Origin of the sequence: Lancefieldella parvula (assembly GCF_963547875.1) — a bacterium.
GTDB lineage: Bacteria > Actinomycetota > Coriobacteriia > Coriobacteriales > Atopobiaceae > Lancefieldella > Lancefieldella parvula_D.
In genome coordinates this window covers 1-55,630 of sequence record NZ_CAUUSI010000009.1, presented here as the reverse complement: position 1 = coordinate 55,630, position 55,630 = coordinate 1, and the positions used below count along the sequence as shown (strand labels likewise).

At 49.0% G+C, this 55,630-nt stretch carries 52 protein-coding genes, 4 tRNA genes and 1 other RNA gene; 43 read left to right on the top strand and 14 right to left on the bottom strand.

The window, feature by feature from the left end:
• The 4 genes from RWJ96_RS04805 to RWJ96_RS04790 form a co-directional block, all read left to right on the top strand.
• Positions 1-357, top strand: a 357-nt coding sequence (locus RWJ96_RS04805; protein WP_314019225.1) for an ATP-binding protein, incomplete at its 5' end; no start/stop codon positions are given.
• A 75-nt stretch (positions 358-432) separates the two neighbouring features.
• A complete protein-coding gene (locus RWJ96_RS04800; protein WP_035427165.1) occupies positions 433-1,329 on the top strand; it encodes a phosphoribosylaminoimidazolesuccinocarboxamide synthase in 897 nt (298 codons plus the stop codon).
• Positions 1,316-1,942 (top strand): hypothetical protein, encoded by a 627-nt coding sequence (locus RWJ96_RS04795; protein ID WP_035427167.1) that lies wholly within the window; start codon positions 1,316-1,318, stop codon positions 1,940-1,942. Before RWJ96_RS04800 ends, RWJ96_RS04795 begins: the two co-directional genes overlap by 14 nt.
• A gap of 79 nt (positions 1,943-2,021) precedes the next feature.
• A tRNA-Arg gene (locus tag RWJ96_RS04790) sits at positions 2,022-2,097 on the top strand.
• Positions 2,098-2,706: 609 nt separating this feature from the next.
• Here the strand turns inward: RWJ96_RS04790 and pknB are convergent.
• The 6 genes from pknB to RWJ96_RS04760 form a co-directional block, all read right to left on the bottom strand.
• Positions 2,707-4,632: a Stk1 family PASTA domain-containing Ser/Thr kinase gene (gene pknB / locus RWJ96_RS04785; protein ID WP_314019224.1), complete on the bottom strand. Its 1,926-nt coding sequence runs from the start codon at positions 4,630-4,632 to the stop codon at positions 2,707-2,709.
• Between the two features lie 100 nt (positions 4,633-4,732).
• A complete protein-coding gene (locus RWJ96_RS04780; protein ID WP_314019222.1) occupies positions 4,733-7,597 on the bottom strand; it encodes an FtsW/RodA/SpoVE family cell cycle protein in 2,865 nt (954 codons plus the stop codon).
• Positions 7,598-7,599: 2 nt separating this feature from the next.
• On the bottom strand, positions 7,600-8,859 hold the full coding sequence (locus RWJ96_RS04775; RefSeq protein WP_314019221.1) for a Stp1/IreP family PP2C-type Ser/Thr phosphatase: 1,260 nt from the start codon (positions 8,857-8,859) through the stop codon (positions 7,600-7,602).
• A gap of 7 nt (positions 8,860-8,866) precedes the next feature.
• Positions 8,867-9,280 carry an FHA domain-containing protein gene (locus RWJ96_RS04770; RefSeq protein WP_012809422.1) on the bottom strand — a complete coding sequence of 138 codons (414 nt, stop codon included), beginning with the start codon at positions 9,278-9,280 and terminating at the stop codon, positions 8,867-8,869.
• Positions 9,280-10,404 carry a DUF3662 and FHA domain-containing protein gene (locus tag RWJ96_RS04765; protein WP_035427174.1) on the bottom strand — a complete coding sequence of 375 codons (1,125 nt, stop codon included), beginning with the start codon at positions 10,402-10,404 and terminating at the stop codon, positions 9,280-9,282. Before RWJ96_RS04765 ends, RWJ96_RS04770 begins: the two co-directional genes overlap by 1 nt.
• Positions 10,391-12,187: a serine/threonine-protein kinase gene (locus RWJ96_RS04760; protein ID WP_314019220.1), complete on the bottom strand. Its 1,797-nt coding sequence runs from the start codon at positions 12,185-12,187 to the stop codon at positions 10,391-10,393. The genes RWJ96_RS04765 and RWJ96_RS04760 overlap by 14 nt, the downstream gene beginning before the upstream one ends.
• Before the next feature lie 133 nt (positions 12,188-12,320).
• Here RWJ96_RS04760 and RWJ96_RS04755 point away from each other — a divergent pair.
• Positions 12,321-12,407 (top strand) — tRNA-Leu (locus tag RWJ96_RS04755).
• Positions 12,408-12,447: 40 nt separating this feature from the next.
• Here RWJ96_RS04755 and RWJ96_RS04750 read toward each other — a convergent pair.
• Entirely contained in the window at positions 12,448-12,666 is a 219-nt protein-coding gene (locus RWJ96_RS04750; protein WP_035436565.1) for a DUF6724 family protein, read from the bottom strand.
• Between the two features lie 110 nt (positions 12,667-12,776).
• Here RWJ96_RS04750 and serS point away from each other — a divergent pair, with 110 nt between their 5' ends.
• Positions 12,777-14,060 carry a serine--tRNA ligase gene (gene serS, locus RWJ96_RS04745; protein WP_314019218.1) on the top strand — a complete coding sequence of 428 codons (1,284 nt, stop codon included), beginning with the start codon at positions 12,777-12,779 and terminating at the stop codon, positions 14,058-14,060.
• Between the two features lie 141 nt (positions 14,061-14,201).
• Positions 14,202-14,522 (top strand): hypothetical protein, encoded by a 321-nt coding sequence (locus RWJ96_RS04740; RefSeq protein WP_035436561.1) that lies wholly within the window; start codon positions 14,202-14,204, stop codon positions 14,520-14,522.
• 36 nt (positions 14,523-14,558) lie between these two features.
• Here the strand turns inward: RWJ96_RS04740 and RWJ96_RS04735 are convergent.
• The 4 genes from RWJ96_RS04735 to RWJ96_RS04720 all read right to left on the bottom strand — a co-directional run bounded on the left by RWJ96_RS04735 (position 14,559) and on the right by RWJ96_RS04720 (position 16,461).
• Positions 14,559-14,635: transfer RNA gene (locus tag RWJ96_RS04735), tRNA-Arg, on the bottom strand.
• Between the two features lie 112 nt (positions 14,636-14,747).
• Positions 14,748-14,838, bottom strand: a tRNA-Ser gene (locus tag RWJ96_RS04730).
• 55 nt (positions 14,839-14,893) lie between these two features.
• Positions 14,894-15,829 (bottom strand): tRNA glutamyl-Q(34) synthetase GluQRS, encoded by a 936-nt coding sequence (gene gluQRS, locus RWJ96_RS04725; protein ID WP_314019217.1) that lies wholly within the window; start codon positions 15,827-15,829, stop codon positions 14,894-14,896.
• 2 nt (positions 15,830-15,831) lie between these two features.
• Entirely contained in the window at positions 15,832-16,461 is a 630-nt protein-coding gene (locus tag RWJ96_RS04720; protein WP_314019216.1) for a GNAT family N-acetyltransferase, read from the bottom strand.
• Positions 16,462-16,601: 140 nt separating this feature from the next.
• Between RWJ96_RS04720 and purH the strand changes: the two genes are divergently transcribed.
• The 9 genes from purH (at position 16,602) to RWJ96_RS04675 (ending at position 28,523) form a co-directional block, all read left to right on the top strand.
• Positions 16,602-18,191 carry a bifunctional phosphoribosylaminoimidazolecarboxamide formyltransferase/IMP cyclohydrolase gene (gene purH, locus RWJ96_RS04715; protein WP_314019215.1) on the top strand — a complete coding sequence of 530 codons (1,590 nt, stop codon included), beginning with the start codon at positions 16,602-16,604 and terminating at the stop codon, positions 18,189-18,191.
• 52 nt (positions 18,192-18,243) lie between these two features.
• Entirely contained in the window at positions 18,244-18,906 is a 663-nt protein-coding gene (locus tag RWJ96_RS04710; RefSeq protein ID WP_314019213.1) for a hypothetical protein, read from the top strand.
• 394 nt (positions 18,907-19,300) lie between these two features.
• Positions 19,301-22,855 carry a pyruvate:ferredoxin (flavodoxin) oxidoreductase gene (nifJ, locus tag RWJ96_RS04705; protein WP_314019211.1) on the top strand — a complete coding sequence of 1,185 codons (3,555 nt, stop codon included), beginning with the start codon at positions 19,301-19,303 and terminating at the stop codon, positions 22,853-22,855.
• A 149-nt stretch (positions 22,856-23,004) separates the two neighbouring features.
• On the top strand, positions 23,005-24,417 hold the full coding sequence (locus tag RWJ96_RS04700; RefSeq protein WP_314019210.1) for a MurT ligase domain-containing protein: 1,413 nt from the start codon (positions 23,005-23,007) through the stop codon (positions 24,415-24,417).
• Complete coding sequence (locus tag RWJ96_RS04695; RefSeq protein WP_314019209.1) at positions 24,410-25,156, top strand: glutamine amidotransferase; 747 nt, start codon at positions 24,410-24,412, stop codon at positions 25,154-25,156. Before RWJ96_RS04700 ends, RWJ96_RS04695 begins: the two co-directional genes overlap by 8 nt.
• A gap of 84 nt (positions 25,157-25,240) precedes the next feature.
• Positions 25,241-25,864 (top strand): QueT transporter family protein, encoded by a 624-nt coding sequence (locus RWJ96_RS04690; protein WP_314019208.1) that lies wholly within the window; start codon positions 25,241-25,243, stop codon positions 25,862-25,864.
• A gap of 6 nt (positions 25,865-25,870) precedes the next feature.
• Complete coding sequence (locus RWJ96_RS04685; protein WP_396427211.1) at positions 25,871-27,208, top strand: histidine kinase; 1,338 nt, start codon at positions 25,871-25,873, stop codon at positions 27,206-27,208.
• A 51-nt stretch (positions 27,209-27,259) separates the two neighbouring features.
• The gene (locus RWJ96_RS04680) at positions 27,260-27,973 is read left to right on the top strand and encodes a LytTR family DNA-binding domain-containing protein (protein WP_035431453.1); all 714 of its coding nucleotides are present in this window, start codon (positions 27,260-27,262) and stop codon (positions 27,971-27,973) included.
• Positions 27,974-28,025: 52 nt separating this feature from the next.
• Positions 28,026-28,523, top strand: coding sequence for a metallophosphoesterase family protein (locus RWJ96_RS04675; protein ID WP_314019205.1), 498 nt, complete (start codon positions 28,026-28,028; stop codon positions 28,521-28,523).
• Here RWJ96_RS04675 and RWJ96_RS04670 read toward each other — a convergent pair.
• On the bottom strand, positions 28,483-29,199 hold the full coding sequence (locus RWJ96_RS04670) for a phosphatase PAP2 family protein (protein WP_314019204.1): 717 nt from the start codon (positions 29,197-29,199) through the stop codon (positions 28,483-28,485). The two genes, RWJ96_RS04675 and RWJ96_RS04670, sit on opposite strands and share 41 nt — an antisense overlap.
• A gap of 93 nt (positions 29,200-29,292) precedes the next feature.
• On the bottom strand, positions 29,293-29,610 hold the full coding sequence (trxA, locus tag RWJ96_RS04665) for a thioredoxin (protein WP_035431459.1): 318 nt from the start codon (positions 29,608-29,610) through the stop codon (positions 29,293-29,295).
• A 188-nt stretch (positions 29,611-29,798) separates the two neighbouring features.
• Here trxA and RWJ96_RS04660 point away from each other — a divergent pair, with 188 nt between their 5' ends.
• The 9 genes from RWJ96_RS04660 to RWJ96_RS04620 all read left to right on the top strand — a co-directional run bounded on the left by RWJ96_RS04660 (position 29,799) and on the right by RWJ96_RS04620 (position 36,574).
• Positions 29,799-30,290 (top strand): hypothetical protein, encoded by a 492-nt coding sequence (locus RWJ96_RS04660; RefSeq protein ID WP_314019201.1) that lies wholly within the window; start codon positions 29,799-29,801, stop codon positions 30,288-30,290.
• Between the two features lie 96 nt (positions 30,291-30,386).
• Complete coding sequence (pgi, locus tag RWJ96_RS04655) at positions 30,387-32,093, top strand: glucose-6-phosphate isomerase (RefSeq protein ID WP_314019200.1); 1,707 nt, start codon at positions 30,387-30,389, stop codon at positions 32,091-32,093.
• 461 nt (positions 32,094-32,554) lie between these two features.
• Positions 32,555-32,986, top strand: a complete 432-nt coding sequence (locus tag RWJ96_RS04650) for a PTS sugar transporter subunit IIA (RefSeq protein WP_035427200.1) — start codon at positions 32,555-32,557, stop codon at positions 32,984-32,986.
• 54 nt (positions 32,987-33,040) lie between these two features.
• A complete protein-coding gene (locus RWJ96_RS04645) occupies positions 33,041-33,535 on the top strand; it encodes a PTS sugar transporter subunit IIB (protein WP_035427201.1) in 495 nt (164 codons plus the stop codon).
• A gap of 19 nt (positions 33,536-33,554) precedes the next feature.
• A complete protein-coding gene (locus RWJ96_RS04640; RefSeq protein ID WP_314019199.1) occupies positions 33,555-34,421 on the top strand; it encodes a PTS sugar transporter subunit IIC in 867 nt (288 codons plus the stop codon).
• Positions 34,422-34,423: 2 nt separating this feature from the next.
• Positions 34,424-35,242, top strand: a complete 819-nt coding sequence (locus RWJ96_RS04635; RefSeq protein WP_035427204.1) for a PTS system mannose/fructose/sorbose family transporter subunit IID — start codon at positions 34,424-34,426, stop codon at positions 35,240-35,242.
• A gap of 92 nt (positions 35,243-35,334) precedes the next feature.
• Positions 35,335-35,673, top strand: a complete 339-nt coding sequence (locus RWJ96_RS04630) for a hypothetical protein (protein WP_035436527.1) — start codon at positions 35,335-35,337, stop codon at positions 35,671-35,673.
• A 56-nt stretch (positions 35,674-35,729) separates the two neighbouring features.
• Positions 35,730-35,825, top strand: an RNA gene (gene ffs / locus RWJ96_RS04625) — signal recognition particle sRNA small type.
• A 59-nt stretch (positions 35,826-35,884) separates the two neighbouring features.
• Complete coding sequence (locus tag RWJ96_RS04620) at positions 35,885-36,574, top strand: VTT domain-containing protein (RefSeq protein WP_313996295.1); 690 nt, start codon at positions 35,885-35,887, stop codon at positions 36,572-36,574.
• Positions 36,575-36,646: 72 nt separating this feature from the next.
• Here RWJ96_RS04620 and RWJ96_RS04615 read toward each other — a convergent pair whose 3' ends face one another.
• Positions 36,647-38,365, bottom strand: a complete 1,719-nt coding sequence (locus RWJ96_RS04615) for a hypothetical protein (protein ID WP_314019198.1) — start codon at positions 38,363-38,365, stop codon at positions 36,647-36,649.
• 214 nt (positions 38,366-38,579) lie between these two features.
• Here RWJ96_RS04615 and prfA point away from each other — a divergent pair, with 214 nt between their 5' ends.
• The 18 genes from prfA to RWJ96_RS04525 all read left to right on the top strand — a co-directional run bounded on the left by prfA (position 38,580) and on the right by RWJ96_RS04525 (position 55,409).
• Positions 38,580-39,647: a peptide chain release factor 1 gene (prfA, locus tag RWJ96_RS04610; RefSeq protein ID WP_035436522.1), complete on the top strand. Its 1,068-nt coding sequence runs from the start codon at positions 38,580-38,582 to the stop codon at positions 39,645-39,647.
• Positions 39,648-39,659: 12 nt separating this feature from the next.
• Positions 39,660-40,553 carry a peptide chain release factor N(5)-glutamine methyltransferase gene (gene prmC / locus RWJ96_RS04605; protein WP_314019196.1) on the top strand — a complete coding sequence of 298 codons (894 nt, stop codon included), beginning with the start codon at positions 39,660-39,662 and terminating at the stop codon, positions 40,551-40,553.
• Positions 40,554-40,661: 108 nt separating this feature from the next.
• A complete protein-coding gene (locus tag RWJ96_RS04600) occupies positions 40,662-41,309 on the top strand; it encodes an L-threonylcarbamoyladenylate synthase (protein WP_314019195.1) in 648 nt (215 codons plus the stop codon).
• 93 nt (positions 41,310-41,402) lie between these two features.
• Positions 41,403-41,867: a ribose 5-phosphate isomerase B gene (rpiB, locus tag RWJ96_RS04595; protein ID WP_035436513.1), complete on the top strand. Its 465-nt coding sequence runs from the start codon at positions 41,403-41,405 to the stop codon at positions 41,865-41,867.
• A gap of 121 nt (positions 41,868-41,988) precedes the next feature.
• Complete coding sequence (upp, locus tag RWJ96_RS04590; protein WP_035436510.1) at positions 41,989-42,633, top strand: uracil phosphoribosyltransferase; 645 nt, start codon at positions 41,989-41,991, stop codon at positions 42,631-42,633.
• Positions 42,634-43,145: 512 nt separating this feature from the next.
• Positions 43,146-43,946 (top strand): F0F1 ATP synthase subunit A, encoded by an 801-nt coding sequence (gene atpB, locus RWJ96_RS04585; protein ID WP_314019194.1) that lies wholly within the window; start codon positions 43,146-43,148, stop codon positions 43,944-43,946.
• Positions 43,947-44,084: 138 nt separating this feature from the next.
• On the top strand, positions 44,085-44,279 hold the full coding sequence (locus tag RWJ96_RS04580) for an ATPase (RefSeq protein WP_035427217.1): 195 nt from the start codon (positions 44,085-44,087) through the stop codon (positions 44,277-44,279).
• 42 nt (positions 44,280-44,321) lie between these two features.
• Entirely contained in the window at positions 44,322-44,933 is a 612-nt protein-coding gene (gene atpF / locus RWJ96_RS04575; RefSeq protein WP_035427219.1) for a F0F1 ATP synthase subunit B, read from the top strand.
• The gene (gene atpH / locus RWJ96_RS04570; protein WP_035427221.1) at positions 44,923-45,396 is read left to right on the top strand and encodes an ATP synthase F1 subunit delta; all 474 of its coding nucleotides are present in this window, start codon (positions 44,923-44,925) and stop codon (positions 45,394-45,396) included. The genes atpF and atpH overlap by 11 nt, the downstream gene beginning before the upstream one ends.
• Positions 45,396-47,069, top strand: a complete 1,674-nt coding sequence (atpA, locus tag RWJ96_RS04565) for a F0F1 ATP synthase subunit alpha (protein WP_313996278.1) — start codon at positions 45,396-45,398, stop codon at positions 47,067-47,069. Before atpH ends, atpA begins: the two co-directional genes overlap by 1 nt.
• 6 nt (positions 47,070-47,075) lie before the next feature.
• The gene (gene atpG, locus RWJ96_RS04560; protein WP_314019193.1) at positions 47,076-47,993 is read left to right on the top strand and encodes an ATP synthase F1 subunit gamma; all 918 of its coding nucleotides are present in this window, start codon (positions 47,076-47,078) and stop codon (positions 47,991-47,993) included.
• Positions 47,993-49,474, top strand: a complete 1,482-nt coding sequence (gene atpD / locus RWJ96_RS04555; protein WP_314019192.1) for a F0F1 ATP synthase subunit beta — start codon at positions 47,993-47,995, stop codon at positions 49,472-49,474. The genes atpG and atpD overlap by 1 nt, the downstream gene beginning before the upstream one ends.
• A gap of 8 nt (positions 49,475-49,482) precedes the next feature.
• The gene (gene atpC, locus RWJ96_RS04550; RefSeq protein WP_313996269.1) at positions 49,483-49,905 is read left to right on the top strand and encodes an ATP synthase F1 subunit epsilon; all 423 of its coding nucleotides are present in this window, start codon (positions 49,483-49,485) and stop codon (positions 49,903-49,905) included.
• A 29-nt stretch (positions 49,906-49,934) separates the two neighbouring features.
• The gene (murA, locus tag RWJ96_RS04545; protein ID WP_314019190.1) at positions 49,935-51,218 is read left to right on the top strand and encodes a UDP-N-acetylglucosamine 1-carboxyvinyltransferase; all 1,284 of its coding nucleotides are present in this window, start codon (positions 49,935-49,937) and stop codon (positions 51,216-51,218) included.
• Positions 51,219-51,221: 3 nt separating this feature from the next.
• Positions 51,222-52,445: an LCP family protein gene (locus tag RWJ96_RS04540; protein WP_314019188.1), complete on the top strand. Its 1,224-nt coding sequence runs from the start codon at positions 51,222-51,224 to the stop codon at positions 52,443-52,445.
• Between the two features lie 108 nt (positions 52,446-52,553).
• Positions 52,554-52,982, top strand: a complete 429-nt coding sequence (locus tag RWJ96_RS04535; RefSeq protein ID WP_035427232.1) for a metal-dependent transcriptional regulator — start codon at positions 52,554-52,556, stop codon at positions 52,980-52,982.
• A gap of 137 nt (positions 52,983-53,119) precedes the next feature.
• Positions 53,120-54,013 carry a UTP--glucose-1-phosphate uridylyltransferase gene (locus tag RWJ96_RS04530; RefSeq protein ID WP_314019187.1) on the top strand — a complete coding sequence of 298 codons (894 nt, stop codon included), beginning with the start codon at positions 53,120-53,122 and terminating at the stop codon, positions 54,011-54,013.
• Entirely contained in the window at positions 53,994-55,409 is a 1,416-nt protein-coding gene (locus RWJ96_RS04525; protein ID WP_314019186.1) for a phosphoglucomutase, read from the top strand. The genes RWJ96_RS04530 and RWJ96_RS04525 overlap by 20 nt, the downstream gene beginning before the upstream one ends.
• The last annotated feature ends 221 nt before the right edge of the window (positions 55,410-55,630 follow it).

Sequence of the window (55,630 nt, the reverse complement as noted above, 5' to 3'; positions counted from 1 at the left end):
CGAGAAGCCCTGACCAATTTGCTGAGCAATGCCATTCGCTATACCGACGACGGGGGTCATGTTGTTATAACCGTATCAATTGATGATACCGATGCGGTTATCTCCGTGACTGATGATGGTATGGGAATTGCTCCTGAGGACATTCCACAGACCTTATCGCGATTCTGGCGTGCAGAAGAAAGCCGCGAGCGCGCTTCGGGCGGTCTTGGCGTTGGATTGGCAATTACAAAAGAGATTATGGACCGTCATAACGGCACTATCTCGGTAGAATCCGAGCTTGGAAAGGGCACGACCTTCTCGCTGCATCTTCCTCTGCTTGCCCAAAATAATATCTCTGTAACAGATACTTTGTTGTAGGCCGATTTTTGGGCATTTTGCCGTACAATCAAAAGTCCTGCAATACAACGCGCTTTGCGCAGAAGTGAGGTCATTGTGGCTGGAGCTGAGCTTCGTCCCGATTCGCACGGTAAGGTTCGCGATATCTACGATTGTGGCGACAAACTTTTGATGGTTGCGAGCGATCGCATTAGTGCTTTTGATTTTATTCTCCCCGACGAGATTCCTTTTAAGGGAGAAATTCTGACACGTATCAGCGCTTTCTGGTTTAATCGCTTCAAGGACCTTCTGCCTAACCACATGATTTCTGTTCTGCCAGATCAGACTCCTGAGCAGTTTGCAGATTACACTGAGTATCTTGCTGGCCGCGCAATGCTAGTAAAGAAAGCACAGACCGTGCCAATCGAGTGCATTGTCCGTGGTTATCTTACTGGTTCTGGCAAAAAGACCTATGACCAGGACGGTACCGTCTGCGGCATTAAGCTGCCTGATGGTCTGACTGAGGCATCTAAACTTCCTGAGCCAATCTTTACACCTTCAACTAAGGCTGAGCTTGGCGATCATGACGAGAATATCTCGTTTGAGCGCTGCTGCGAGATTGTTGGTGAGGATGTTGCTACTCAGCTGAAGGAAGCCTCGCTTGCAATTTATAAGGCTGCTGCAGAATATGCTGCAACTCGTGGAATTATTATTGCGGATACCAAATTTGAGTTTGGTTTTATCGACGGAAAACTTACACTTATTGATGAGTGCCTTACACCCGATTCGAGTCGTTTCTGGCCTGCTGAGGGTTATTCTGAGGGACACGTTCAGCCAAGCTACGACAAACAGTATGTGCGCGATTGGCTGAAAGCCCACTGGGACATGCAAGGAGAGCCACCTCATCTTCCAGAAGAGGTTATTGAGGGTACGTCCGAGCGTTATCGTACGGCATTCCAGATTATTACGGGAACTGAGTTTGTACCACTGAAGGAGACCAATGTCACTGCGTGACACCATTACAGGCGCAACCAAAGAAGCGCGTGAGGCTACCGCAAGCCTTTCAAAGAAAGAAACCTCTGAGGAGACTGAGCGTCCTTCGTATTCCGCTTTTGGTCGCAAATCTGCTGCTACTGCTAAACCAGTACGAGAGGCAGCTGCGTCTGTGCGCGTGAGTGGCTCTGGTTCTGGCTCCAGCGCCCCAAAGAGCAAAGAGGAGAAGCGTGCTGCACGTGCTCGTCAGCGCGAGCGCGAGGATATCCGCAGCCGTGGATTTGAGGCAATGCTGCGCGCAGATCCAGACTATCATCGTGCTGAGCGCGTTTGGTGGGTCTTCCTGGGTCTTGGCTTTGTTGCAACCATCATTACTCTGGTGCTTTCGTATATGGTTCCTGAGTCCAGGGACCTGAACACCGGCGTTGGTATGATTTCTGCCATCATGCTGGTCTTTGCTTACTTCTGCATCTTTGGCTCGGTTGTCTACAGCTTCTTTAAGATGCGTCCTCTTCGCAAGAAGATCGAGGCTAAGGTTGCTGGCATGACCGATAAGAAGCTCAACGATTTCTACCTCGAGCGTCAGGCTGAGTACGACAGAAAGAGAGCCGAGCGCAAGGCTCGTCGCAAGTAGCAGTTTCGTGCTGCTGCCGGCGCCGCAAGCGTTGGCGAGATTTGCGTACGCGAGCCTACGTGAGTAGAATATCCCACATGCCTTCGTAGCTCAGGGGATAGAGCACCGCTCTCCTAAAGCGGGTGTCGGCCGTTCGAATCGGCCCGGGGGCACCATTGATTTTAAACCGGCAGCTTCGTGCTGCCGGTTTTTCTCTGTTGCGGCGTGTCAGCGTCGTCTTTTAGGCTTGGCGTACAAAATGGCGCAGCTTAGCCGCGCCTCGCTGAGAAATTGTCTAGTTCTTAATCAAGATAACCGGACAACTGGGGCTCAATGTCTGACGACCGAGTGGTCTCCCTGACTGATATACATCTTTATGCATAAACTTCATCTAATATGCTGGAAAATGAATAGAGAAATATAAAAAATCTAACTATAGGTAAATTTCACTTCTAAGCAACACACCTATGTCGGATAATCTGCTTAATTGCGGGCATATTACACACCTAATGACGATAATCTGCACGCCTTAGCTATTTTCGGCGTCATGTATACGTCTTTTTGACAGATTATCCGACTTAGGTGTGTTCGGCTATCAGCAAAAACAGGTCGTGTCAGTTACATCAGTTGTCTATGACCCGAAAAGCGCTGAAGCGCTTGCTTCGCCGGTTCCGGCGACGCCACGTGCCGCTGTCGAACTATTTCCGTGGTAGCAAAAAGCCCTGCAACCAAACACGGTTGCAGGGCTTGAACGTACTGGTTGAGCACATTGCACGCCGCAGTGATTACGCTGATGGACGAGGTCCGCTAGAGACGCGGATGGTGATAGTAGCGCCAGCTGCAGCACTTGAAGGTGTTTGGCCAACTACGTTTCCGGTTGCAACGTTGTCATCGTAGACCCAAACCGTGTTGACCTGGAAGCCCGCGTTCTCCAGCGTGGACTGGGCAGTTTCAAAGTCCTTGCCGACAACGTTTGGAACAGAGCCGCTCTGAGCACCGGAAGAAACAACGATGGTTACCGTGGAACCCTTATCTGCCTTGCCGTTAGCTGGAGACTGGGAGATGACACGGCCCTCAGGAACGCTCGACGAAGGCTGTTTCTGAGTATCTACCTTGAAGCCTGCATCTTTCAGGACATCGGACGCACGCTCGGCAGTCATCTCGGTGACGTCTGGAACATCTGCCTTACCCTTGCCAGTAGACAGGTGATAGGTGATGGTGTCGCCAGCTTTAGCATCGCTACCTGCGGCTGGTTCCTGTGTTGCAACATAACCAACGGTTACGTCATCCGACTCAACCGAGTCACCATTTCTTGCTTTGAGGCCAACAGCAGCAAGAGCAGACTCAGCCTCTGATGGACTCTTGTTGGTAAGATCAGGCACCTTAACTGCAGCAGCAGGTTTAGCGCCCTTAGAAATGACAAGGTTAACCGCGGTTCCTTCAGGAGCCTGTTTGTTAGCGCTTGGTGTCTGATCAATGACCTGGCCTTCAGGAGCAGAATCACTGTAGCTTTCTGTAACAGTTCCCAGCTTAAGGTGGCTATCAGAAGCATTTAGTGCCTGAGTAGCCTGGTCTTTTGTCTGACCAACAAACTGTGGAACCAGATACTGCTGGGCGGAGTTGCCGAGCATCTGTGCAATAGCAAAGCCGGCAAGAGCCAGGACAACCAAAGCGCCCAGAACGCCGAGAATAACGTTGCGCTTGTGACGTTTATTCTCGCGCCTGTCAAGCTCATCAGCCTCTTCGCGAGAATGGACGCGGTTCAAGCGACCAGTGTCGCCACCGCGCGTGATGTAGGTGTTGGAGCCGTCAATGCCGCGACGATCCAACCTGGAAGTTGGCTGAGGTGGTGTCACAATGCGGGGGCTCACGGTGGTGTTGCTTGGAATGGTGGCGCGGCCAGCAATAAAATCGCGCAGCGCACGAGCAAGCTCGTCAGCACTCTGATAGCGGTCAGCCGGGTTTTTCTCCATACAGCGAAGAATGATTGCCTCGAGTGCGGGGTCAACGTTGGGGTTGATCAGCGATGGTGGCTGAGGAGCCTCGTTGACCTGCTTCATAGCAACGCTGATAGCGTCGTCACCAACAAAGGGAACGCGGCCAGTTGCAGCCTCGTACATGACAATGCCTAGGGAATAGATATCGGTGGTTGGTCCCAAAGGCTTGCCCGTACTCTGCTCTGGAGAAACGTAATGGGCGGTGCCAAGAACAGAGTTATCGGTGGTTAGACTGCTGTTCTTTGCACGAGCAATGCCAAAGTCCATGACCTTGATGTTGCCATCTGGCTGGACCATGATGTTCTGTGGCTTGATGTCACGGTGAATGATGTCGTGACGATGTGCTACAGAGAGCGCCTGAGCAATCTGAGAGCCAATCTGAGCGACCTTACGGGAATCAAGGGCTCCATGTTTGCGGATGCCACTCTTAAGGTCTGTACCGCGCAGATACTCCATGACAATGTAGTAGGACTCGCCGTCCTTACCCCAGTCGTATATCGAGACAATATAAGGACTGGAGAGCGCCGCTGCGGCTTGTGCCTCCTGCTTGAAGCGGGCAGCAAAGGAAGGATCGTTTGCGTACTGCGGCAGCATCATCTTGATGGCAACAGTACGACCAAGAACCTGGTCCTGTCCGCGGTAAACGGTGGCCATTCCACCGGTACCAATTTTGTCTTGAACCTGGTAACGCCCACTGAGCATTCTACCTGGCATAACTCAACTCCTATCAAGCGTGCGATTTTCTCGCCACGTCACTTACTATCTTAGAACACACCCAACTACTTGGGGAGAAGACCGTGCGGTGTTTTAGGCGCTACGAAGCAGCTCCCAAAGCCTGGATGTTCAGGCACTGCGCAAGAACACGTCCGCCAACTTGAGCACCGTAACCTAAAACGTTCTCGCCGTTGCCTTCGATGACAACAGAAACAACAAGAGTTGGGTGGTCGTAAGGCGCAAAACCGATGAAGAACGAGTTAAAGTTACCGTTCTCGACGTCTGCCGTACCTGTTTTACCTGCAATCTTGACACCCGGAACGCGAGCTCCCATACCAGTGCCGGATTCAACAACGCCCAACATTGCCTCTCGGACCTGCGCAGCGGTATCCGCAGACACTGCCTGTCCAAGCGATTTTGGTGACGTTGTAGAAACAACAGCTCCCTCTGGCGAGAGAACGCGATCAACAATGTAAGGGTTCATGACCACGCCGCCGTTAGCAATTGCAGCCGCGACAACAGCGTTTTGCATGACGGTGGTCTGAGGACCTGCAGGGCTTGCATGCTCTCCAACAGGAAGGCCGCAAGACGCCCAACCAAGCTCCCAGGTGGTCATCTCGGCAGGATTTGGCATCAGCGATGGTGTAGTGGAGAAGTCCTGACCAAGAGCTGTGCCATAACCAAAGGCACGTGCATAGCTGACCAGGTTGTCTGCGCCAAGTGCTACGCCAAGCTGCGCCAACGCCGTGTTAGAAGAGCGAGCAAATGCCTCACGCAGAGGAATAGTGCCCATGTCCTCGTTGGCGTAGTTGTGGATGGTTCCACCGCCAAGCTCCATAGTTCCTGGAGCTGAATAGGTGGTGTCCAGCGTGGTGGTATGTGTGTCAATTCCAGCAGAAAGCGTAATGGTCTTAAACGACGAACCAGGGGAGTAGAGCGCCTGGGTAGTTCTGTCAACCAGTTGACTGCCGGTACCGGACTCGATAACAGTGCCCAGATCAGCGTGGGTGTATGAAGGGCTTGAAGCCTTTGCAAGCACGGCTCCGGTTGCTGGATCCATAACAACAATGGAGCCGGAATATCCCTGGAGTGCAGCTTCTGCTACAGCCTGCATCTGGGAATTGATGGTTAAAACAACGCTTGAACCAGCGGTATTAACACCTGCCATCGAGTACAGAGCGCTTCTCCAGTCGGAATGATCTGCGTGTCCGGTGAGCGTCTCGTTCATGGAGGACTCGATACCTGCAGTTCCATACTGGGTAGAGATGTAGCCAACGGTGTGAGAAGCCATACCGTCGTGTGGATAGTTACGCACGTAGGTGCCGTCGTCTTGCTTGACACTCTCTGCCAGAGTGACGCCGTCAGAAGTCATGATGGCGCCGCGCTGAACATATGCGCTCTTAGCAATAGTGTGGTTGTTGGTAGGGAGCGCCTGAAGTCTAGGTGCGTCAATGACCATCAAGAAGGTCAAGTTGCCGAGAAGAACGGTGAAGAAGAGGGTAAATACGGTAACCAAATTGGTCAGACGTTTTCCGAGAGCAACACGTCCCAGAACACCAGATTCCTCAGACTGCAGACCAAAGCCTCCACGGATGTGGCTGCCATGCAAAACGGAAGAGGCGTGAGCTCCACCAGAAGAAATTTCGAGCCTCTGGGAGTCAAGCGTTTTCTTGCTTGGCTCAAGCTCTGTTTCGCGACCAGTTCCCTCGTCACCTGCCCTGAGCAGCAGGGCAACAATGATAAAGCTGGAAAGAAGAGAGCTACCGCCCTGACTCATAAAGGGCAGGGTAACGCCGGTTAGAGGCATGAGCTTAGTAACGCCTGCAACAATGAGGAAGGTTTGGAACGCCAAAACACTGGTAAGACCAGCAGCTGCAAAAGCAGATGAATCGGACTTTGCACGAGCAGCTGTTGCAAGACCGCGCACAGTAAGGAGCAGGAACAGGGTAATAATTGCCGCTCCGCCAAAGAGTCCCAGCTCCTCAGCAATGGCCGAGAAAATAAAGTCAGACTCAACAATAGGGATAAGCGTAGGCATTCCCTTATCAATTCCGGTGCCAGCAAGGCCTCCATCTGCGATGGAATAGAGGGACTGGACAATTTGGTAGCCGTCTCCAGCGGGATCTTTGAAGGGGTTAAGCCAAATGTTGACACGAGTCTGAACGTGACCAAAGAAGTGATAAAGCACCACGCCGCCAATGGCCAAGAGCGCAATACTGACAAAAACGTAGCTTGCGCGACCTGTTGCTACATAGAGCATGATGACAAAGAACACGAAGAAGAGCAGAGCGCTACCAAGGTCGCGTTCAAAAATAACAACAATCAGGCTGATGCCCCACATGACAAACAGAGGAAGCAGCATTTTAAAGCGAGGAATGCGGAAAGGTCCAAAAGAACGCATGGAGACCGATAGGGATTCTCGATTCAGTGCAAGATAAAATGCCAGGAAGAGCGTAATGGCAATCTTTGCAAGCTCGCCAGGCTGGAAGGTGAATGCGCCAAAAGAAATCCAGAGTTTTGCGCCGTAGCGATCCTGGCCAATAACAATTGGCAGAAGAAGCAGTATGACGCCGAGAATACCAATGGAGTATTTGTAGCGTGCTAACGCGTCAAGATTTCTAATGACCGCTAGTACCACAATCATCACAACAACAGAGATAAAGAGCCAAATCGTTTGGTTGACTGCGAGATTTGGTGCAAGTCTGGTGACCATGGTGATGCCAATTCCCGAGAGCACAAACACAATGGGGAGAATGGCGGGATCTGCTGCGGGAGCAAGGAACCTAATAGCAATGTGAGCTACGGTAAATGCTGCAAAGAGGCCAATAGGAACGGCCATTGTCTCAAGGCTGAGCGTTGAGCGAGCAGTAATCATGTACATGGCGTACAGCAGAAATACAGGGATTGCTCCTACAAATAGTAAGAAGAGCTCTGTATTACGCCTTAGTCCACCTGCTTTTTCCATTCCTACTCACCTCCCGAACTTGTTGTTGACGTTGTTGTTTCTGTTGTGGGCGTTCCGCCAGACTGAACGTCTTCTTTCTTTTTGACCGCTTTAGTGTTGGCGTCGTCTATCTGTTTGCGGTAATTCTCGACGGTGCTATGTGCTTCATCCTCGTTCTTAACGCGGATTCCTTCGGCTAGCGAGTCTTGAACTGCGTCAGGCAAATCTTTTATTTCAATCGACGTAGTTTCAACAAGCGTAGACATGTTTATGCCGGCAATTGTTGTAGGAATACCTCGATAAACGCCAACGGTAGTTCCGTTAATTCCTAAGTACCACTCGCTGCTTACAAACAGGAAGAACACCGCAACAGTGGCTGCAAAGAGCGCAAGGAACGAGACAAACGTGGCAATGACGCCACGAGTAAGGTGTTTTCTGGTTTGATCGGCTATGCCGTCGTCCAAGACATCGATGACAATAACGGTAATGTTGTCTGAGCCGCCATAGGTAAGAGCTGCGGAAACAAGGTTATCAGCGGCCTTTTGTGGCGTGACGTTAGAGACCGCAATGGACTCAATCTCATCGTCGGGCACCATGCCAGAGAGACCATCGGAGCACAAGATGATGCGGTCACCATCAGATACTTCAAGCGAGAAATGATCTGCATACATGTCTGGATCAGAGCCAAGAGCTCGCGTAACTACTGAGCGAGAAGGGTGTGTGCGAGCCTCATCAGCGGTAATCTGACCAGAATCAATGAGCTCTTCAACATAGCTGTGGTCGTGAGTAATGCGGACCAGCGTGCCATGATGGAGCAGGTAAATGCGAGAGTCACCAACATGGGCAACGGCCATCTGATTGCCCTCAATGAGGACAGCAGAGGCGGTGGAGCCCATACCGGGTTTGCCAATACCCTTTGCAGGAGCATCAATAACTTCCTGGTTAGCAGCCTCAATTGCAGCGCCAAGACGGACATCGTCAGCGGTACTTGGTGCCTGTTCGGCAATAACCTTAACAGCAATGGAGCTTGCTACCTCACCGGCGGCGTGACCTCCCATACCATCACAGATGGCAAAAAGGGGAGTGCGCAAAAGGAACGAGTCCTCGTTATGCTCGCGAACTAATCCCACGTCAGAGCGGGCGCCCCAAGAAATAAAGGTGTTAGAGCCAGAAACCGCCTCTGCGTCACAGCGACCATCAAGTGGCAGCTCACAACGACCAGGAGCACTCACGGGCTCTTGTGTAGGTGTATCAGAAATATGTGTTGTATCAGAAGAAACCATGAGCCTCTTATCGACGTCCAACACGCATAATCACATCGCCGACCTGGACTTCGTCTGTGTCGCGAAGGGTAACAGGCTGCTCGATGATGTGACCATTAACCATGGTTCCGTTTGTGGATCCAAGGTCTTCAAGTACCAAAGCAGGGCCCTGGATAGTAAAGCGGGCGTGTGAAGCAGAAACGTAAGGTTCGTCAATCACAATGTCAGACGAAGGAGAACGTCCAATAACAACAGGACCCAAGATGTCTACGTGAAGACCACGTAAGGACTTGACGCCCTTCTCGACATCAACGGACCAAATAGCTCCGTCTTTGCGCTGACCGCGGACAAGACCAATGCCCGTGCGCATGACTGAGAACAGGAAGATGTACAGCAGGACAACAAGCAAAACACGTCCTGCAAAGAGAATCAAATCAATCATTAGTTCTCCCGGAACTGAAGGTCCATAAGACCAATGGTAATGAGGTCTCCGTCGCGCAGAATTACCTCATCTACGTCGATATCGTTGACAAGCGTTCCGTTAGTGGAGTGCAAATCAGCAATGTGCCAATCGTGACCGTCATAAGTCATTTCGGCGTGACGTCTTGAAACGTTAGGATCGCGCAAAACAACGTCTGCCTGAGAGCGCTCGCGACCAATGATGGCGCGAGGAGCCTCAACGCGATACGAACGACCGCTCTGGCGATCAATCAAAATGCAGGTAGCGTCCATGTTTGCGCGTGGCGTGCCCTGCAGATTGCGAGAAGAACGACCGCCCGCGCCGTTTAATTGGGCATCAAGGGAAGGCGTGATACGACGCTGAGTCATAGGGACGGGAGCTGCTGTTGGGATAGCTCCGTTTACGGGCAGGTCTGGAAGCCCGTTTGAGCTAGGAAGAACAGGCATAGGAGTGGACTCAGCTGCGGAAACAACAGGAATTGCGCCTTGAGCCTCAACAAAGTCTGGTGGCATTACCGCAAGACCGGCGTCTGTACCAGCAAGATCTCCCAAAACCTCCGGAGTTGCGTTATCTGCAGAAACAGGACGAACTACAGACAGAGGATCTGGCTCTGGCTGTGGCTCTGGCTGAACAGCAGCGCGAGAATTGTGCTGCTGAGGCATTTGAGCTGCAGCTCCTCCAACACTGGAGTTTCCACCCAAGAAAGCACGCTCTTCATTGCGTAGCTGGTCAAGCGTATTGCCGTCAACGTTTTCTGCAAAGACAGCAAATTTTCCAGGCTTCAGAGATGGGTCAACCATAAAACGAACAAGCGGCTGACCAACAAATACATAATCTTTTTGCTGAGCCTGAGCAGCCACGAAGTCAGAAACCTCTGCAGTTAGATCAGCATAAAGAGGACGCATCAGTGAATCGTCTTGAGGAGCAACTAAAACGGTATATAGGGCAGGCGCAGTGTCTACACCATCAATCTCATACGTCTCACGTTCCATCTCTTTAGCCGCGCGTTTGGCAAGCTTCTTAAAAGAGAAAGGCTCTGCGTATCCCTGAGGTGCGGCACCAAAGACCGAACCAATACGGTTTTCAAAGTCACTAAGAAAGCTCATCTAATTCCTCGCCTTCCTGATCCGCGTCAAGTGGACCTATCAGGACAATTGCAATACATACAAGTACACATAAGAATACCGTAATTAGTACAGAAACTATACTTTCAACTACCCAAAAATTGGGATTCTCCATCCAAGCTGCCCATATAAAGCCACTTGAAAGCAATATGGCACAGACAATTTGTCCAAAAACCATCCATCCGCGACGTCTTTTCTGGCTCATAAGCGAGCCTAAAAGAGCAGATAGGGAGCATGCTCCAAAGCGAATCCAGAAAGGAAGCCCTGAGGCCAGTGAGGTGTAGTCATAAGCAAGAGGAGTTGCCGCAAAGCCCAAAGATATGCCTCTTGCAAACAGTGTCCCAAAAAGATAGCTAAAGGCTCCTGTTAAAACTGCAGGTAGTGGACGCATGGTGGCGGAGATAAGTGCTGGCGCTGAAACAGGAGCAGGTAGTAAAGCTCCTAATAAGCAGTTGATGCTGCTGAATTTTGAGACCCTTCCTGCAAAGGCCCACCAGATAACGCTTACCAAGGTTACAAGCGTTGCAAATGGGAATGAAGTGCTGGTAGGGCTAATACTTGCCAGGGCGTATACCGCGCATGCAATGACAAGCGCAGAACCCAACGGAGTCCAAAGAGCAGCTGCCGCAGCTCCTACAAGAGAGCCCACCACAATAAACGTGAGTGATTCTGGGGCAATAAGCTGGAACAACTGGGCGAGAAGAACGCCGGCTACCAGGGCTGATACGCCACGCACGGCAGCCGAGGGCAGCCAGGGGAAGCGGATTGAGAGCGGAAGATGCTTGACATCCCAGGTCTCGGTTTCCTCTTCTTCTGACTGTTCCACCAGGGACTTGAGGCTTTTCTCGCCCTGCTTTTCGCCGCCAAGAGGAGTCACAATTTCTTGTGCAAATTCAGACACACTGCCTTGTCGCATGGATGGCTCGGGAGAAAGCGCCTGCGTCAAGGCGGCATCTACAGCAAAGGGAACCTCGGGATCTTCTTTGAGCAGAGGAATTTTTGGGCCCTTGTAAATGTGATCAAGGGATTCTTTAGCCGTTCTGCCCGCAAATACATTGACGCCCGTTAGCGCCTGCCTCAGAACAACAGCAAGCGAGAAAATATCAGCGCGCTCGTCAACAAGCATGCCTTCAACCTGCTCGGGAGGCATGTAGCCTACCGTACCTCCGCGAGCACCGCCATAACCAGCAGCCGAGGCAAGCGTTGCCATACCAAAGTCGGCAAGTTTTACCGTGCCTTGGCGGTCAATCATGATGTTTGTTGGCTTAATGTCCAGATGGAGTACGCCGTTTTCATGGGCATAGTGAAGCGCCTTTGCAAGTGAAGACACCATGTGAGCTGCTTCGGCATAGGTGAGGTAGCCACCCTCAACGCGAGCCAAGAGCTCCGATAAATTAAGGCCATCAACAAACTCCATGACCAGGTAAGCGTAATCGCCTTCAATCTCAAAGTCATGGACGGTCACAATGTTGGGATGAGCCAATAAGCAGGCAGTTCGAGCTTCAGAAAGAGCCTCGTCAACAGTTGAAGCAAGCACGCCGGGAGTTTCGGAAGCCCCTAATAGCGGCATACGTTTAATGGCTACGCGTCTCTGCAAACGAGTATCCCAGCAGGTACAAACGGTGCCAAAGCCTCCGTTACCTCTGCGAGCAAGAACGCGATATCGGTCCAGCAAAATTTCTGGCTCAGCCGCAGGTGATGCCTGCTGAGCAGAAGGTGAATGTAGATATGTAGTCTGCGTGGTCTGTGACCGCGAGTCACTCACGGCAACCTCCTGTGTTTAAAGTGTGTTTGTCGGCCGTGACTGTCTATATTCTACCGCTGAAAAGAATTTTCTTATATATCTATTGTTTTTCCATGAGAAGAAAACAAAATGTTGTAGTATTATTCCCTAGCACGCGGGTGTGGCGGAATTGGCAGACGCGTACGGTTCAGGTCCGTATGAACGCAAGTTCATGGGGGTTCAAGTCCCTTCGCCCGCACCATTTGCATTTAAAAAGCCCCTTTACGGGGCTTTTTTGTTACCTATTTGTTATCTGATTCAAAGTCAGACCAACCCTCTTGGTCGTCGCCAAAGAGATCCCAGTCGTCTTCAGTCTTTTTATGGTTGAAATACATCTTTTTAGTTTTGCGCTCCAGCACAAAGGAAATGACCAAAAAGAGCAGAATTCCACCAAGTACGAGGAACAACACACCGGTCTTATCGCCAAAAAGCCAGCCGACAAATGAGTTAATTGCGTCCATAATCGAGCTCCAGAACATGTGAAGGGTTAAGAATCTGAATACAAGTATATACTTGGTAAGCTATAAGAAAAAATGCACTGCTAAAAAGTGTTGATTCAAGGAGAAGCTGCATGCTTGATATCAAATTTGTGCGCGAGAATCCTGACCTCGTAGATAAGTCTTGCGAGTCCAGGCAAAACGCCCATTGGGATCGCGAGAAATTCTTTGAGCTTGACGAGGAGCGCAGAAGCGTAATTGCCGAGGTTGAGTCTCTTCAGGCAGAGCGTAACGCTGTTTCTAAGCAGATTGGCCTTCTTATGCGTGAGGGCAAGAAGGAAGAGGCTGAGGCAGCTAAAGAGCAGGTAGCAGCTAACAAAGATCGCATCGCAGAGCTTGATCAGCGCCGCGGAGAGGTTGAGGAAGAGCTCACCGCCCTTGTTGCAGCTATTCCAAACATTCCTGACGCATCCGTTCCTTATGGCAAGGATGACTCCGATAACCCTGAGGTTCGCAAGTGGGGAGAGCCAACTCAGTTTGATTTTGAGCCAAAGGCGCACTGGGATCTTGGACCCGTGTTGGGCATGATTGATTTTGACCGTGGCGTAAAGCTTGCAGGAACTCGCTTCTATCTTCTTGGTGGCATGGGCGCTCGCATGGAGCGTGCACTTATCAACTTCATGATTGATACACATAACCAGGCAGGCTTCAAAGAGTGGTGGCCACCAGTTATCACAAATCAGGACTCTCTGTTTGGCACTGGTCAGCTCCCTAAGTTTGAAGAAGATCTCTATCACGTACAGCCTGACCTCTACCTCATTCCAACTGCTGAGGTCCAGCTTACAAACATCCATCGTGACGAGATTCTGGACGCATCTCAGCTCCCTCTGCTCTATACCGCATTCACCCCATGCTTCCGCGAGGAGGCAGGTTCAGCTGGTCGAGACACCCGTGGCATCATCCGCGTCCACCAGTTTGACAAGGTAGAGATGGTCAAGTTTGCAAAGCCTGAAGACTCCATGAATCAGCTTGAGTCCATGGTTCAGGAAGCCGAGAAGATCCTTCAGCTTCTGGGTCTTCCTTATCACGTGGTTACTCTCTGCACTGGTGACATTGGCTTCTCTGCATGCAAGTGCTATGACATTGAAGTTTGGCTCCCAAGCTATAACGCATACAAGGAGATTTCTTCTTGCTCTAACTGCTGGGATTTCCAGGCTCGTCGTGCAAATATCCGTTATAAGGATCCAGCAGAGTTCAAGGGCACCCGTCTAGTTCACACGCTTAATGGCTCCGGTCTGGCAGTTGGCCGTACCATGGCTGCAATTATGGAGAATTATCAGAACGCAGATGGTTCCGTTACCGTGCCCGAGGTGCTCCGTCCTTACATGGGTGGCATCGAGGTTATTCGACCAGAATAGTTTCTCTTTTTAATCAAAATTGATTCAATCTCTGAAATGGTCTTCTAGTGAATTGTGAAGACCATTTCTTTTACTGATTTATAGAACATATGTTCTATAAATTTGCTATACTGAGATCAGTAAAGGAAGAAAGAGGTGGCTATGAAAGGTCTGGTAGAGGTACAGAAAGAAATTGTATTAAGGCAGTTTGTTCAGGGTAGTGCGGCAAAAATTGGATTTGGTCACAAGGAGTTTTATTCAGAGATCCATATTGCATCAGAGCAACTTGCAACTTTAAGAAAGTGGATTTCAGACCAAGGTAGAGTGGGTTTAAAAGATTTAAGCCCACAAGAGTATCTGGAGGTTATTATGGCAGAAACATGCATGGCTGAGGTAATGGATGAGCTTGATGAAGCCGGTGTTTCTTATCAGTATTTGTATGCAAATTCGTCTGGTGAAGTAGCTTTAAGACCAGGTAGATAATAAAAAAGAGCTCCCGAAGGAGCTCCTAAGTTCAAGTGGTGCGGCGTATAGGATTCGAACCTATGACGCCCTGATTCGTAGTCAGGTCCTCTATCCAGCTGAGGTAACGCCGCGTGCAAGTAGATAGAATGCCATTTTCCAGTTGAAAATGCAAGACTAATCTTAGAAAAAGTTCTTCTTGGTAAGAAAAAAGCTCGTTGCAGAGATGCAACGAGCAGAAAATTCTGGCGGAGAGCTGGGGATTCGAACCCCAGATGGGCTTGGGGCCCATACTCGCTTAGCAGGCGAGCACCTTCGGCCTCTCGGTCAGCTCTCCAAAATGGGTGCTTGAGAATGATACCCCGAACTGGCGTCACTCACAATAAGACATTTTACAAAACATGTGAAAAATGCTCAACAACCACGTTTTTTCGGTGAGCGCGAAGTACATCCCATGAAAAGCGATTGGCAACTTGTACTGCAGAAAGAGGCTCTTCTTTTTCTGCAAGACCTATGCAATAAGCCAGAAAGCCAAGAATCTCTTCTGGTGTTTTTCCTTGGTCTCTCAGAACACCAAGATCTAGATCGTGATTGCGTTTAGAAAGTCTCCTGCCATCAGGTGCAACCAGTAAGGGGAGGTGAGCATAGATGGGATGAGAAAAACCAAGCACGTCTTGCAAATAAAGCTGTCTGGGAGTAGATGAAAGAAGATCTGATCCTCTAACTACTTCAGTTACGCCCATGTCAGCATCGTCAACTACTACAGCAAGTTGATAGGCAAAGACGCCATCTGCACGCTGGACAATAAAGTCTCCGCATGATTCAGCAAGGTTTTGTGATGTTTGACCATAGACCTTGTCTTCAAACGCGTAGGTCTTATTAGCAACTCGTATGCGAGTTGCTGGAATTTTATGTTTGGAAAGCTCTTCACGCTCGGATTTGCTCAGGTCGCGGCAGGTTCCCGCATAGACATATGCACCATCGCTGGCATGAGGGGCTTGTGCAGCGTGTAAGTCTGCTCGGGAACAAAAGCAAGGATATAAAAGTTTCTGTTGTTTCAATTTCAATAGAGCGTCCTGATAGAGCTCCGCACGCTTGCTTTGGTAATACGGACCTTTGTCCCAAGTTAGTCCCAACCACTGTAAATCATCAAGGAGGAGGGAGGTGTATTGAGGATTATGAGCACGAATATCCAGGTCTTCGATGCGAAGAATAAAGCTGCCATTTTGGGAACGAACGCTGGCCCAAGCCATAAGCGCTGAGAAAACGTTGCCTAGGTGCATCCTTCCAGAAGGTGTGGGCGCAAATCTTCCAACGCAAGAACTCATTCTTAGAAATCTCCTGCATAGATATAGGCAAATCCATAGTCTTTTGTTGATGACCTAATAGCTGCCTTATCTTTACAGGTGAGGCCTTTGTGCTGATAGAAACCAAAGTCGCAATCGTCATCAGTTGCAAGGAAGTAATGCTTAGCTCCTTGCTCTTTCATAAAGTCCAGAACGTAGGAGAAGAGCATGCCTCCAATACCTTGGCTCTTTATAGCGGGGTTAACGCAGAACAGAGTAATTTCCCATTTGGCATCGTTAGTGTTTGTGTTCCAATAATCATGAACAAGATGAGATTCGACATCACCAAAGATCTCGTAGTCCTTAAAGCGAGCTTCACTCAATAGTTTCTTAGCTTTTGCTGTTGTTTCGTTTTCTAACTTCTGCCATTTTTCAAAATCTGCTGGAGTTTCTCCGTTTGAGCAGAAAATAAGACCAAGTATTTGACCATCTTGCTTTGCTACAAAGCGATGAGTAGAAACGCCAAGAAAATAGGCGATATCAATAGTTGCAAGTGAGCGACTTTCATCTTTTGATTCATCGACATCCAAGTACCAGACGCGTTCAACGATTGATATAAGTTCTGATAAGTCAGTATCTTCGAAGGGGACTATGATTGGAGTATCGTCAGACATATGAAATAGTTCCTTTCAGGTGTTTTACAGCGGAAGATTATAGAATAGTTTCAAGTTTGTTTACATCTAGTACGTAATGTTTCGCAGCTGATAGGCTGTAAGTGTTTCTGATAGCAAGTGTCGAACACAAAGGAGCGGCAATGGCTGAGGCCCCTATCAAACGTGCGCTAATTTCGGTAACAGACAAAACAGGTATTGTTGAATTTGCACAAACGCTTACTAAAGAGTTTGGCGTTGAGGTAATTTCAACAGGCGGAACCGCAAAAATCCTCGAAGAGGCTGGTGTGCCTGTAGTTCCTATTGAGTCTTATACCGGATTTCCAGAGATGATGGACGGCCGCGTTAAGACGCTGCATCCTCGTGTTCATGGTGGTCTTTTATGCCGTAGAGACAATCCCGGTCATGTTGCAGACGCGGAGAATAATGGTATTGGCATGATTGACCTGGTCTGCGTTAATCTCTATGAGTTTGAGAAGACTGTAGCTAATCCATCAGTAACTTTAGAGAATGCAATTGAGCACATTGATATTGGTGGACCTTCGATGCTCCGCTCTGCTGCAAAGAATAATGATTTTGTTACGGTTGTTGTTGATCCAGCAGATTATGGCCGTGTTCTTGATGAGATGCGTGTCCATGACGGTGCAACTACAAGGGCTTCTCGCCAGCAGCTGGCATTGAAGGTATTTAAGACAACGGCTGCATACGATGGCGCTATTGCCACATACCTATCTGGTGTTGTTGAAGCAGAGCAAAGTAAATTCCCAGAGACTTTGCTGGTAAAGGCAACAAAAGAACAAGATCTTCGTTACGGAGAAAATCCTCAGCAGTCCGCAGCGTTTTATAAGATACCTGGAGCTCCTGCACACTCTCTGGCAAACGCTCAGCAACTTCAGGGCAAGCCCTTGTCTTACAACAATTTGCTTGATACTGATGCAGCTTGGGCTGCTGTTCGTGAGTTTGATGACCCATCAGTTATTATTTTGAAGCACCAGAATCCTTGTGGATCTGCTACGGCGGAAAATGTTGTCGAGGCATACGATCGAGCATTTGCTTGTGATCCAATCTCTGCGTTTGGTGGAATTATTGCAGTTAATAGAGAGGTTCCGCTGGAGTTTGTTGAGCACTTTGCAGACATCAATAAGCAGTTTGTTGAGGTTCTTATTGCACCAAGCTTTACAGAAGAGGCTCTTGAGCGCCTATCAAAGAGAACAAATCTTCGCGTATTGGCTACGGGCGGAATCGATAGAAGCCGCGAGCTTGAGATGAGAACTGTTGACGGAGGTCTTTTAGTACAAGACCTTGACCACGCAGACGAAGCTGCAGATAGCTTTGAGGTTGTTACTAAGCGCCAACCAACTCCAGAAGAGCTGAGCGATTTGGTATTTGCTTGGAAAGTCTGCAAGACCGTTAAGTCAAATGCAATTTTGGTTGCAAAAGATCAGGCTGGAATTGGTATGGGACCAGGTCAGCCTAATCGTGTTGACGCCGCTCTTCTTGCGTGTGAGCGTGCAGAGGCGGCTTGTGAGCGCATGGGAATTGATTCAAAGAATCTTGTGGCAGCATCTGATGCCTTCTTCCCATTCCGAGATAACGTTGACACACTAGCAGCTCATGGCGTAACGGCTATCATTCAGCCTGGCGGATCGGTCAGAGATGATGAATCTATTGCTGCTTGTGATGAATACGGCATTGCAATGGTGTTTACAAGCAAGCGTCACTTTAGGCACTAATCTGCTAATTCGGGATCAGCAGTTCATTTCAAAAAAGTTGGGGGAGGACACTGTGGACCAGGAAGAACTAGAAGCAGCTCAGAAGTTTGAGCTTGATAATCCAGAACTTGTTTGTCGCTGGAGATTATCTGGAGGTGTCCTCCCTCTTGATAACAGACACTTACGTGCGCTGAGCAAGCGAGCTGTTGCGCAAAAAGAGGTTTCTCCGCACTTGATTGCTTGGGCTAAGCAGCATATTGAGGGAACACTTAAAGAAGGGTCACAAGAGTTTCCAGATGGCGTTCTTATGATTTTGCTTGAGAGCAATGGACAGGCTGCTATGACTGTTGGACCTTACCAGTCTTTGGAAGAGCGTTCTGTTCTGTCTCTTGCGGGACGCGCAAGGATTTCACAGCGAGAAGAGCAGCAAACTCATTGTGCACCAGAGGTGCTTTGGCTGGTAAAAGACGGAAAGCTTATTGCGGGTGTCTCGGAAGAAAGCGTTCGATCGGGAGTCACAAGTTTAGTGTTAGACCTGGCACAGACTCTTCATGAGCCAACAGAGTTTAATCCAGACGTTATTGCCCAGGTATTTGATGGAACCGCCGAATTTGATGAAGCTTTCCTTACTTCAGATGAACATGGAATCGTATGTGCTTCTGATGCTCAAGGCGAGATAGGAGAGCGTTTCTTATTTGGTTACAAGAAACTTTGTGAAATCAAAGCTGCTAAGTAATCAGATAAGTACGATATTTAAGGCTCGTCCAGCAAAGGGTACGCAACGCACGATAAAGTTGTCCACGTTGAGCGCCTACGTAAAAATCTGTCTGTTTTTCAGACAGATGGCTGCTTGTGTACTTGAATATTTTGTCGATTTACAAAAAACTTGCACTTTAGTGTTATGTTTATTTTGTAATTCCGCAGGTAGAAATTCCTACTTAAAAATAGGTATTTGTCAGCTTGTATTTCTGATTTGTTTCAGCGTTCTTTTGAGCAATAATAAAAACATTATGCGACCGCTGCTGGCCGAACTATGAAAATTGCTTTTGTAGTTACCCAGGGTCTACAGCTCTATTTTTGATCGCACAAACGCAAACTGTGAGTAATCACAGATTAGGCAAGGAGAGGATATGGCAAGAAAGTTTAAGTCCATGGACGGTAACAACGCCGCGGCTTACGTGTCGTATGCGTTTACCGAGGTAGCGGGTATTTACCCAATTACCCCATCAAGTCCAATGGCAGACTATGTTGACCAGTGGTCCGCACAGGGAGTAAAGAACATCTTTGGTTCAACTGTTAAGGTTGTCGAGATGCAGTCTGAGGCTGGTGCAGCTGGTGCTGTTCACGGTTCTCTTGGTTCCGGTTCTCTGACCACTACTTACACCGCTTCTCAGGGCCTCTTGCTCATGCTTCCAAACATGTACAAGATTGCCGGTGAGCAGCTCCCTTGTGTTTTCCACGTCAGCGCACGTACCGTTGCAACTCATGCACTGAACATCTTTGGCGATCACTCTGACGTTATGTCCGCTCGCCAGACTGGCTTTGCACTTCTCGCAGAAGGTAATGTCCAGGAGGTTATGGATCTGGCTCCTGTCGCTCATCTTGCAGCAATCAAGGGCAAAGTTCCATTTGTTAACTTCTTTGACGGTTTCCGTACTTCTCACGAGATTCAGAAGGTTGCCGTTTGGGATTACGCTGATCTTGCTGAGATGTGCGACATGGACGCTGTCCAGGCATTCCGCAATCACGCATTGAACCCAGAGCATCCATCAAGCCGCGGTTCCCACGAGAACGGCGACATCTTCTTCCAGCACCGCGAGGCATGCAACGAGGTTTACAACCAGCTGCCAGCAGTTGTTGAAGACTACATGAACCAGATCAACGCTAAGCTTGGCACTGACTACGGTCTGTTCAACTACTACGGTGCAGAAGACGCTGACCGCGTTGTTATCTGCATGGGCTCCTTCTGCGATACCCTTGAAGAGGTTATCGATTACCTGAACGCTCATGGCGAGAAGGTCGGTCTGGTTAAGGTCCGTCTCTATCGTCCATTCTCCGTTAAGCACTTTGTTGACGTTCTTCCTGAGTCCGTCAAGAAGATTGCTGTTCTCGACCGCACCAAGGAGCCAGGTTCCGTTGGTGAGCCTCTCTACGAAGATGTCATTACCGCTCTCTATGAGGCTGGTCGTACAGGCATTAAGGTTGTTGGTGGTCGTTACGGCCTTGGTTCTAAGGACACCCCACCATCATCTGCATTTGCAATCTTCGAGGAGCTCAAGAAGGATGCTCCTCAGCGTGAGTTCACTGTTGGTATTGTCGATGACGTTACTAACCTGTCTCTTGCAGAGGATCCTGAGGCACCTAACACTGCAGCTGAGGGCACCATTGAGTGCAAGTTCTGGGGTATCGGCGGCGACGGTACCGTTGGTGCTAACAAGAACTCCATTAAGATTATTGGTGACCACACCGATAAATATGTTCAGGCATACTTCCAGTATGACTCCAAGAAGACCGGCGGTATCACCATCAGCCACCTGCGCTTCGGTGATCACAAGATCCGTTCTCCTTACTATGTCACTAAGGCAGACTTTGTTGCATGCCACGTTCCTGCATACATCATCAAGGGCTACAAGATGGTCCGCGACGTCAAGCCTGGCGGTACCTTCCTGGTCAACTGCCAGTGGGATGCAGAGGAGTTTGCACACCACCTGCCAGCAGAGGCAAAGCGCTACATTGCTAAGAACAACATCAACGTTTATCTGATTAATGCAATTGACCTTGCCAAGGAAATTGGTATGGGCAAGCGCACCAACACCATTCTTCAGTCTGCGTTCTTTGCTCTTGCAAAGGTTCTCCCAGAGGCAGACGCACTTCAGTACATGAAGGACGCTGCAACTCATTCTTACCTGAAGAAGGGCCAGAACGTCGTCGATATGAACCACAAGGCAATCGACGCTGGTGCTACTGCATTTACTAAGATTGAGATTCCTGCTGATTGGGCTACTGCAGAGGATGCTCCTAACCCAATTACCCTTGAGGGCCGTGAGGCTCTGCTTAAGCAGGTTCGTGACATCATGACTCCAGTCTCTCGTATGGAGGGTGACGCACTTCCTGTTTCCGCATTTAAGAACCATGTTGATGGACAGTTTGAGCTTGGCGCAGCTGCTTACGAGAAGCGTGGCATTGCTGTTGTTGTTCCTGAGTGGAACGTCGAGAAGTGCATCCAGTGTAACCAGTGCGCTTATGTCTGCCCACACGCAGTCATTCGCCCATTCGTCCTTACCGACGAAGAGGCTGCTGCTGCACCAGCACAGTCTCAGTTCAAGGATGCTGTTGGTCCTAAGGCTAAGGGCTACAAGTTTGAGATTGCAGTTTCTCAGCTCGACTGCACCGGTTGCTCCAACTGCGTCTACATCTGCCCAGCAGATGCTCTGACCATGAAGCCAATTGAGGAGCAGGCATCTAAGCAGGAGATCTTTGACTACGCAGTTAACCACGTCTCCGAGAAGACCGAGCTTGTCGCTAACAACGTCAAGGCATCTCAGTTCAAGAAGCCTCTTCTTGAGTTCTCCGGTTCCTGCGCAGGCTGCGCTGAGACCAGCTACGGCCGCCTGGTTACTCAGCTCTTTGGCGATCGTATGTTCATCTCCAACGCAACTGGTTGCTCCTCAATTTGGGGTAACCCAGCTTCCTGCTCACCATTTACTACCGATGCAAACGGTCACGGTCCAGCATGGAACAACTCCCTCTTCGAGGACAACGCAGAGCACGGTATGGGTCTGATGCTTGGTCACCAGGCACAGCAGAAGCGCCTTCTGGAGCTTGCTCAGCAGCTTATCGACGAGGATGGCGCATCTCAGGACCTCAAGGATGCCGCTAAGGCATGGATTGATTCCGTCAACGACGCAGCTCTCTCCAAGGAAGCTTCTAAGACTTTTGTAGTTGAGCTTGAGAAGTCTGATCTTGCAGCAGCTAAGGAAATCCTTGCTAACAAGAGCTTCCTCACCAAGAAGTCCTTCTGGATCTTCGGTGGCGACGGTTGGGCATACGACATCGGCTTCGGTGGCCTTGACCACGTTCTTGCTTCTGGCGAGGATATCAACGTCTTTGTCTTCGATACTGAGGTTTACTCCAACACTGGTGGTCAGTCTTCTAAGGCTTCCCGTCTTGGCCAGGTTGCACAGTTTGCTGCAGCTGGTAAGGACATCAAGCAGAAGAACCTTGCCGAGATTGCAATGACCTATGGTTACGTCTATGTTGCTCAGGTCTCCATGGGCGCAAACCTCCAGCAGACTCTCAAGGCAATTGCTGAGGCAGAGGCTTATCCAGGACCATCCCTCATCATCGGTTACTCCCCATGTGAGATGCACTCCATCAAGGGCGGCATGGCTCACGCACAGGAGGAGATGAAGAAGGCAGTCGAGACTGGCTACTGGAACCTCTATCGCTTCAACCCATCTGCACCAGCAGGTAAGAAGTTCACGCTTGACTCCAAGGCACCTAAGGGTGGCTACCAGGAGTTCCTGATGAACGAGGCTCGTTACAGCCGACTCACCCGCGAGTTCCCAGAGCACGCAGAGAAGCTCTTCAAGGAGAACGAGGAAGCCGCAATGGCTCGCTACGATCACCTTGTCCGCCTCTCCGAGCTTTACGCTGCAGAGAAGAAGGAGCAGCCTGAGGAGTAAGGTAAACTTACTTTCACGTAGCTTCAGCCGAGCCAGGACATCCTGGCTCGGCTTTTTTATGCGACATTTTTGGCGAGAAGCTCTGTGTTCTTCAAGCCCTTCTCGCGAGGTGATAAACTAGAGAGACTTTGCTCACGATGGGAGTTACTGTGGCACAAAAAAAGAGCAGACTATTTCCTGTAGCTTTTCTCGCTGCTAAAGCAACACTTGCAGCACTTAAATTGACCAACCATGAGGGCGGAACGCTGCCAGGCTTTATTGCTGAAGGCATTGATCCTGCATTTTTGGGAGACATTGCTAAGCCAGAGCAGATTGTCTTTATTACCGGTACAAACGGTAAGACAACTACCAATAACTTGCTCAACGATCTTCTCGCCGATAATGGCTACCAGACCGTTACCAACCGCGTTGGCGGCAATATTTCCAGCGGCTTTGCAAGCTCGTTTGCAAAGAACGCCACGTGGAAGGGTACGTCAAAGACTAAGCTTGCAGTTATGGAGTTTGACGAGCTCTCGGGACCTCGCATTTTCCCGTATCTGCAGCCTGATATTTTGTCTGTTACCAATTTGTTCCGCGATACGTTCTCTCGTAGTGCAACGCCAGACTACGTGTTTGACGTTATGGATAAGGGCATTCCTGCTTCAACTCATCTGATTTTGAACGCAGATGACATGATTAGCTGCAGACTTGCTCCTCAGTGCACACATCGTACGTATTATTCCATTGCAAGGCTGGCAGAAGACACCGCAGAGCCAGTGGGCATTGTTTCAGATCTTACCGCCTGCCCCAAATGCGGTGGAAAGCTCAAGTGGGATTATGCACACCTGAGGCATCTTGGACACGCAACTTGCGAGGAGTGCGGCTATACCAACCCAACTCCTGATTACGAGGTTATCTCGGTAGAGCCAGAGACTGGCACGTTTGTGGTCAAGGAGCACTGCCACGAAGGTGCACCAACATACGAGTACAAGCTCAATAGCTACTCTATCGTCAACCTCTACAACTTGTTTGTGGCCATCGTAACCGCGCGTGAGATGGGTCTTGCGCCTGCAACTATCGCTGCATCTTTGCAACGCGTTAACATTGCTTCCTCTAGGTATAACGAGATTGACTACAACGGTCGTCGTCTTATTAGCATGGCTTCTAAGGGTGAGAATGACACGGCAACCTCAGTCACCATCGATATCCTTCGCAAACAGCCAGGTGATAAGGCAATTATCATCATGATTGCTGATGCGTACATGGCAAAAGCAAAAGACCAGACAGAGTACATTGGTTGGTACTACCAGACAGACTTTGAGTTCTTGCAAGATCCAAGCGTTAAGCAGGTCATTATTTACGGCGACACTTCACTTGACCTGCAGCTCAGGCTCAGACTTGCGGGCATTGATCCAGCTAAAACCTTTGTGGCAAGCTCTCCTGAAGAGACCGCTGACCTGGTTGACCTTAACGCTTGCCAGCACGTTTTCTATGCACACGGCCTCTATAACGGTGGCATTGCTGATATCAGCAGAAACCGTATCATTGAGCGCTTGAAACAGATGGAGGCCTCCCATGAGTAATCCAGCAACTAAGATTGAGATTCTTTACCCAGAGTACGGAAACCAGGGTGGAGACAACGGAAATGCTCTCTACCTGGAGGCCTGCCTTCCAAAAGAGAACTTTGTGTACACCTCTCACGCCGCAATGCCTTACTTTGTTGAAAACACGCCATCAGCAATCATCATGGGTGGCATGACAGAAGCCCAGCAAGAGCTTATTATTTCTCGCCTTATGCCTTACAAGGACAGGCTTGCAGAGCTGGCTGATCAGGGCGTTCCTATGCTGTTTGCGGGCAACGCTTCAGAGCTTTTTGGCGAGAAAATCGTTAATCCTGACGGTTCTGAAATTGAGGCTCTGGGCCTCTTCAAGTTTACGACCACTCGCTATATGCCCCAGCGCTTCCACGATGTCCAGGTGGGAGAGTTTGATCCTGGCAATGGCAAAGAGCCTTTTGTTGTCGTTGGCTTTAAGATGCAGTTCACACTCACCGAGGGAGATAACTCTAACTGCTACTTCCTTAAAAATAAGGTAGGTTTTGGCATCAATAAAGAAAGCAAGTTGGAGGGCTTCCGTCGCAAGAACGCTATTGCCACCTGGCTTATTGGTCCGCTGCTTCCGCTCAACCCATACCTCACACGCTGGATTTTGGATATGGCGGGCGAGGAGGACACCCCTCTGGCCTTTGAGGAAGAGGCAGTTGCGGCATATCAGAAGCACGCTCGCGAGATGGTCTATCCAGGAATGCACCTGCATTACTAATTGTATGTCTGCGCTGCTCATTTGCTCATATATGCGTTTCGTCGTATCATGAACTAAGTTTTTAGAGTTAACAAGGGGATTGTCTTGCCACAGGTTTCTTCAGCTTATGCAACAAAACAGCGCGCTCAGCGCCTTGCACGTATCGGTATCATTGCAGCTCTTTATGCAGCACTTACTCTTGCAGCCCTTCTCTTTTTGGGTGGTCTTGCCTGGGGTCCTGTGCAGTTCCGTATTTCAGAGGCAGTTGTTGTTCTTGCGCTCTTTACCGTTGATGCAATTCCAGGACTGACACTTGGTTGCGTCATTGCTAACCTTGCAAATATGGTTATTTCTGGCACAGGTGCATTGGGGCTGTTAGACGTAGTCTTTGGCTCCTTAGCAACTGCCCTTGGTGCATGGTTTACCTGGAAAAACAGGAAGAATGTACCACTTGCACTTCTAGGACCTGTGCTTGCAAATGCAGTAATTGTTTCTGCATATCTTCCCATTTTGCTTCAGGGCTTGGGATTCTACACAATTCCATTTACCACCATTGAACTTGATGGATCGTATCCTCTTATGTTCTTGTTTGGTTTTATCACCACAGGACTCGGAGAGGCTGTTGTTCTCTACGTACTCGGAGCTCCTTTGGCTCGTGCGCTTAAGCATTCGCCTTTGCCGCAGCAGCTTGCTTCTGAGGATTCTGCTGCAGAATCAGTCGAGAACTAGACAACCATGCAAAGACTTGCTCAGTACATACATAGATCAACCAGGATAGTCCTGATTATTCTTGCCTGTGTATTGCTGGGCTTGCTTTCTTGGAGCGTTATGACAGACAACCTGTTTGCCGCTCTTGTTGCAGGCGGAGGACTTGCCACGGTCATTGTTCTTGGTGGCACTACCCAGCCTGGTAATGAGCACGCCAGGTCTCAAGCAACAGAGCGAACACTTGAGGTTGCCTCTAAGACGCTCAAGACCTTACGCGGAGGCTTGTCGCAAGAAACAGCGCCAACCATCTGCACGTTATTGCTTTCAGAAACCTCTGCTGCTGCTATCTCTATTACTGATACAGAGTACGTGCTGGGCTTTGAGGGAGACATTGCAACTTCGCATATGCCTGGTTCAAAAGTGGTTGGCCCTGCAACTGAGGTTCTGGAAAGCGGCCGCATGGAGACGTTTGTCTCGGTAGATAGTCGTCAGCAGGTACTACAAAGGCGCGGAGGCTTTGGCAATGGCGGCAGCTCCTTTGGCATCATTGTTCCGTTGATTGTTCAGGACCGCACAGTTGGTACTATCAAGCTCTACTATCGTCGTGGCATTGAAATTGATCGTACGCAGTTGGCAATTGCTGAGGGTTTGGGCGAGCTTCTCTCCACGCAGCTTTCCTCATATGAGCTTGATCGCCAAGCAGAGTTAACCGCTCGAGCTGAGGTCAAAGCCTTGCAGGCACAGATTAATCCACATTTCTTGTTCAACACGCTCAATACCATTGCATCTCTTACGCGTACAAACCCCAATAAGGCGCGAGATCTGCTTCGCGAGTTCTCTGTGTTTTATCGCCGTACGCTTGAGAGCTCTCAAGGTGCGCTCATTCCGCTTTCTCAGGAATTGACACAAACGCGCAGGTATTTGACAATTGAGAAGGCGCGTTTTGGAGAAGAGCGTATTCAAGAGTCTGAGCATGTCGATGAGGGATGCGAAGATATTCAGGTACCGTCTTTTTTGATTCAGCCTATTGTCGAGAATGCCGTGAGGCACGCTATGAAAGATGAAGGCGCCCTCCATATTGACATCCACGTCACACGCGATGATGATGATATTCTTATATCTGTTGCTGATGATGGTCTTGGAATGGATGAAGAGACTGTTTCTCGCTTGCTTAATGGTCAAGGTCCTACCCCGCAGGATTCTTCGGGGAGAAATAGGGGCACGGGTATTGCCATTAAGAACGTAGCTGAGCGAGTTGAGCGCTTCTACGCCGTTGGCTCTGGCATGGAAATCATGTCTAAACCAGGGCAGGGTACGTGCGTGACACTCAAGCTTGCAGGTGCGGCACTGCAGGCAACAGCATAGTAGTATCGGTTTTTGCTTAACGCTGCGTTAGGCCGTTGGGAGATGAATGACATGCGTGCCATGATTGTTGATGACGAGGCTCCAGCCCGTTCTGAGCTCAAGTTCTTGCTTGAGGAGACCGGACGTCTCGAGGAAATCATTGAGGCCACAAGTGCAAGGGATGCTGTCGAGAAACTCATGGAGTCTCGCGTTGAGGTCTTGTTCCTCGACATCTCCATGCCTAAGACAAATGGAATGCAGCTTGCAGAGGCTCTTCACAAGCTGAAGAATCCTCCCCAGATTGTGTTTGTCACTGCATATAGCGAGTACGCGCTGGATGCATTTGGCGTTAACGCGGTAGATTACCTGATGAAGCCCGTTGAGACCGAGCGCCTTGAGCAGGCTCTTGATAAGGTTGAGGAGCGCCTGCGCCCTCAGTCTCCTATGGCAACCATTGAGCGTATTCCTGTCATTAAGAGCGGAAGCAAGGTTCTTGTTCCTATTGATCAGATTCGCTTTATTGAGGCAAAAGACGATTACTCCTGCATCTACACAGAAGACGATCGCTTCTTGTCTACTATTTCTCTGCAAAAACTTGAAGAGCGCCTTGCTCCACACGGATTCTTCCGCATTCATCGTAGCTTTATCGTGAATCTTGAGTATGTTGACGATGTTGAGGTTATCTCTGCTGGTATCCTACAGTTGACTATTCAGGGATTTGAGGAGCGCCACATCTCGGTTTCTCGCCGTCGTGTGGTTGCACTCAAGCGAGCACTGGGACTGTAGAAGCTCAAAGGGTTTCTCGCCAGAGGCTTAAAAGCGCACGTAGGAGTTTGGTATGGCACTTGTAAGGTTTGATGTAATTTCAGATACGCATGGGTATTTGGCATCTGAGTTGCTTGAAGCTCTGCAGGGCGCCAACTACATTGTGCATGCTGGAGATATTACCTCTAACGCCGATTATCAGACACTGCAGAAGATTGCTCCCGTTAAGCTTTGCCTGGGCAATAATGACTTTTGCTACAACTATGGCCCCATGGTAAAGAAAAAGATTATTTTCTTTGCGGCCGGTTTAAAGTGGCAGGTATGTCATTATCGCGAGAGGCTTGACCTGGTTAAATGCAATATTGCTATCTGTGGTCATACACATAAGCCTTTTGTACAGCGCGACGAGTGGACCAATACACTTGTAATGAATCCAGGAAGCCCTACCTACCCGCGTGGTCGCGAGGGCGCAACTATGGGACGCATTATTGTCGATGATGAAACAGCCCAGGTAGTCAGCGCAGAGATTATTAGTCTGTCTTCGCTTGAGGTGCTTTCTTCTTGTAAATAAGCGATGGAATCATCAGCTTGGTAAAAAGCACTAGCCATACAAGGGCAAGCGAGAAACCACCAATGACGTCGGTAGCGTAGTGGACGCCCAGATAAATTCTACTGACGCCAATCATAATGATGACACCTGAGAACAGGCCACACCAAATCCAACGCTGTAGCTTGTCTTTCTCGTAATGCCAGACAAGCCAAATGAGTAGGCCATAAAAAGCCATCGAGAACATCGAGTGGCCCGACGGGAAGCTGTAGCCAGTTTCAACTACTAGCCTAAAGCCATCTGGACGAGGACGCTGGACAATAGCCTTAAAGATAAGGTCAACAATAACAACGCCACCCAGGTTAATAGAGGCAAGCCTGCCAACACTTGGTCCTGGTGCAAAGGCAGCAACCACAATAAGCATGACAATAACGGTGACGGGGCTTGCAAGTCCAGAGAACCCTTCCATTATCTCTGTGAGAAGAGGAGTCCTGAGGTGGACAACAAAAAGCCTGTAGGCAAAGTGATCAATGCCAATGACGTCGCCTTCAGAAACGTCAATCAACAGAAAAATAAAAATTGCTGATGAGACAAGCAGAATGATGGTAGAAAGGCTAGAACGCAGACGCTGTAGAAAAAGGCGCTTGCGAACTCCTTTTAAAAGTCCTGTCTTTTGAGCATCAAGGCTTTTATCGGCCATTAGTTCTCCTTGTAACAAAAAGGCGGCACGCCGATAGACGTACCGCCGCTTAGTTCAATGATAAGCCAGCGCAAGCGCGTGACACACAAGAACTTACAGGTTAGCGTTAAGCTCAGAAACGAGGTCAGCCTTAGGAAGATTGCCAACCATGGTGTGAACTGGCTCACCGTTCTTGAAGAGAATAAGGGTTGGGATAGAAACGATGCGGAAACGAGTTGCAAGATCAGCCTCGTCGTCAACATTTACCTTGTAGACGTCAAGCTTGTCTGCCATCTCATGGCCAACTTCCTCAACGACTGGACCAAGAGCGCGGCAAGGACCACACCAGGATGCCCAGAAATCAACGAGGACAGGCTTGTCTGCGTTAGCAAGAACAGAATCGAACTCTGCAGTAGTGAGCTGCTGTGCCATAACGAACCTCCAGTTACATACGGCTATAAAGCCATTAACTTTTTATTGCTAGCAAACTTATCCCCAAATTAGAGAAGTGTATACACAAAACTTTATGGACTTGCTCAAATTGTGAATTACGTGCATAGTTGGCATATAAGAAAGAGGTGCGCATGCCAAGCGAAAGATCTATGCGAAAAGAAGCCTACATGGCAAAAACAACGCATGAGTTTGGAGATTTTGCTGCTCAGGGGGTGTGTATGGCAGGCAATGCTTTTGCATCAGTTTTACTTGTTAAGGGACAGGAAGACTTTGAAGAGGCAGAACTTTCTGCACTTAAAGCTTCTTTAGAGCATTTAGGCTATGCACCTGAGGCATGGGCCACCTTGCTTACCACCACAAAAACAGGAGATCCTATAAATCCCCAGCTTGTCAGACAGGCAATATGTGCTTTTAGCCCAGACACAGTGCTCATGGTAAATGACGCAGCAGTTACATCAGTGCGTGAGGCATACGCAGATGAGCGTGGTCAGCTTACAACTGACGCCGAGAAGAACTTCTCGCCCCGTGTTCTTGTGCATGTGTGTGGAATGCGCATGGTAAATCTTGATAACTTTGCCGGAGCGCTCGAGGACCCTCGTCAGAAGCAGTTACGCTGGGCTGCTATTAAACAAGTCCCACCTTTGGGAGAACCTTATTAGTAACGATTTGTCGTATTTTTTACGAAAAACAACATTGTGACGTTTCATGAGCGTTGCTCAGACTATCCTTGAGGTAGTCAAAAGAAGGAGACTGGTATGGCATCACCTACAGCACCAAGCATTTTGCCTACTGACGCAACACAGACTAAAGCTTGGCAGGCACTTACAGAGCATTACACCAGCTTAAAAGATACTAAGGCTACGCTGAAGGAATGGTTTGCAGAAGACTCACAGCGTGCCAAGAATCTTACGTTTGAGCTAGATCAGTTCCATATTGATCTTTCTAAAAACCTTGCCACGCAAGAGACACTTGATCTTCTGTGTGACCTTGCAAAAGAGGTCAAGCTTGAAGAGCGTAGAGACGCTATGTATGTCGGCATGCATATCAACACTACTGAAGACCGAGCAGTTCTTCATACAGCACTTCGTCGTCCTGCCTCTGAAGCAGGCACGCTTATTGTTGATGGTCAAGATGTTGTCGCCGACGTTCACCAGACGCTGAACAAGATGTACGCCTTCTGTGACCGAGTTCGCTCGGGAGAGTGGAAAGGCGTTTCTGGCAAGCCTATCAAGACTGTTGTAAGTATTGGTATTGGTGGCTCTGACCTTGGTCCTGTTATGGTTTACGAGACCCTAAAGCCTTTTGCTGACGCTGGTATTACTGCTCGCTTTGTCTCCAACATTGACCCTGTTGACCTTGGCGAGAAAACCGAGGATCTTGATCCAGAAACAACACTCTTCGTTATTGTTTCCAAGACCTTTACTACGCTTGAGACTCTTACCAATGCCCGTTGTGCTCGCACATGGCTTTTGGAAAAGCTTGCTGAGCAGGGCGTTATTGATGGCTCTGATTCTCAGAATGCAGAGGCTATTCGCAAGCATTTTGTTGCTGTCTCCACTGCACTTGATCTGGTAGAAGACTTTGGCATTGACCCAGAGAATGCCTTTGGTTTCTGGAACTGGGTTGGCGGCCGTTATTCGGTTGATTCTGCAGTTGGTCTTGTGCTGGCTATCGTTTTTGGTCCACAGCGCTTTGCAGAATTCCTCAGTGGCTTTAATACAGTTGATGAATACTTCAAGAACACTCCATTGAGGCAAAATGTTGTTGCTCTCATGGGTCTCTTAAACGTTTGGTACGTTAATTTCTTTGGCGCAGCATCTCACGCCGTTCTTCCATATAGTCAGTACCTGCATAGATTCCCTGCATATCTCCAGCAGCTCACCATGGAATCCAACGGTAAGTCTACTCGTTGGGATGGTACGGCGGTTACTTCAAAGACAGGCGAAATCTTCTGGGGAGAGGCTGGAACTAATGGTCAACATGCGTTCTACCAGCTTATCCATCAGGGAACCCAGATTATTCCTGCTGACTTTATTGCGTTTGTAAATACTGCCTTTGCCACCAAAGATGCAGACCTAGACGTCCATGAACTCTTCCTCTCCAATTTCTTTGCGCAGACTAAAGCGCTTGCTTTTGGCAAGACCGCTGATGAAGTCCGTGCTGAGGGAACACCAGAGTGGATGGTTTCTGCACGCGTCTTTGAAGGAAATAGGCCAACTACTTCTATCTTTGGTAAAGAGCTTAATCCTCGTGCTATTGGTACGCTTATTGCACTCTACGAGCACATTACCTTTGTTGAAGGTGTTGTGTGGGGCATTGATTCCTTTGATCAGTGGGGCGTAGAGCTTGGTAAACAGCTTGCAAAGCAGATTTTCCCTGCAATTCACAACGATGAAGAGTTGGCAAAACAAGACGCTTCAACTCAGTTCCTTGTTGATTTCTATCGCAGAAACAGAACATAACACGTTACGTAACATAAAATTATTTTTTATCTCATGTTAAGAAGGTCATCTTGTATGGCCTTCTTTTTTAATTTTTAGGAGACATATTTAGTGGAGCGTTGAGCGGACATTTCTTTATCTAATATATGCAATATTGCTACTTTTATGTTCATATATGCAAAAAATTTCTGCATATTTATTTATACTGTTAGAACGCCTGTTCATCTAAAAGAAACTGAATCAATTGAATTATTTAAATAAAATTTAAAAAAATAATACATCAAGAATATTAAAAATTTGCGAATGCCAATAGCGCATGTATACCTTTGTGTTATAACGGCTAGGCAAGTGACACGTGGCTTGGAATGTAAGTTTTGATGCATAACAATTTACATAACAGGCTAAAAATTTTGTATTGGCGTAGTACGGCTGTGATGCAGCCGAAGTACAGCCACAGTGGAGATGTCTGGAATGGAGCGGTAATGAAGTACCTTTTGCTCGTAAGTCATGGAACGTTTGCACCAGGTCTGCATAGCGTAATGGACATGCTGATGGGACCCAGAGAAAACATCTTGAGCTACAGCATGGAAGATGGCGTGGGAGCAGCTGAATATAGAGAGAATTTGTCAAAAATTCTTGAGCCACTTACTGCTGATGACGAGGTTGTCGTTCTTGGTGACATTATCGGTGGTTCTCCACTTACTAATGCACTTGATCTTCTCGCCAAAAAAGGCCTGCTTTCCCATACCGTGGCTTTTAGTGGTGCCAATCTTCCCATGGTAATTGGTGCTTTGATGGCTATCGATGATGGTCTAAGCGGTGAAGCTCTTGTGTCATCAATCCTGAATGAAGGAAAAAATGGCGTTAATCAGATTGTCCTAGCTCTCGAAGACGACGATGAGGAAGACCTTTAGTAATTACTGCAAGTACGCGTAGCTGCTTGCGTAAGAAATATGTTAGGAGAAAACATGATTTCATTTGTTCGTGTTGATGACCGCATGATTCATGGTCAGACAGTCACCCGCTGGGCCCTTGAGGTTCCTTGTGACGGAATCATTGCAGTAAATGATGCGGCTGCATCAAATCCTGTTCTCAAGTCTGCTTACAAGTCAGCAGCACCTGACAAGAAAGTATTTGTTTGGACATTTGATCACTTCAAAGAGAGCGCTCAGAAGGTTCTAGACAGCGATTCTCGTTATTTTCTTATTACTAAAAACCCAGTTGACATGAAGAAAATTCTTGTTGACTTTGGTTTTAAGCCAGGAATTAACACGGTCATTATCGGTCCTGGTAATGATCGTCCTGGTGCGGTAAAGCTGGGCAACAACCAGTCCTTTACTCAAGAAGAGGGACAGGCATTTGAAGATATAACCAAAGCTGGTTATACCGTTCAATTTGCTCTTCTTAAAGAAAAGGCAATTGGTGAGTGGCCTAAATTCCGCGAGAAGTTTGACGTAAAGTAGTATTCGGAAGGCGATTTTTATGGCAATTAATGCGTTTCAAGCTGCCCTTTTGGGTTTGTTTGCATGCCTTGCGTCACTACCTGGCATGGCTGGTACTACCGTAGGTAACTATACCCTCGGTCGTCCACTTGTTGCAGGTCTTGTCGTTGGTGTCATTCTTGGCGACGTCCAGACTGGCATTATTGTTGGTGCAGCAATCCAATTGGTCTACATTGCACTCGTAACACCTGGTGGAACTGTTTCCGCTGACGTTCGTGCTGTTTCCTACATTGGTATTCCTCTAGCAATTCTTGCAATCAAGGCTTATGGTCTTGATCCAAGCTCTGTTGAGGCTGCATCTCAGGCAGCTGCTATTGGTGCAGCTGTTGGTACTCTTGGTACTGTTCTGTTCTACGGCACTGCTACCATGAACCTTGTATGGCAGGGTATTGGTTGGCGCGCAATGGAGAGCAAAGAGTGGGGTCGTATTAAGAAGACCATTCCAATGGTTGACTTTGTATTCCCTTGGGTTTCTCACATTATTTTCTCGTTCATTCCAACATTCTTCATTTGCATGGCTGGCGAGAGCATGGTTGGCATCATGAAGGAATACCTCCCTATGAACGGTATCCCAATGATGACCCTCTTCACCGTTGGTACCCTTCTTCCTACCGTTGGTGTTGCAATTTTGTGCAAGCAGGTTATTACTAAGCCTCTTGATTGGGTAACTTTTGCCTTTGGCTTTATCCTTGCTGGCGCACTTGGCCTGAACCTCATTGTCTCTGCAGTCGTAGCAGTCTTCTTTGCTGTTCTTAACTATCAGCTTCAGCAGGCAAAGAATGTTCGTTTGGCTGCTGCAGCATCAGGCAATGTAAGCGCAGACGATGAAGAAGAGGAGGATATTTAATCATGGCTGAAAAGAAAACCATTTCTCAGAAAGCACGCAATAAGTCTTTCTTGAGCTGGATTTACGGCAATCTTACCTGCTTCTCTCAGGAGCACATGCAGACATTTGGTTACCTTGCATCCATGCTTCCAATCGTTGACGAGCTTTACGATACTGATGACCAAAAGGTTGAGGCACTTTCTACCTATACAACCTTCTTTAATACCGAGCCACAGATTGGTTCTATGGTTGTTGGCTTGACCGCTTCTCTTGAAGAGGCTCGTGCAAACGGCGAAGCAATCGACGACGAGACCATCAACGGTCTTCGCGCTGGTCTTATGGGCCCTCTTGCTGGTCTTGGTGACTCCATTATTGTTGGTACCTTTATTCCAATTCTTCTTGGAATTGCACTTGGCCTTTCTAAGGGCGGTTCCGTTCTTGGTCCACTGTTCTATGTTGTGGTCTGGAACCTCATTATGTACTTCGGCATGAAGTTTGCTTACGATCAGGGCTATAGTCTGGGCTCTTCTGCTGTTGAAGCACTTGTTGGTCCTGAGTCCGAGGCTCTCCGTAGCTCCATTGTTATGATTGGTACTATGGTCATTGGCTCTGTTGCTGCTACATGGATTAACGTCACAACTTCTCTGAATATTGCTGGTGTTGACATTCAGACAACACTTAATGGCATCTTCCCTAAGGTATTGAACCTTCTGTTTGTATACCTTTGCTGGTGGTTGATGACTAAGAAGAAGCTCAGCCCAACAGTTGTTATGCTTATTCTTGTTGTTGTAGCACTTGTTGGCGTTGTTATTGGCGTCTTCAACCCAGGTCTGTCTTACTAATTTTTTGCGCAAAATCCTGTCTGGCGCAGAAAAGACAAACGTAATAAAGTGGCATCGTCGTACGGCGATGCCACTTTTGATTGAGAGTTTTTATGAGTAAGAAAAACTATGTAGGAGCAGCTTCTCATTCACACGAGGATAACCCTTTGGTTGTCGAGGCTCGTATGCAGACAAAAGCTCTTGGAACACTAAGCGTTTATAGAAGAGCCGCTTATTCTGGCATCGCAATTGGAGCATGGCTTATATATCTCAGCGTGTACGGGAGTCTCTCTACAAGTTCCATGGCAACGGCTGTGCTCGTGGGCGGCATAGTTCTTCTCGTCATATCTGTTCCTATAGCTGGAATTTTGTATGTAGGTATCTCAAGAGGAAAAAAGAACGTCGAGAAGATCATCAAAGCAATTGAAAAAAATTCGTCAAAAAATGCATAGAAGCGATACGATCTGTGCAAAGATTTCTCTAATAGGGTAGAGTATCTACAGCGCATTGAGCGGGTGCGGATGACGTGACACCTCGAACCTGGTCAGGGTCGGGAGACAGCAGCCATAAGGGGTCACTCGCGGGCATCCGTTCCCACTCAATGCGCTTTTCTTAGGCGTATAGTGTGTTTGCCGCGACATTTGTCACGACGATTGGACTTCGATGGGTTTTGTAAACTACATCATTGAGCTGCTTAGAGATCCTCGTGCATTTATTGCTTCAATGATTGCCACAGGCCCTCTTGCTGCGTACGGTTTTGTTTTTCTGATTGTTTTTATTGAGACCGGCGTAGTCTTTTTCCCGTTTTTACCAGGTGATTCTCTGCTTTTTGCAGCAGGATTTTTTGCCCACAATGGCGGTTTTAATATTGTTTTGCTGCTTGTTATTACGTGGGCTGCCGCAATTCTTGGCGATCAGATGAACTTTATGATTGGCCACTTCTTTGGTCAAAAGATCATTGCTTCTGGAAAGGTCAAAGCACTTACTCCAGAGCATCTTGAGAAGACTCAGAAGTTTTTGGACAAGCATGGTCATCTGGCAATTTTCTTAGGGCGCTTCTTCCCTTTTATCCGCACGTTCGTTCCTTTTATTGCGGGTATGGGCGGTATGCACTGGAGAAACTTTGGTATCTACAACATCCTGGGCGGCCTTACGTGGTCCACGATGTTTGTACTTCTCGGCTATTTCTTTGGCGGTATCCCTGTAGTTCAGGAGCACTTTGAGCTGCTGATTGTAGGAATTGTTGCGGTCTCGATCATCCCCACAATTGTGGGAATTGTTCGTGGGCGTATGCATAAGGGCGAGAAGAACGACGAAGAAGCCACAGATAAGGAAGAAGATAAGGTGCAGTAACAAGCCTTTGTACTTCTCGTAATTTGATGATAGAAATCCCGTCAGGAAAGACTCGGCCTGACGGGATTATTTTTACTCTTTGGAGAGTTGGTAGGTATCAGTAAAGGTGACGGTCTGACCGTTTTCCGTGTGGGTGGAAATAAGCTGAGCCACAACGCTTTTGTTGGCACTATCAAAAGTGACCTTCAACTGTGGCTTCTGAGGTGTGGCGAGAGCCGCATTAGAAGCAGAATGAGCATCCAGGTTTGCATTGGTTACATCGACCGTTCCAGAAACCTGGATTTGTTCTCCGATAGTTCCTGAAGTTGCAAGAGAGACAGAAGCGTTTTTAAACTCAGTATCACCAGGATACCAACGATACGAGGTGTTGAGTGCTCCATGGTTGTGCACAACACCCCCTGCGGTTGCCGTAAGCACGAGCTGATCACGAGAAAAACCTGCAGCCGATACGGTCAACGTTAAAGGATTGGTTCGACCGGCATAGCAAGGGCTTCCGCTGCTTGCTTCGCAGCTGACAAAGGTACCCTTCCATGTTCCTACGAGCCCGCTGTAGTCGTACTTAAGTCCTGCCGAGGGGTTGGCTGTGTCCAATGCCCAGGTACCCGTAGAAGCATCAAACGTAAATGAAGCCGTAATATCGCAGGTGAGCGAGCCATAGAAGGTTGGTGAAACACCTGACATTCTTACCCAGCAAGTCTGCTGTTCACGATCAAAGCCCGCATCAAGAACAGTGAAGGTTGCATCAGAGAACTGCGAGCTATAAGAAATAGCTTCGTTTGGATTTTTTTCATCAAGCTTGGCTAGTACATCGCCGATGGCATCAAGGACTTTTGTTGTGGAAACACCTGAAGTTGCCTGGTAGGAGACAGATTGGGTCTCTTCGTCACCAATAGCGTTCCAACCCTGGGTATTTGCGTATCCTAACTTGGAAATCTTTGTGGCAGCAATTGCGTTACCCGTGTAGGTAAGGCGTACGACAGAGTTGGCGTAGCCTGTGGCGCCAAACTGAGCAGCATCGCTGGAGATTGCCGTTGTACTTCTTGTGCGAGAAACAACTTCAATGCCCGTAAGGAGTAAGGACTCATCAGCATCATATTCACCAGGAGTCCAGGCTGGTGCCTCAACGCGTGTGCGCGCATCAGCAATAACAGTATCAGTTGAAGGAACGTTGCTCACGCGAATAAAGAACACGATAACTGCAGATAAAAGAGCAAGACTTAAAAGCGCAAGAATGCCAGAAAGCAGGCTGTAGCGGCGTACAAACCTAAATAGAGCACGACGCCTGCTGCGAAGATAGCTTGAGAACGTATCAGCAACATCTTTTATAGACGTTGCGTCATCGTCAGAGGTTGCATTACTCGCGTCAGCAGCATTTTTGACAGAAGCGTCAGTAGCTTCAGCCTCTGCATGTTCGTGAGTGTTCTCTTCAAGCTCTTTGAGGCGAGCTTCTACAGCAGAAAGGTCCTGCGTCAGAGCTGCATCGTTTACGATTTTCTCCAGGTCAGTTGTGCTATCTGCGTCGTTTTCAGGAGAGCTCTCATCCGAAGCCAGAGCAGCCTCATCTTCGTCTAGACCAGGGAAGATAGGGCTGACAACTTCCATGATGTAGTCTTCATCAGCAGCGGCCATATCGGCAGCAATAGGGTCGGTGACCTCTTCAAGCTCGTCGGTCTTCTCGCCAGCGGTGTCAACTGCCTCAGCAGCCTGGGCATCAAGGGTCTTCTGATCAGAAGAGGTGTCCTCTGCAGCAGGCGTGTTATCTGGTTGTGAAGTTTTGTTCTTAGAAGTCATAGCGCCTCATTACCGTATGAACCTGCTGTAATTTTCTCACAATTATGTAACTTGTGTACCCTCATCCTGTGCAGATAGGGAGGTATCGGTTTAAAAACCGCCTAGTGGTGGTACACTTCTTTAGTTGAATTCTCACCTCGCAAGCAGCTTTGCAACAGTTTGGCCGCATGTCAATGAGTCAAGCGCGCACGAGGCACTTATCTTAGGAGCAAGAATGCGTGACAAGCTAGAAAAAATCGTCGAGGCCTATGCTGAGCTTGAGCAAAAGCTTGCAGATCCAGCTGTTGTCTCTGATCCAAAAGAGTATGCTCGCGTGGCAAAAGAGCACTCTAATCAGGCAGATTTGGTTGCTCACGCCAACAAGTACATCACTGCCCTTGATGACATCGAGGCTGCAAAAGAGCTTCTCAACGCTACTTCTGATCCAGAAGAAAAAGAGATGCTGCAGGAAGACATTGCTGCTAATGAAGAGATGCTCCCTCAGCTTGAGGATGAGATCAAGGTCATGCTGATCCCAGGCGATCCAAATGACGAGAAGGACACTATCGTTGAGATTCGCGCTGGTGTTGGCGGCGATGAGGCAGCAATCTTTGCAGGTGACCTTTTCAAGATGTATGAGCGCTTTGCTGAGGCTCGTGGTTGGAAGACAGAGATTCTGTCCAGCTCTCCTTCTGAGGCAGGCGGTTTCAAGACTATTGAGTTCAAGGTCACAGGCGATAAGGTCTATTCAGTTATGAAGTATGAATCCGGTGTTCACCGTGTTCAGCGCGTTCCTAAGACTGAGTCTCAGGGCCGCATTCAGACCTCTACCGCAACTGTTGCAGTTCTCCCAGAGGCTGACGAGATTGATATTCAGATCAACCAGGAAGACCTGCGCATTGATACCTACTGCGCATCCGGACCTGGCGGTCAGTGTGTTAACACCACGTATTCCGCAGTTCGTATTACTCACCTGCCAACAAATACCGTTGTTCAGTCTCAGGACCAGCGTTCTCAGATTCAGAACCGCGAGGTCTGCATGCAGATGCTTCGTGCCCGTCTTTACGAGATGGAGCTTGAGCGTCAGCAGGCTGAGCAGGGTGCAGAGCGTCTTTCCCAGATTGGTCATGGCGCACGTTCCGAGAAGATCCGCACGTACAACCAGCCACAGGACCGCGTAACCGACCACCGCGTTGGCTTCAACGGCACCTACAACGGCGTTCTTCTTGGCGATACGCTGCCATCCGTCATTGAGGCTCTTGCTGCAGCAGAGCGTGCCGAGAAACTCGCTCAGGCTGTCTAAGGTGCAAACTTCATGACAGATGAAGTTTGGACAATCCAGAAAATTTTGACGTGGACTACTCAGCGCCTGGAAAAGAAGGGTGATGAGCATCCACGTCTTTCTGCAGAATGGCTTCTGTCCGCAGTGACAGGCCTTTCTCGCGTTCAGCTCTACACCAACTTTGACAAGCCGCTTTCTGCGGATGAGCGCGCTCGCATGCGTGAGGCTATTAAGCGCCGTGCAGATGGCGAGCCGCTTCAGTACGTGACGGGCGAGATGCCCTTTAGGCACCTGGTGCTTACGTGTGAGCCAGGCGTGCTTATCCCACGACCAGAGACAGAAGTGCTGGTAGACGTTGCGCTCGAAGGCGTTGATGCAGCAACTCCAAACGTCGACGGAGAAGTGTGCGTACTTGAGGTTGGCGTAGGAACGGGCTGCATATCGCTCTCCATTGCCACTGAGCGCCCACAGACGCGCGTCTACGCCACAGACCTTTCTCCTCAGGCGATTGCGCTGGCAACTCGTAACAGAGACGCCTTGGACCTCCAGGAGCGTGTGGAGCTGATTGAGTGCGACCTGGTAGAAGGTGTACACGCTGAGCTTGCACAGTCCTTCTCGGTATTGGTGTCTAATCCGCCTTACATTCCTACAAGCGTGCTTGAGCAGGAAGTTCCTGCCGAGGTCAAAGGCTTTGAGCCTGAGCTGGCGCTTGACGGGGGAGAGGACGGCTTGGACGTCTACAGGAGGTTGCTTGAGGCGGCTCCTCGTATGCTTCTACCTGGAGGAATGCTCTGTGTTGAGCTTTACGAGGGACACCTGGATAAGGCGGCGCATCTTGCTGAACAGCAGGGAGTGTGGGAGTCCGTTGAGGTCAAAGAGGATTTGACGCACAAGCCGCGCATTCTTGTGGCGCGTCTAGCAAAGTAGCACTTCAGAAGCTTGGCGAGAAAATCTGTGCAACGCGTATCACTGCGTATCAGACAACATTGCGCAGCATACAACATCGCGCAGCACACAACAAAGAGTTGAGGGTTTATGGGAGAGTACATCAAAGTTGATCAGATGAATCCGGATGCATCTGTAGTTTCTTTAGCTGTTGAGGTAGCGCGTCGTGGCGGCGTGCTTATTATGCCTACCGATTCTGTCTATGGTATTGGCGCTGCTGCAACTCCTCAAAACCAAGGTCATAAGCGTATCTTTGAGATTAAGCAGCGTCCTTCAACGCAGACGCTTCCTTGGCTTGTGGGCAGTAAATCTGACCTGCAGAAGTATGCGCACATCACACATGACTGGGCAAATAAGCTGGTAGAAGCCTATTGGCCAGGAGCTCTTACGCTGGTGGTTACCGCATCAGAGAACGTTCCTGATGAGTACGTTTTGCCAGACAACAGAACCATTGCACTCCGTATGCCCAACTCACCTCTGGTGTGTCAGATTGCACAGCAGCTTGGATGCCCTTTGGCTACTACCAGCGCCAACACGCACGGAGCTCCTTCTGCAGTTGATGGATGTGGTCTTGAGGCAGGCCTTGTTGAGCAAGCGGATCTGACGCTTGATGGAGGTCCAGCACCTCTTGCTATTGCGTCTACCATTGTCGATTGCACAGGTGATGAGCCGCGCATTTTGCGCGAAGGCGCTATCACAACCGAGGATATTCTCGCCACTGCGGGATTTGCAAAATAGATAAAAAATCCTATCCCTTTTATGTGTTTTGGCTGCAGCTTTTGCCTGCATGCGGTACTCTCTATAGGAGTGAATTTTCTGAGGAGGATGCGTATGCGTATTGCAGTTGGTTCCGATCACGCTGGCTTTATCCAGAAAGATCCTATCATTGAGCACATTAAGTCGCTTGGTCACGAGGTTTTAGACTTTGGTCCAGCAAATGACGACCGTGTTGATTACCCTGATTTTGCAGATAAGGTTGCTCGTGCAGTCGCAGCAGGCAAGGCAGATCGCGGTGTTCTGATTTGTGGCACCGGCATTGGCATTGCCATGACCGCTGATAAAGTCCCTGGCATTCGCGCCACTCCTGTTCAGACTGTTCAGTTTGCAGAGCTTGCTCGCGAGCACAATAACGCAAACGTCATTGGTCTCTCTGGCCGATTCACCGATCTTGCTGTTAACGAGGCTATTGTGGATACTTTCCTGAGCACCGAGTTTGCAGGTGGTCGCCACGCTGGACGTGTCGAGAAGATCATGCGTGAGGATGACCCTAACTTTAAGGGTGTTGACGCTGAGTAAGTAAGCAGCACATAAACGGTGCTGTCTAAGCAATACACACAAACCTGCAGGGAATGTACTGTCTAGGATAGGGTTGCAGACATTCAAATAAAACGCAGGTCAAGCTCTTGGAGGGAGCATTATGGCAGATTACGATGAGTCCAGACTTACGGTTGTTGACCACCCACTAGTTCAGCACAAGCTTCACATTCTTCGTGACAAGACAACCACTACTAAGCAGTTCCGTGAGCTTGTCAACGAGCTTGCAATTCTTGAGAGCTATGAGGCCATGCGCGACTTCCCACTTGAGGACGTCGAGGTAGAGACTCCTCTTGAGACCATGACTGCTAAGCGCATTGCTGGTAAGAAGGTTGCTATTATTCCAATTCTTCGTGCTGGCCTTGGTATGGTTGACGGCATTCTTGAGCTGGTTCCATCTGCTCGCGTTGGCCATGTTGGTATGTACCGTGATCCAGAGACCCATCTTCCTCACCAGTATTACTGCAAGTTCCCTGCAGACATTGAGAACCGTACCTGCCTGGTTGTTGACCCAATGCTGGCAACTGGCGGCTCTCTAACTGCTGCTATTCAGTTCCTGCGTGAGGCTGGCGTCAAGGATATTCGCTGCCTGACCATTGTTTCTTGCCCTGAGGGCGTCAAGGCAACTCTGGACTTTGATCCAGATGTACGCCTCTACACCTGCACCGTTGACCGTCAGCTGAGTCCAAATGCTTACATTCTCCCAGGCCTTGGCGACGCAGGTGACCGTATTTACGGCACCAAGTAAGAAGCTCATCGTTTTTCTCGCAATATAATAGAGTTGCGAATACGTACGTTAGTACATGATCCAGTGTCCGCAGAACAAGCACACTGGATCATTTTTCTTTTCAGATCAGTGTTTTACGAGAAGAAATAACTGGTGATACATATCAAAAACTTTGCGAATAACAGGGGATATTGATACAACTATTTTTACCTGGACATTAATGTTCCTGCCAATAAAATAGCGACGTAACAGCAGTTTATTAGTGTTATAGTTGAATGAATCAATAACGGCGGACAACACAAAATGTGTCAGTAATGTGAGAGTTTGAGCATAAGTCAATTATTTGATTTTGTAATCGTGACTATGCATTCGTTTAGTGCTAGTATCGCCGTTCGTCGCAAATATGCACGCCGAGTGGTAGATAATACACTCCAAGTGGCATATTCTTAGCATCTTACGTTGCGTTTCAAGTATGCTGAGCAGTGACGGGCAATCTGAAATGGTTGCAGATTGTATGGGGAGGTTGAGACAGAGTGGATGTTCTTGCGCAGTTGCCAGCAGAGATGGCCGAGCTGCTCGAAAGTTTTTTGCCACACGCATTAGTTGGTAACACCACCTTTGGTTTCACGAACTACATTTTCTATTTCTTAATCGCTGCTGTGATTTTCCTTATCGTCTGCTTTAGGTTTAAGAAGAAGCAGGCAGAGAGTATTGTTCCTCGGGGACGCTTTGTTAATGGTGTTGAGTATCTGATTGAGTACATCAGAGATGACGTCTGCAAAGCTTCTCTTGGAGAAACGTGGCGCACACACTTCCCATTCTTGATTACCATGTTTATGTTTATTCTGATCAACAACATTATTGGCCTTATTCCTGGCGCACACCCAGGTACTGGCACCATTGGTGTCACCGCCGCTCTTGGTCTTTGCTCCCTTGGATACTTTATGTATGTAGGTGCAAAAAAGATGGGTGTTATTGGTTACATCTTGAGTCTTGCACCAAAGGGCGTTAATCCTGTTATCGCAGCAGTTATCTGGGTTATTGAGGTCTTCTCAACATTCCTTCGTCTGGTTACTCTGGCTGTCCGTCTGTTCTGCAACATGTATGCAGGTCACATCGTTATGGGTACGTTTGCAATTCTTGCATCTATGTACTTTATGCCAGCGATTGAGAACTTCTCCGCATCAACAGCCGCCCAGGCAGGATTTTCGATTTTCTGGATCTTGCTGTTGATTATCATTTACTTGGTAGAAACTATTGTTGCTTTCATTCAGGCATACGTTTTTACCCTACTCTCTACTGTCTACATCCAGCTGGTAGAGTCTGAACACTAAGCAAAACGCTTAGTTGGTGGCATTGCCACACTGTGGTGCCAAACGGCACAAAAGATGAAGTCATCTGAGCCCACGCTCAGTTGATGATAGGTATGTATATTGGTCGCCTTGAGAGGGGCGAGCGAAAAAGGAGGAATCGTGGGTATTTTCGGATATGCTCTTTGCGTTATGGGAGCAGCAATTTGTATTAGCGTCGTAGCAACGAGTGCCGCTAACAACATGGCTCGTCAGCCTGAGGTTCAGGGTCGTCTCTTCACAGTCTTTATTCTTGGCTGCGCATTCATCGAGGCACTTACCCTAATTGGCTTCGTTGTTACCTTGATGGTTAAGTAAATTACTGTTTGTAACAGCGAAAACGCTACGTTGGAGGAATGCATGAATACGATTTGTAAGGGAGTTAAAAAAGCCAGCACAGTAGGCGCAACTGCTGCTCTACTTGTGGCAATGGCTCCCTCAGTCGCACTTGCTGAAGAGGGTGCAAGTGGTGCCGATATTCTTCTTCCAAAGCCCGCTGAGTTTGTTCCTGCTCTGATTGCGTTTCTGATCATCTTTGCTGTTGTAGCAAAGTTTGTATGGCCTTCCGTTCTACGTATGCTTGACAAGCGTCAAGAGAAGATCCAAGGCGATCTGGACGCTGCAGCAAAGGCTCGCGAGGAAGCCAACAAGGATCGTGAAATCGCAGCAGCTGGTATCGACGCAGCTAAGCAGCAAGCAGACGAGATTGTTTCTGCTGCTAAGCGTGAGGGCGAAGAAGAGCGTGCTCGTATTATCGAGCAGGCAAAGGCAGAAGCTGTCGAGATTATTACTAAGGGTAAGGGCGTTGTAGAGTCTGAGCGTCGTCATGCCATGGCTGAGCTTTCTGATTCCGTTGTTGATCTTGCCGTCGATATTGCCGGAAAGATTATTGGCAACGAGCTTTCAGTAGAGCAGCAGCGTGCTCTTGCCGAAAAGTACCTTGCGGAAGTAGGTACTCCAGATGAGCACTAATAAAGACGATCAAGACAGAAAAGTAGAGGGCTATACCAGGGCACTCCTGGAGGCTGGCCGCGCTGAGGGTCGTGCAACTGCAGACCTCGTACAGGTTCAGCATGCAAAGAAGTTCTCTCCAGAAGTTCTTGAGACTCTTGGTGCTATGCAGGCGAGTGAGGATGTCAACCTTATCAATGATGTTGCCGCTACGTTCCAGGAGCTTCTTGAAGAAGAAGACAAGACACTTACAGTAACGGTAACTACTACAATGCCTCTTGATGATGAGTTGCGTGCAAAGGTCACCGAGAAGCTCGAGAAGAACTTCAACACTCAGGTGTATCTCATTGAGCGTGTTAATCCCAAGATTTTGGGTGGCATTGTTGTTGAGGCACGTGATCATCGTTATGATGCATCGGTAAAGACACAGCTCACTCACATTAAGAGTAGGCTCTCTTCAGATCACGTTGAAAGTGAATTGTAATGACTGATAAGACCACCATACAGGAAGGAACACTAAGCTCAGATGCCGTCATGGCACAGCTTAGAGAGCGCCTTTCTAAGGTCAATTCAACCGTATCCCAGCAAGAGGTATCTGCTGTTACTGAGGTAGCAGACGGTATCGCTCGCGTTGCTGGCCTACGTAGCGCTATGGCAGGCGAGCTGCTGGAGTTCACCAGCTCCGTTACCGGCCACAGCGTATTCGGTCTTGCTCAGAACCTTGATGAAACTTCAGTCGGCGCTGTTTTGTTCGGCGAAGTTTCTGAGATTAAGGAAGGCGATGAGTGCCGTACAACCGGCCGCGTCATGGATATTCCAGCCGGTTTTGACATGCTTGGTCGTGTTGTTAACCCACTGGGCCAGCCTATTGATGGACTTGGTGCTATCCACGCTACACATCGTCGTCCTATTGAGTTCAAGGCTCCTGGCATCATGCAGCGTCAGCCTGTTTGCGAGCCAGTTCAGACTGGTCTTCTCGCAATTGATGCTATGGTTCCTGTCGGCCGTGGTCAGCGTGAGTTGATCATTGGTGACCGTAAGACCGGTAAGACCGCTATCGCAATTGACGCAATCGTAAACCAGAAGAACACCGACATGATTTGTATCTATGTCGCCATCGGTCAGAAGGCGTCTACAGTTGCAAACATCCGCGAGTCTCTTTCCCGCCATGGTGTTCTTGACAAGACCGTCATTGTTGCAGCTACCGCAGCTGATTCTGCTCCAATGCAGTACATTGCTCCTATGGCAGGTGCTGCTATTGGTGAGTTCTTTATGTATAACGATAAGGACGGCAAGCCTGCTGACAAAGACCATCCAGGCGGACACGTTCTTGTTGTGTACGATGACCTCTCTAAGCAGGCAGTTGCATACCGTCAGATGTCACTGACGCTTCACCGTCCACCAGGACGTGAGGCATATCCTGGTGATATTTTCTACCTGCACTCACGCTTGCTGGAGCGTGCATGTAAGCTCTCCGATGAAAACGGAGCAGGTTCACTTACAGCACTTCCAATTATTGAGACGCAGGAAGGCGACGTTTCTGCATACATTCCTACAAACGTCATTTCCATTACAGACGGCCAGATTTATCTGCAGTCTAACCTCTTCTTCCAGGGCCAGCGCCCAGCAGTCGACGTAGGTATTTCCGTATCCCGCGTCGGTGGCGATGCACAGGTCAAGGCTATGAAGCAGGTTGCAGGTACCCTTCGTCTGGACCTTGCAAGTTACCGTGAGAAGCAGGCATTCTCGCAGTTCGGATCCGACTTGGATGCAACTACGCAGTACCAGCTCAACCATGGTGCTCATATGATGGAGCTTCTCAAGCAGCCACGTTACTCAGCTCTGGACGTAGTTGACCAGATTTGCGCAATTTACGCTGCAAAAGAGAACTTCATTGATGACGTCGATCTTGAGAACGTTGCTCTCTTCCGTGATGGTCTTGCTCAGTACATGAGTGAGTATCACCCACAGCTCCGCAATTCTCTGCGCAACGGAAAGATTTCTGATGAGCAGGCAGAGCGCTTGAGTGATCACATTAAGCACTTCAAGGCTAAGTTCTTGGAAGAGCATCCAAACAAGGTTGTGGATGAGGCAGAAGCTAATTCTGATACACCAGGCTCTTTTGACGCAGTAACCCAGGGTTCATTGCAGGAGTAATTACCAATGGCGAACCTTCACGAAATATCGAGGCGTATGAGCTCCATCAGGAGCACCATGCAGATTACGCGCACCATGTCGATGATTTCGACAGCGCGTGTCCGCAAGGCACTTGATAGGGCCGAGGCTGCTTCGCCATATAAGGAAGCTATTACCCTTATGCTTGCAAACGTTGCAAGCGCTAGCTTTAATCCTAAGAAACAGCCTCTTCTTGCTGCGCACAAAGTCGAGAAGAACGTGTTGTTCTTAGTCATTGCATCTGATCGTGGCCTTGCAGGCGGATTTAACATCTTGCCTCAGCGCGAGGTTGAGCATGAGATAGCACGTCTTAAGGCTAAGGGTGTATCTTCCGAGATAATTACTTGCGGACGCAAGCCAACTGAGTACTTTACGTATAGAAATATCAAGCCCAGCATGTCCTATGTAGGCATTTCCTCTGAGCCTACGGCAGACCAGGCTGATCGTATTGCCTCCTACATTATGGATGGCTATATAAAGGGTAAGATTGATCGCGTCGTAATCAAGTATTGGCATGCAAAGAACCGTGTTGACCAAGAGCAGGTTACAGAGCAACTTCTTCCTATTTCGCGCGAGAAACTCACGATTCCTAATAAACCACGTACCGAAGAAGCCCTCTCACAGGTGAAGACGTATAACAAGAGTGAATATCACTTCTCGCCATCTGCTTCTCAGGTACTCGATTCCCTGATGCCCGCTTATATCAAGACGGTCATCTTCCACGCACTTCTTGATTCTGCTGCAGCCGAGCATGGAGCACGCCGTCGTGCAATGCAGTCTGCAACTGATAATGCTGAGAACGTCTTAGGCGCTCTTAGCCGTACGTACAATCGCGAACGCCAGGGCGCAATTACCACTGAGCTCAATGAGATTATCGGTGGTGCTGCAGCATTGGAGGATATGTAATGTCAGATATGCAAGTAGAGACTTCTTCCTTTGAGGAAGCTATTCTCAACAAGCGCAATCAGCGCGTTGACGATGGCGTAATCGTTCGCGTAGTTGGACCAGTTGTCGACGTTAAGTTCGACGGACCTGTTCCAAGCATCTATACCGCGCTGACGGTAGAGGATGACACGCCTGTTGGTCACGTCAGCACCGTTCTTGAGGTTGAGTCCCAGCTTCACGGTGGTGTTGTTCGTACCGTCGCTATGTCGTCAACCGATGGTCTTCAGCGTAACCTTCGCGTTAAGGACACCGGCAAGCCAATGATGATGCCTGTAGGCGAGTCTACACTGGGCCGCGTCTGGAACGTCATGGGTCAGCCAGTTGATGGTGGAGAAATTCCTGAAGACGTTGAGTATTATCCAATTCACCACCCAGCACCTCTCTTCGAAGAGCTCACTACTGAGACAGAGATTTTTGAGACGGGCATCAAGGCAATCGATCTTCTCGAGCCTTATGTTCGAGGCGGAAAGACCGGCCTCTTTGGTGGCGCTGGCGTTGGTAAGACCGTTCTGATTCAGGAGCTTATTAACAACCTGGCTCAGCAGCATGGTGGTACCTCCGTATTCACCGGCGTTGGAGAGCGTACTCGTGAGGGTACCGACCTCTTCCTCGAGATGACTGAGTCCGGCGTTATTAACAAGACCTGCCTAGTCTACGGTCAGATGAACGAGCCACCAGGAGCTCGTATGCGTGTTGCTCTTGCAGGCCTTACTACTGCAGAGTACTTCCGTGATCAGGGCCAGGATGTTCTGTTGTTCATCGACAACATCTTCCGCTTCTCTCAGGCAGGTTCTGAGGTTTCCGCACTTCTCGGCCGTATGCCTTCCGCAGTTGGTTACCAGCCAACCCTGGCTACAGAGATGGGCGAGCTTCAGGAGCGTATTACTTCCACCAAGGAAGGCTCTATTACTTCCGTACAGGCTGTTTACGTCCCTGCAGACGACCTTACCGACCCTGCTCCTGCTACAACCTTTACGCACTTGGATGCAACTACCGTTCTTTCTCGTGCTATTACCGAGCTTGGTATTTACCCAGCAGTTGATCCTCTGGCTAGCTCCAGTTCTGCTCTTGATCCATCCATTGTTGGTACAGAGCATTACCGCGTTGCTATGGCAGTTCAGGAGACTCTGCAGGAGTACTCCGACCTTCAGGACATCATTGCAATTCTGGGTATGGACGAGCTTTCTGAGGAGCAGCAGCGCACCGTTGCTCGCGCCCGTAAGATTCAGCAGTTCCTCTCTCAGTCATTCCACGTTGCCGAGAAGTTCACCGGTAACCCTGGCACGTACTGCACCGTTGAGGAGACTGTCCGCTCGTTCGCAGAGATTATTGACGGTAAGTGCGATGACCTCCCTGAGCAGGCATTCCGTTTTGCAGGCACCATCGAAGATGTTCGCGAGCGCGCTGCAAAGATGTCCGCTTCGGATAGCTCACAGAACTAGGATTTCTCATGGCTGAGTTGACTTGTCAGTTTGTCAGACCAGATAAGCTCCTTTACGAAGGAACTGTTGAAAGTCTGATTCTTGCTTCAGCAGATGGAGAGTATGGTGTGTGGCCAGGCCACGCACCAGAAATCATTGCGCTTGGCGATGGTGTTGTAAGACTGCACATGCCTCATCCAGAGAATGAAGAAGAATCTATGACCAAGATAGTGATTTCTGGTGGATACGCAGAAATCGATCCAACAGGAGTCATTATCTTGGCAGATCATGCCCGTCGCGTTGATGACATTGATGCAGATGTTGTGCGCGAGACAAGAGACGACGTTATTGACCAGATGCTTTCTCTTCCAGAAGACGATAATCGTCGTGCCTACTACGAAAAAAAGATAGACTGGTGTAATCTACTTCTGAAGCAAGTGGTTGAGGAGTAAAATTCTCTCACTGTCGTTTTCGGAGGTTTATGGACGTCATAAAAGTAGTAGGTGGCCGTTCTGTCACAGGAGAGGTCACTGTAGAGGGTGCAAAAAACTCTGCCCTTAAATTGATGGCTGCAACCATCATGGCTCCGGGTGTTACTACACTCACTAACGTTCCTAATATTGCAGACGTTCACGTCATGGGCAAGGTGCTCAAGACGTTAGGCGCTCGCATTGAAGTCGTTGGTCTTCACGAGCTCAAAATTGATACCACAGATATTACAAGCTGGGAGACTCCTTACAGTCTTGTTGCACAGATGCGTGCATCAACTGCTGTTTTGGGTCCCCTTATTTCGCGTTTTGGCAAGGCTGTTGTGGCGATGCCAGGCGGTTGTAATATCGGTGCTCGCAAAATTGACATGCACATCCTGGGCCTCGAGGCTTTGGGTGTTGAATTTAAGGTTGAGCACGGCAATATTCACGCAAGCGCTCCTCACGGCATAACCGGCGAGACCGTTTCTCTGGCCTTTGCTTCTGTTGGTGCAACAGAAAACCTGATGATGGCATCAGTTTTTGCCAAGGGTGTAACGGTCATTGATAACGCAGCTCGTGAGCCAGAAATTGTTGACCTTGCTAATATGCTCAACAAAATGGGCGCTAACATTCAGGGTGCTGGATCTCCTGTTATTGAGATTCACGGCGTCACAGAGCTGCATCCTGTTGAGCATGAAGTTGTTGGCGACCGCATTGAGGCTGGTACCTTCTTGGCTATTGGTGCGCTTACTGGTGAGCCTATTACTGTTCACGGTTTTGAGCCAAATCACCTTGGTCTGGTACTTAAAAAGTACGAGCAGATGGGCATTACCATCGAGACTGGAGATAGGTGGGCAAGGTCTTCTCGCCAGCAAGATCTTAAAGCTATCGATATCCAGACGCTGCCATTCCCCGGTTTCCCAACAGACATGCAGGCACAGACCATGACGCTGCTTGCTCTGGCTAAGGGCACCTGCATTATCACGGAAAACGTCTTTGAGAACCGCTTTATGTTGGCGTCTGAGCTTTCTCGCATGGGAGCAGATATTACCATCGAGGGTCATCACGCTATTGTTCGCGGTGTCTCCGGCTTTGAAGGTGCGCAGGTCAAGTCCCCAGATCTTCGAGGCGGAGCTGCGCTTGTTATGGCTGGTCTTGTGGCCGAGGGAGAAACAATCGTTTCTGCCATCCATCACATTGACCGCGGTTACGAGGGATTTGTCGAGAAACTCGTCGCGCTGGGAGCAGATGCTCAACGCACCACCATTCCAGACGACGACTTTATCGAAGGATAGTTTGTGTCAACTAAACCAAAGCATGCAAAACTGCTCGACAACGGGGCCTCACAGGGCACTTCGGTTGACGCTGCACAAAATACCGCTACGGGAAGTACTCAAGGCACTGCGCCAAGCGCTGCGGCCAATACGTCGCAGAACGCTGCGGTTAGCAACTCTCCTTTTAGCCGCACGCAGGCAGAGGGTTACCACAAGCGTCGTAAGCGTGTCTTCAGAAAGCAGATGGTAGTCAGGTCTCTTCTGGGCATTTTTGCTGCTGTTTTTGTTGCCGCTGTGGTGGGTGCAGGTATCTGGTATGCAAGCGTTCAGGCGCAGCTCAATAACTCACAAGTCATTACTGCTGAGCTTCGTCAGACGCTTCAGGAGCCTTCCGCACCAAGCGACCCCTATTATATGCTGCTTCTAGGAACCGACGGTCGACCTGGCGAGACTGAATATCGTGCGGATTCCATTATTTTGGCGCGCGTTGACCCTATCCATAAGCGTGTGACTATGCTTTCTATTCCACGAGATACCCGTGTCTTGTGGAAGGGTTCTTACATGAAGATTAACGCTGTTCACTACTATGACGGCGCAAATGGCATGGTACAAGCTGTAAATGAACTGTGCGGCGTACATATTGCCCACTATGCAGAGGTCAACTTTGATGGTCTCGCAGGCATTACCGATGCTCTTGGTGGCGTAACCGTAAACGTTGAGCAGTACATGCGCGATACAGAGAACTTCAGCGACGTTGTTGAGCTGTACCCTGGTGTTCAGAAGCTGAACGGCGCTCAGGCACTCTTCTTTACTCGTGTTCGCTACGCTTTTGCAGACAGCGATTACACCCGTATGCGCCATCAGAGAACCTTCATCAAGGCTATGATTGCTCAGATTCTGAACACAGGAGATCCTGTAGCCATTGCAAATACTGTCAATTCAACGGCAAGCATGGTTATTACTGATCTCTCTGTCTCAGACATTATTTCTTTGGGCACTCAGATGATTGGCATGAACACTGATAAGGATATCTATACGGCATACGTACCATCCGAGGGAACAGAAATTGACGGTCAGTCGTATGTCATCGCAGATGAAGATGCACTTGCAAAGATGATGAAAGTAATTGATGTAGGAGACGATCCGTCTAGCTTAAACGGACAAACAGATGCCGAGGCAAATGCTGAGGCTGCCGAGAAAAGCTCAGAAGAGTCCTCAGAATCTTCAAACAGCTCTTCTCGCCAGTAAAACTAAGCGCCGTTTTTGGGTATCATGCAAGTGTTAGAAATATTTTCGTTGCGTAGCGCAACTGATTTTGCATGAAAAAGACTGTCAAGCAGTCGTCGGAGGAGATTTATGGCCAACGATAACGTACAAAACGACCACACACTGACAAAAGCCGGCGAGGACTATCTCGAGGCAATTTATCGCATTGCACTTGAGCAGCCAGATGACGATAAGAGCGTCCGCTCCGTTGATATTGCCGAGAGCCTTGATGTTTCCAAGGCAAGCGTCAACAAGGCACTATCCCAGCTTAAAGAGCAGGACATGGTTGAGCAGAGCCGTTATGGTCGTGTCACGCTGACCAAAGAAGGCGAGGCAAACGCCCGTACCACATGGCGTGCTCACCGTGCGCTTCGCACCTTCCTTGAGGAGGATTTGGGTGTAGACACAGAAACTGCAGACGCAGAGGCTTGCCTTATGGAGCACTCGCTTTCTGTAGACACGCTGGCCAAGCTCATTGAATTCCTTGAGAAGCGTGGAATTGAGATTCCAAGCAAGTAACGTAACCTGGCGCTTATGCAAGCTAGGTACGTACAAAAGCGCCTGTCATTTGAGTTTATCGGCGGCAAAACCGTCATTCTTACAAGCGCACGTTAGGTGTGCAGAGCCAACAGGGCTCATAGGTGAAAGGTAAACACATGAAGGCAATTATCCCAGCAGCAGGTCTAGGTACGCGTTTTCTACCTGCAACAAAGGTAACCCCTAAAGAGCTGTTGCCTGTTTTGGATAAGCCCGTCATCCAGTACGTAGTAGAAGAGGCTCTTGAGCCAGAAGAGGTCGATGAGGTAATCATCATCAATTCTCGCGAGAAGCCACAGATTGAAACATACTTTGCTGAAGACCAGAAGTTTGAGTCAGACCTTTCTTCTCGTGGAAAGCAAGACCTTGCCGATAAGGTCCATGCAGCTTCTGCGCTCCCTGTTTCCTTTACCTATCAGGACAATCCTCGCGGCCTTGGCCATGCAGTACTGTGTGCCGCAGACGGCGTAGGCGACCAGCCATTCTTTGTTCTTCTCGGCGATTACTTTGTCCCAGACCGCCAGATGTGCATCCGCATGGCGGAGATTTCCAAGCAGCACAACGGCGCTTCCGTCATTGCAGTTGCTCCAGTTCCTGCAGATCAGGTGTATCGCTACGGTATCATCGCAGGTGAGTGCATCTCTTCTCCTTCAGATAACGCTGAGGGCGAGGGCGCTATTTGGAAAGTAACCGGCCTTGTCGAGAAACCCCGTCCAGAGGACGCTCCTTCTCACCTGTTTATTGTTGGCCGTTACCTGCTTTCTCCAAAGATTATGGAGCTCCTGGCAACTCAGGGTCCTGGTGCTGGCAACGAGATTCAGCTGACAGATGCAATGGAGCGTCTGCTTGCTGAGGAAGAGATGTATGCGCTGGTAATTGACGCGGAAGAGGGCTGCGATACCGGCACTCCCGCAGCTTGGGCAGCAACTAATGCTCGTATGGCACTCTCTGATCAGAGTTCTGCAGCAGCATTTAAAGAGGCGCTCGGCAGCTATGCCAACCGCATTGGATAAAAGACCCGACATACTCCGTTTTGGCAGCGATGGCTGGCAAGCCCGCTATGATAAAGGCTTTACCAGGGATAATGTAGTTAGACTTGCAGAGGCCCTTGGTACTGTTTGGTCACAGGAGCTGCCTGGTGGTATTGTGTTTGTCGGCTTTGACACACGCTTTGAAGCAGATTCGTCTGCTCTTGAAGCCGCTGCAACATTGGCTTCCTTTGGTTTAGACGTGCGTGTGTCCGAGACTTTTTGCCCAACTCCATCTGTTTGCTGGGCCTGTGCACATCATAAAGATGTAGCTGGTGGCCTCATTATTTCTGCAACTGAGCTTTCCTGCGAATATTGCGGCATGATTATTCGCGCTGCAAATGGAGGTCCAGTTTCTCGCGATTTTCTCCAGCGCGTGGAATCCGCAACGCCGCTTGAGCCAACAGATCAGCGTGGAACTTTTACCACAACGGATATTGTGACGCCTTATAAAAGTGCGCTGCTTAATCAGATTAATGTGTCTGTTATTAAAGAGCTACGCCCGAGCGTGGTAGTTGACCCTATGTATGGTGCAGCAACAGACCTGCTTGCTGACGTACTTTCCGCAGCTGGATGTGTTGTACACCAGATGCACCAAGGTCCTGTCAGGGATTTTGGCGGCATCCACCCACAGCCAGCAGATCCTTGGGCCGATGAGTGCTCTTCGATGGTGGTAAGTCGCCATGCACAGCTGGGCCTCTTGGTTGATTGCGACGGAGACCGTGCAGCTGCTGTAGATGAAACCGGCCGACTTCTTAGTCCACACGAGCTTATCCCGCTTATTACTCGCCATCTTGTACAAAACCGCAAGCAAACTGGTCGAGTTGTTTCTACGTTAACCTGTTCCGCAACAGTGTCCAGGCAAGCAGCTCATCTTGGGCTGGAATCCGCAAGCGTGCCCGTTGGATTTGCTCGACTCTATTCAGAGATTGAGCAAGGAGACGTTCTTCTCGCCGCAGAGGAGTATGGCGGAATCTGCATTCCAAGCCACCTTTTGGAGCGAGACGGCCTGCTTGTGGCCCTGCTCGTCGTGGAAATGCTTGCGTACACCCACAAATCGCTTGCACAGCTTGTTGCTGAGGATGAGGCTGAGCTGGGTCGCATGTGCTATAGCAGGCGAGGAGTACGACTTGATGCTGCAGCTACCCAGGCGTTCAGAAACATCCTTCCAGGCCTCAATCCAGAAAACGTTGCAGGTAAAGTGCCTGTTTCGGTAAGCCATGCCGATGGCCTTAAGCTTCAGTTTAAAGACGATTCTTGGGTGCTCATTCGTCCTTCTCGTATGGATGCGCTGGTACGCGTGTATTCTGAGGCCGCTAACGAGACACTTCGCGATCAACTTCTTGATGCAGCTTGCCAGATTGTAAAAGACGAAATTTAGCCTCATTAAGACGCGCAAAAAAGTGCGACAAGACAACGTAATAACGCGCGTCAAGACAACGTAAAAAGAAAATAAAGACATCGTAAAAATGACAACACTATATATAGTTGAAAAATAAAGTGTCGCTACTAGACGACAAAGAGAATTTAGTGCCCAATATACGCCCCAGTTCACTAAAGACTACGAATTGTGTAGAAATTGTGGAGGAATTAAGAAGATAC

Coding starts and splice junctions, on each gene's coding strand:
- pgi (WP_314019200.1), top strand. CDS start 30,387: ATGGCATCACCTACAGCACCAAGCATTTTGCCTACTGACGCAACACAG.
- RWJ96_RS04615 (WP_314019198.1), bottom strand. CDS start 38,365: ATGACTTCTAAGAACAAAACTTCACAACCAGATAACACGCCTGCTGCA.
- RWJ96_RS04645 (WP_035427201.1), top strand. CDS start 33,041: ATGATTTCATTTGTTCGTGTTGATGACCGCATGATTCATGGTCAGACA.
- RWJ96_RS04780 (WP_314019222.1), bottom strand. CDS start 7,597: ATGGAAAAAGCAGGTGGACTAAGGCGTAATACAGAGCTCTTCTTACTA.
- murA (WP_314019190.1), top strand. CDS start 49,935: ATGGACGTCATAAAAGTAGTAGGTGGCCGTTCTGTCACAGGAGAGGTC.
- RWJ96_RS04600 (WP_314019195.1), top strand. CDS start 40,662: ATGGGAGAGTACATCAAAGTTGATCAGATGAATCCGGATGCATCTGTA.
- prmC (WP_314019196.1), top strand. CDS start 39,660: ATGACAGATGAAGTTTGGACAATCCAGAAAATTTTGACGTGGACTACT.
- RWJ96_RS04685 (WP_396427211.1), top strand. CDS start 25,871: ATGCAAAGACTTGCTCAGTACATACATAGATCAACCAGGATAGTCCTG.
- atpA (WP_313996278.1), top strand. CDS start 45,396: ATGACTGATAAGACCACCATACAGGAAGGAACACTAAGCTCAGATGCC.
- RWJ96_RS04640 (WP_314019199.1), top strand. CDS start 33,555: ATGGCAATTAATGCGTTTCAAGCTGCCCTTTTGGGTTTGTTTGCATGC.
- RWJ96_RS04720 (WP_314019216.1), bottom strand. CDS start 16,461: ATGTCTGACGATACTCCAATCATAGTCCCCTTCGAAGATACTGACTTA.
- RWJ96_RS04765 (WP_035427174.1), bottom strand. CDS start 10,404: ATGAGCTTTCTTAGTGACTTTGAAAACCGTATTGGTTCGGTCTTTGGT.
- prfA (WP_035436522.1), top strand. CDS start 38,580: ATGCGTGACAAGCTAGAAAAAATCGTCGAGGCCTATGCTGAGCTTGAG.
- RWJ96_RS04770 (WP_012809422.1), bottom strand. CDS start 9,280: ATGATTGATTTGATTCTCTTTGCAGGACGTGTTTTGCTTGTTGTCCTG.
- atpC (WP_313996269.1), top strand. CDS start 49,483: ATGGCTGAGTTGACTTGTCAGTTTGTCAGACCAGATAAGCTCCTTTAC.
- purH (WP_314019215.1), top strand. CDS start 16,602: ATGGCTGAGGCCCCTATCAAACGTGCGCTAATTTCGGTAACAGACAAA.
- RWJ96_RS04620 (WP_313996295.1), top strand. CDS start 35,885: ATGGGTTTTGTAAACTACATCATTGAGCTGCTTAGAGATCCTCGTGCA.
- RWJ96_RS04740 (WP_035436561.1), top strand. CDS start 14,202: ATGAAAGGTCTGGTAGAGGTACAGAAAGAAATTGTATTAAGGCAGTTT.
- RWJ96_RS04525 (WP_314019186.1), top strand. CDS start 53,994: ATGCCAACCGCATTGGATAAAAGACCCGACATACTCCGTTTTGGCAGC.
- RWJ96_RS04775 (WP_314019221.1), bottom strand. CDS start 8,859: ATGGTTTCTTCTGATACAACACATATTTCTGATACACCTACACAAGAG.
- RWJ96_RS04795 (WP_035427167.1), top strand. CDS start 1,316: ATGTCACTGCGTGACACCATTACAGGCGCAACCAAAGAAGCGCGTGAG.
- gluQRS (WP_314019217.1), bottom strand. CDS start 15,829: ATGAGTTCTTGCGTTGGAAGATTTGCGCCCACACCTTCTGGAAGGATG.
- atpF (WP_035427219.1), top strand. CDS start 44,322: ATGAATACGATTTGTAAGGGAGTTAAAAAAGCCAGCACAGTAGGCGCA.
- serS (WP_314019218.1), top strand. CDS start 12,777: ATGCTTGATATCAAATTTGTGCGCGAGAATCCTGACCTCGTAGATAAG.
- RWJ96_RS04680 (WP_035431453.1), top strand. CDS start 27,260: ATGCGTGCCATGATTGTTGATGACGAGGCTCCAGCCCGTTCTGAGCTC.
- atpD (WP_314019192.1), top strand. CDS start 47,993: ATGTCAGATATGCAAGTAGAGACTTCTTCCTTTGAGGAAGCTATTCTC.
- pknB (WP_314019224.1), bottom strand. CDS start 4,632: ATGCCAGGTAGAATGCTCAGTGGGCGTTACCAGGTTCAAGACAAAATT.
- atpG (WP_314019193.1), top strand. CDS start 47,076: ATGGCGAACCTTCACGAAATATCGAGGCGTATGAGCTCCATCAGGAGC.
- RWJ96_RS04530 (WP_314019187.1), top strand. CDS start 53,120: ATGAAGGCAATTATCCCAGCAGCAGGTCTAGGTACGCGTTTTCTACCT.
- upp (WP_035436510.1), top strand. CDS start 41,989: ATGGCAGATTACGATGAGTCCAGACTTACGGTTGTTGACCACCCACTA.
- RWJ96_RS04670 (WP_314019204.1), bottom strand. CDS start 29,199: ATGGCCGATAAAAGCCTTGATGCTCAAAAGACAGGACTTTTAAAAGGA.
- RWJ96_RS04660 (WP_314019201.1), top strand. CDS start 29,799: ATGGCAAAAACAACGCATGAGTTTGGAGATTTTGCTGCTCAGGGGGTG.
- RWJ96_RS04675 (WP_314019205.1), top strand. CDS start 28,026: ATGGCACTTGTAAGGTTTGATGTAATTTCAGATACGCATGGGTATTTG.
- nifJ (WP_314019211.1), top strand. CDS start 19,301: ATGGCAAGAAAGTTTAAGTCCATGGACGGTAACAACGCCGCGGCTTAC.
- RWJ96_RS04695 (WP_314019209.1), top strand. CDS start 24,410: ATGAGTAATCCAGCAACTAAGATTGAGATTCTTTACCCAGAGTACGGA.
- rpiB (WP_035436513.1), top strand. CDS start 41,403: ATGCGTATTGCAGTTGGTTCCGATCACGCTGGCTTTATCCAGAAAGAT.
- trxA (WP_035431459.1), bottom strand. CDS start 29,610: ATGGCACAGCAGCTCACTACTGCAGAGTTCGATTCTGTTCTTGCTAAC.
- RWJ96_RS04630 (WP_035436527.1), top strand. CDS start 35,335: ATGAGTAAGAAAAACTATGTAGGAGCAGCTTCTCATTCACACGAGGAT.
- atpH (WP_035427221.1), top strand. CDS start 44,923: ATGAGCACTAATAAAGACGATCAAGACAGAAAAGTAGAGGGCTATACC.
- RWJ96_RS04635 (WP_035427204.1), top strand. CDS start 34,424: ATGGCTGAAAAGAAAACCATTTCTCAGAAAGCACGCAATAAGTCTTTC.
- RWJ96_RS04750 (WP_035436565.1), bottom strand. CDS start 12,666: ATGGACGCAATTAACTCATTTGTCGGCTGGCTTTTTGGCGATAAGACC.
- RWJ96_RS04535 (WP_035427232.1), top strand. CDS start 52,554: ATGGCCAACGATAACGTACAAAACGACCACACACTGACAAAAGCCGGC.
- RWJ96_RS04650 (WP_035427200.1), top strand. CDS start 32,555: ATGAAGTACCTTTTGCTCGTAAGTCATGGAACGTTTGCACCAGGTCTG.